The 54,045-nt window shown below is 68.8% G+C and carries 62 protein-coding genes and 5 pseudogenes (1 of these 67 only partly in view); 38 read left to right on the plus strand and 29 right to left on the minus strand.

Going from position 1 to position 54,045, the window contains the following annotated elements; genetic code table 11:
- A pseudogene (locus ACFPZ3_RS25350) lies at nt 1-185 on the minus strand (aminoglycoside phosphotransferase); the annotation flags it as partial.
- 590 nt (nt 186-775) lie between these two features.
- Complete coding sequence (locus ACFPZ3_RS25355) at nt 776-1,048, minus strand: hypothetical protein (RefSeq protein WP_379516718.1); 273 nt, start codon at nt 1,046-1,048, stop codon at nt 776-778.
- Between ACFPZ3_RS25355 and ACFPZ3_RS25360 the strand changes: the two genes are divergently transcribed.
- Nucleotides 1,031-1,234 carry a DUF6010 family protein gene (locus tag ACFPZ3_RS25360; protein ID WP_379516719.1) on the plus strand — a complete coding sequence of 68 codons (204 nt, stop codon included), beginning with the start codon at nt 1,031-1,033 and terminating at the stop codon, nt 1,232-1,234. The genes ACFPZ3_RS25355 and ACFPZ3_RS25360 overlap by 18 nt on opposite strands.
- 24 nt (nt 1,235-1,258) lie before the next feature.
- On the opposite strand, the gene ACFPZ3_RS25365 is transcribed toward ACFPZ3_RS25360, so the two are convergent.
- The gene (locus ACFPZ3_RS25365; RefSeq protein ID WP_379516720.1) at nt 1,259-1,870 is read right to left on the minus strand and encodes a TetR/AcrR family transcriptional regulator; all 612 of its coding nucleotides are present in this window, start codon (nt 1,868-1,870) and stop codon (nt 1,259-1,261) included.
- A 105-nt stretch (nt 1,871-1,975) separates the two neighbouring features.
- On the opposite strand from ACFPZ3_RS25365, the gene ACFPZ3_RS25370 reads away from it, so the two are divergent.
- From ACFPZ3_RS25370 to ACFPZ3_RS25390, 5 genes and pseudogenes are all read left to right on the plus strand, one after another.
- A complete protein-coding gene (locus ACFPZ3_RS25370; RefSeq protein ID WP_379516721.1) occupies nt 1,976-2,671 on the plus strand; it encodes a nitroreductase in 696 nt (231 codons plus the stop codon).
- 302 nt (nt 2,672-2,973) lie between these two features.
- Nucleotides 2,974-3,261, plus strand: coding sequence for a DUF4158 domain-containing protein (locus ACFPZ3_RS25375; protein WP_379516722.1), 288 nt, complete (start codon nt 2,974-2,976; stop codon nt 3,259-3,261).
- On the plus strand, nt 3,189-3,695 hold the full coding sequence (locus ACFPZ3_RS25380) for a DUF4158 domain-containing protein (protein WP_379516723.1): 507 nt from the start codon (nt 3,189-3,191) through the stop codon (nt 3,693-3,695). The genes ACFPZ3_RS25375 and ACFPZ3_RS25380 overlap by 73 nt, the downstream gene beginning before the upstream one ends.
- Nucleotides 3,661-4,119 (plus strand): hypothetical protein, encoded by a 459-nt coding sequence (locus ACFPZ3_RS25385; RefSeq protein ID WP_379516724.1) that lies wholly within the window; start codon nt 3,661-3,663, stop codon nt 4,117-4,119. The genes ACFPZ3_RS25380 and ACFPZ3_RS25385 overlap by 35 nt, the downstream gene beginning before the upstream one ends.
- A 413-nt stretch (nt 4,120-4,532) precedes the next feature.
- Nucleotides 4,533-4,733: pseudogene (locus ACFPZ3_RS25390) on the plus strand (Tn3 family transposase); the annotation flags it as partial.
- Nucleotides 4,734-4,852: 119 nt separating this feature from the next.
- Here ACFPZ3_RS25390 and ACFPZ3_RS25395 read toward each other — a convergent pair.
- Complete coding sequence (locus ACFPZ3_RS25395; RefSeq protein ID WP_379516725.1) at nt 4,853-5,452, minus strand: TetR/AcrR family transcriptional regulator; 600 nt, start codon at nt 5,450-5,452, stop codon at nt 4,853-4,855.
- A gap of 97 nt (nt 5,453-5,549) precedes the next feature.
- Between ACFPZ3_RS25395 and ACFPZ3_RS25400 the strand changes: the two genes are divergently transcribed.
- Nucleotides 5,550-7,040 (plus strand): carboxylesterase/lipase family protein, encoded by a 1,491-nt coding sequence (locus ACFPZ3_RS25400; RefSeq protein WP_379516726.1) that lies wholly within the window; start codon nt 5,550-5,552, stop codon nt 7,038-7,040.
- Between the two features lie 131 nt (nt 7,041-7,171).
- Here the strand turns inward: ACFPZ3_RS25400 and ACFPZ3_RS25405 are convergent, their stop codons facing one another.
- Nucleotides 7,172-7,363: a hypothetical protein gene (locus ACFPZ3_RS25405; protein ID WP_379516727.1), complete on the minus strand. Its 192-nt coding sequence runs from the start codon at nt 7,361-7,363 to the stop codon at nt 7,172-7,174.
- A gap of 460 nt (nt 7,364-7,823) precedes the next feature.
- On the minus strand, nt 7,824-8,765 hold the full coding sequence (locus ACFPZ3_RS25410; protein WP_379516728.1) for a tyrosine-type recombinase/integrase: 942 nt from the start codon (nt 8,763-8,765) through the stop codon (nt 7,824-7,826).
- A 388-nt stretch (nt 8,766-9,153) separates the two neighbouring features.
- Here ACFPZ3_RS25410 and ACFPZ3_RS25415 point away from each other — a divergent pair, with 388 nt between their 5' ends.
- The 4 genes from ACFPZ3_RS25415 to ACFPZ3_RS25430 all read left to right on the plus strand — a co-directional run bounded on the left by ACFPZ3_RS25415 (nt 9,154) and on the right by ACFPZ3_RS25430 (nt 12,335).
- Nucleotides 9,154-10,146: a zinc-binding dehydrogenase gene (locus tag ACFPZ3_RS25415; protein WP_379516729.1), complete on the plus strand. Its 993-nt coding sequence runs from the start codon at nt 9,154-9,156 to the stop codon at nt 10,144-10,146.
- A 67-nt stretch (nt 10,147-10,213) separates the two neighbouring features.
- Nucleotides 10,214-10,555 carry an EthD family reductase gene (locus ACFPZ3_RS25420; protein ID WP_379516730.1) on the plus strand — a complete coding sequence of 114 codons (342 nt, stop codon included), beginning with the start codon at nt 10,214-10,216 and terminating at the stop codon, nt 10,553-10,555.
- Nucleotides 10,556-10,665: 110 nt separating this feature from the next.
- Nucleotides 10,666-11,661, plus strand: coding sequence for an RNA polymerase subunit sigma-70 (locus ACFPZ3_RS25425; RefSeq protein WP_379516731.1), 996 nt, complete (start codon nt 10,666-10,668; stop codon nt 11,659-11,661).
- A 464-nt stretch (nt 11,662-12,125) separates the two neighbouring features.
- The gene (locus tag ACFPZ3_RS25430) at nt 12,126-12,335 is read left to right on the plus strand and encodes a hypothetical protein (protein ID WP_379516732.1); all 210 of its coding nucleotides are present in this window, start codon (nt 12,126-12,128) and stop codon (nt 12,333-12,335) included.
- A gap of 14 nt (nt 12,336-12,349) precedes the next feature.
- On the opposite strand, the pseudogene ACFPZ3_RS70320 reads toward ACFPZ3_RS25430, so the two are convergent.
- A pseudogene (locus ACFPZ3_RS70320) lies at nt 12,350-12,547 on the minus strand (IS5/IS1182 family transposase); the annotation flags it as partial.
- Between the two features lie 519 nt (nt 12,548-13,066).
- Here ACFPZ3_RS70320 and ACFPZ3_RS25435 point away from each other — a divergent pair.
- Nucleotides 13,067-13,627 carry an RNA polymerase sigma factor gene (locus tag ACFPZ3_RS25435; RefSeq protein ID WP_379516733.1) on the plus strand — a complete coding sequence of 187 codons (561 nt, stop codon included), beginning with the start codon at nt 13,067-13,069 and terminating at the stop codon, nt 13,625-13,627.
- A complete protein-coding gene (locus ACFPZ3_RS25440) occupies nt 13,624-14,562 on the plus strand; it encodes a hypothetical protein (protein WP_379516734.1) in 939 nt (312 codons plus the stop codon). Before ACFPZ3_RS25435 ends, ACFPZ3_RS25440 begins: the two co-directional genes overlap by 4 nt.
- On the opposite strand, the gene ACFPZ3_RS25445 is transcribed toward ACFPZ3_RS25440, so the two are convergent.
- On the minus strand, nt 14,555-14,914 hold the full coding sequence (locus tag ACFPZ3_RS25445; RefSeq protein WP_379516735.1) for a DUF6192 family protein: 360 nt from the start codon (nt 14,912-14,914) through the stop codon (nt 14,555-14,557). The two genes, ACFPZ3_RS25440 and ACFPZ3_RS25445, sit on opposite strands and share 8 nt — an antisense overlap.
- Nucleotides 14,915-15,070: 156 nt before the next feature.
- Here ACFPZ3_RS25445 and ACFPZ3_RS25450 point away from each other — a divergent pair.
- Nucleotides 15,071-15,247: pseudogene (locus ACFPZ3_RS25450) on the plus strand (D-glutamate cyclase family protein); the annotation flags it as partial.
- Between the two features lie 74 nt (nt 15,248-15,321).
- On the opposite strand, the gene ACFPZ3_RS25455 reads toward ACFPZ3_RS25450, so the two are convergent.
- A complete protein-coding gene (locus ACFPZ3_RS25455; RefSeq protein ID WP_379516736.1) occupies nt 15,322-15,876 on the minus strand; it encodes a TetR/AcrR family transcriptional regulator in 555 nt (184 codons plus the stop codon).
- A gap of 104 nt (nt 15,877-15,980) precedes the next feature.
- On the opposite strand from ACFPZ3_RS25455, the gene ACFPZ3_RS25460 reads away from it, so the two are divergent.
- The 4 genes from ACFPZ3_RS25460 to ACFPZ3_RS25475 all read left to right on the plus strand — a co-directional run bounded on the left by ACFPZ3_RS25460 (nt 15,981) and on the right by ACFPZ3_RS25475 (nt 19,565).
- Nucleotides 15,981-16,865: an aldo/keto reductase gene (locus tag ACFPZ3_RS25460; RefSeq protein WP_379516737.1), complete on the plus strand. Its 885-nt coding sequence runs from the start codon at nt 15,981-15,983 to the stop codon at nt 16,863-16,865.
- Between the two features lie 499 nt (nt 16,866-17,364).
- Nucleotides 17,365-17,574 carry a carboxylesterase family protein gene (locus tag ACFPZ3_RS25465; RefSeq protein WP_379516738.1) on the plus strand — a complete coding sequence of 70 codons (210 nt, stop codon included), beginning with the start codon at nt 17,365-17,367 and terminating at the stop codon, nt 17,572-17,574.
- A gap of 426 nt (nt 17,575-18,000) precedes the next feature.
- Complete coding sequence (locus tag ACFPZ3_RS25470) at nt 18,001-18,786, plus strand: helix-turn-helix transcriptional regulator (RefSeq protein ID WP_379516739.1); 786 nt, start codon at nt 18,001-18,003, stop codon at nt 18,784-18,786.
- Nucleotides 18,787-18,812: 26 nt separating this feature from the next.
- A complete protein-coding gene (locus tag ACFPZ3_RS25475) occupies nt 18,813-19,565 on the plus strand; it encodes an SDR family NAD(P)-dependent oxidoreductase (RefSeq protein WP_379516740.1) in 753 nt (250 codons plus the stop codon).
- A gap of 296 nt (nt 19,566-19,861) precedes the next feature.
- Here ACFPZ3_RS25475 and ACFPZ3_RS25480 read toward each other — a convergent pair whose 3' ends face one another.
- Nucleotides 19,862-20,818: an alpha/beta hydrolase gene (locus tag ACFPZ3_RS25480; RefSeq protein WP_379516741.1), complete on the minus strand. Its 957-nt coding sequence runs from the start codon at nt 20,816-20,818 to the stop codon at nt 19,862-19,864.
- Nucleotides 20,819-21,434: 616 nt separating this feature from the next.
- The gene (locus tag ACFPZ3_RS25485) at nt 21,435-21,680 is read right to left on the minus strand and encodes a hypothetical protein (RefSeq protein ID WP_379516742.1); all 246 of its coding nucleotides are present in this window, start codon (nt 21,678-21,680) and stop codon (nt 21,435-21,437) included.
- A 259-nt stretch (nt 21,681-21,939) separates the two neighbouring features.
- Between ACFPZ3_RS25485 and ACFPZ3_RS25490 the strand changes: the two genes are divergently transcribed.
- On the plus strand, nt 21,940-22,593 hold the full coding sequence (locus ACFPZ3_RS25490; protein ID WP_379516743.1) for an MIP/aquaporin family protein: 654 nt from the start codon (nt 21,940-21,942) through the stop codon (nt 22,591-22,593).
- 15 nt (nt 22,594-22,608) lie between these two features.
- On the plus strand, nt 22,609-23,178 hold the full coding sequence (locus ACFPZ3_RS25495; protein ID WP_379516744.1) for a ferritin-like domain-containing protein: 570 nt from the start codon (nt 22,609-22,611) through the stop codon (nt 23,176-23,178).
- 208 nt (nt 23,179-23,386) lie between these two features.
- On the opposite strand, the gene ACFPZ3_RS25500 is transcribed toward ACFPZ3_RS25495, so the two are convergent.
- Complete coding sequence (locus tag ACFPZ3_RS25500; RefSeq protein ID WP_379516745.1) at nt 23,387-23,962, minus strand: TetR/AcrR family transcriptional regulator; 576 nt, start codon at nt 23,960-23,962, stop codon at nt 23,387-23,389.
- A 57-nt stretch (nt 23,963-24,019) separates the two neighbouring features.
- Here ACFPZ3_RS25500 and ACFPZ3_RS25505 point away from each other — a divergent pair, with 57 nt between their 5' ends.
- Both ACFPZ3_RS25505 and ACFPZ3_RS25510 read left to right on the plus strand, forming a co-directional pair.
- The gene (locus tag ACFPZ3_RS25505) at nt 24,020-24,868 is read left to right on the plus strand and encodes an SDR family NAD(P)-dependent oxidoreductase (protein ID WP_379516746.1); all 849 of its coding nucleotides are present in this window, start codon (nt 24,020-24,022) and stop codon (nt 24,866-24,868) included.
- Nucleotides 24,869-24,890: 22 nt separating this feature from the next.
- A complete protein-coding gene (locus ACFPZ3_RS25510) occupies nt 24,891-25,094 on the plus strand; it encodes a nitroreductase/quinone reductase family protein (RefSeq protein ID WP_379516747.1) in 204 nt (67 codons plus the stop codon).
- Nucleotides 25,095-25,106: 12 nt separating this feature from the next.
- On the opposite strand, the gene ACFPZ3_RS25515 is transcribed toward ACFPZ3_RS25510, so the two are convergent.
- Nucleotides 25,107-25,271: a hypothetical protein gene (locus ACFPZ3_RS25515; protein WP_379516748.1), complete on the minus strand. Its 165-nt coding sequence runs from the start codon at nt 25,269-25,271 to the stop codon at nt 25,107-25,109.
- 65 nt (nt 25,272-25,336) lie between these two features.
- Between ACFPZ3_RS25515 and ACFPZ3_RS25520 the strand changes: the two genes are divergently transcribed.
- Together ACFPZ3_RS25520 and ACFPZ3_RS25525 are read left to right on the plus strand one after the other, a co-directional pair.
- Nucleotides 25,337-25,795 carry an SRPBCC family protein gene (locus tag ACFPZ3_RS25520; RefSeq protein WP_379516749.1) on the plus strand — a complete coding sequence of 153 codons (459 nt, stop codon included), beginning with the start codon at nt 25,337-25,339 and terminating at the stop codon, nt 25,793-25,795.
- Nucleotides 25,796-25,872: 77 nt separating this feature from the next.
- Nucleotides 25,873-26,562, plus strand: a complete 690-nt coding sequence (locus tag ACFPZ3_RS25525; RefSeq protein ID WP_379516750.1) for a peroxiredoxin-like family protein — start codon at nt 25,873-25,875, stop codon at nt 26,560-26,562.
- Between the two features lie 25 nt (nt 26,563-26,587).
- Here ACFPZ3_RS25525 and ACFPZ3_RS25530 read toward each other — a convergent pair whose 3' ends face one another.
- Entirely contained in the window at nt 26,588-26,848 is a 261-nt protein-coding gene (locus ACFPZ3_RS25530; protein ID WP_379516751.1) for a hypothetical protein, read from the minus strand.
- A 122-nt stretch (nt 26,849-26,970) separates the two neighbouring features.
- Complete coding sequence (locus tag ACFPZ3_RS25535; protein ID WP_379516752.1) at nt 26,971-27,441, minus strand: GbsR/MarR family transcriptional regulator; 471 nt, start codon at nt 27,439-27,441, stop codon at nt 26,971-26,973.
- Between the two features lie 165 nt (nt 27,442-27,606).
- On the opposite strand from ACFPZ3_RS25535, the gene ACFPZ3_RS25540 reads away from it, so the two are divergent.
- The 4 genes and pseudogenes from ACFPZ3_RS25540 (at nt 27,607) to ACFPZ3_RS25555 (ending at nt 31,403) form a co-directional block, all read left to right on the plus strand.
- The gene (locus tag ACFPZ3_RS25540) at nt 27,607-29,220 is read left to right on the plus strand and encodes a CocE/NonD family hydrolase (protein WP_379516753.1); all 1,614 of its coding nucleotides are present in this window, start codon (nt 27,607-27,609) and stop codon (nt 29,218-29,220) included.
- Nucleotides 29,217-30,215, plus strand: a complete 999-nt coding sequence (locus tag ACFPZ3_RS25545; RefSeq protein WP_379516754.1) for an NAD-dependent epimerase/dehydratase family protein — start codon at nt 29,217-29,219, stop codon at nt 30,213-30,215. The genes ACFPZ3_RS25540 and ACFPZ3_RS25545 overlap by 4 nt, the downstream gene beginning before the upstream one ends.
- A 31-nt stretch (nt 30,216-30,246) precedes the next feature.
- Nucleotides 30,247-30,675, plus strand: a pseudogene (locus ACFPZ3_RS25550) (FAD-dependent oxidoreductase); the annotation flags it as partial.
- A 344-nt stretch (nt 30,676-31,019) separates the two neighbouring features.
- Nucleotides 31,020-31,403: an FAD-dependent monooxygenase gene (locus ACFPZ3_RS25555; protein ID WP_379516755.1), complete on the plus strand. Its 384-nt coding sequence runs from the start codon at nt 31,020-31,022 to the stop codon at nt 31,401-31,403.
- A 42-nt stretch (nt 31,404-31,445) separates the two neighbouring features.
- Here the strand turns inward: ACFPZ3_RS25555 and ACFPZ3_RS25560 are convergent, their stop codons facing one another.
- The 4 genes from ACFPZ3_RS25560 to ACFPZ3_RS25575 form a co-directional block, all read right to left on the minus strand.
- The gene (locus ACFPZ3_RS25560; protein WP_379516756.1) at nt 31,446-31,838 is read right to left on the minus strand and encodes a hypothetical protein; all 393 of its coding nucleotides are present in this window, start codon (nt 31,836-31,838) and stop codon (nt 31,446-31,448) included.
- Between the two features lie 105 nt (nt 31,839-31,943).
- Nucleotides 31,944-32,078, minus strand: a complete 135-nt coding sequence (locus tag ACFPZ3_RS25565; protein ID WP_379516757.1) for a hypothetical protein — start codon at nt 32,076-32,078, stop codon at nt 31,944-31,946.
- Nucleotides 32,048-33,229, minus strand: a complete 1,182-nt coding sequence (locus ACFPZ3_RS25570; protein WP_379516804.1) for an FAD-dependent monooxygenase — start codon at nt 33,227-33,229, stop codon at nt 32,048-32,050. The genes ACFPZ3_RS25565 and ACFPZ3_RS25570 overlap by 31 nt, the downstream gene beginning before the upstream one ends.
- 5 nt (nt 33,230-33,234) lie before the next feature.
- Nucleotides 33,235-33,741, minus strand: a complete 507-nt coding sequence (locus ACFPZ3_RS25575; RefSeq protein ID WP_379516758.1) for a GbsR/MarR family transcriptional regulator — start codon at nt 33,739-33,741, stop codon at nt 33,235-33,237.
- 147 nt (nt 33,742-33,888) lie between these two features.
- Between ACFPZ3_RS25575 and ACFPZ3_RS25580 the strand changes: the two genes are divergently transcribed.
- Together ACFPZ3_RS25580 and ACFPZ3_RS25585 are read left to right on the plus strand one after the other, a co-directional pair.
- Complete coding sequence (locus ACFPZ3_RS25580; RefSeq protein WP_379516759.1) at nt 33,889-34,407, plus strand: DUF998 domain-containing protein; 519 nt, start codon at nt 33,889-33,891, stop codon at nt 34,405-34,407.
- 179 nt (nt 34,408-34,586) lie between these two features.
- Nucleotides 34,587-35,294 (plus strand): hypothetical protein, encoded by a 708-nt coding sequence (locus ACFPZ3_RS25585; protein ID WP_379516760.1) that lies wholly within the window; start codon nt 34,587-34,589, stop codon nt 35,292-35,294.
- A gap of 84 nt (nt 35,295-35,378) precedes the next feature.
- On the opposite strand, the gene ACFPZ3_RS25590 is transcribed toward ACFPZ3_RS25585, so the two are convergent.
- The 5 genes from ACFPZ3_RS25590 to ACFPZ3_RS25610 form a co-directional block, all read right to left on the minus strand.
- Nucleotides 35,379-36,608 (minus strand): cation:proton antiporter, encoded by a 1,230-nt coding sequence (locus tag ACFPZ3_RS25590; RefSeq protein WP_379516805.1) that lies wholly within the window; start codon nt 36,606-36,608, stop codon nt 35,379-35,381.
- Between the two features lie 98 nt (nt 36,609-36,706).
- On the minus strand, nt 36,707-37,999 hold the full coding sequence (locus ACFPZ3_RS25595; protein WP_379516761.1) for an ArsB/NhaD family transporter: 1,293 nt from the start codon (nt 37,997-37,999) through the stop codon (nt 36,707-36,709).
- Nucleotides 37,996-38,451 (minus strand): CBS domain-containing protein, encoded by a 456-nt coding sequence (locus ACFPZ3_RS25600; protein ID WP_379516762.1) that lies wholly within the window; start codon nt 38,449-38,451, stop codon nt 37,996-37,998. The genes ACFPZ3_RS25595 and ACFPZ3_RS25600 overlap by 4 nt, the downstream gene beginning before the upstream one ends.
- A gap of 169 nt (nt 38,452-38,620) precedes the next feature.
- Nucleotides 38,621-39,238 (minus strand): TetR/AcrR family transcriptional regulator, encoded by a 618-nt coding sequence (locus ACFPZ3_RS25605; RefSeq protein ID WP_379516763.1) that lies wholly within the window; start codon nt 39,236-39,238, stop codon nt 38,621-38,623.
- On the minus strand, nt 39,235-40,812 hold the full coding sequence (locus ACFPZ3_RS25610) for an FAD-dependent oxidoreductase (protein ID WP_379516764.1): 1,578 nt from the start codon (nt 40,810-40,812) through the stop codon (nt 39,235-39,237). Before ACFPZ3_RS25610 ends, ACFPZ3_RS25605 begins: the two co-directional genes overlap by 4 nt.
- A 644-nt stretch (nt 40,813-41,456) precedes the next feature.
- On the opposite strand from ACFPZ3_RS25610, the gene ACFPZ3_RS25615 reads away from it, so the two are divergent.
- From ACFPZ3_RS25615 to ACFPZ3_RS25625, 3 genes are all read left to right on the plus strand, one after another.
- Nucleotides 41,457-41,876, plus strand: a complete 420-nt coding sequence (locus ACFPZ3_RS25615) for an alpha/beta fold hydrolase (RefSeq protein WP_379516765.1) — start codon at nt 41,457-41,459, stop codon at nt 41,874-41,876.
- A 114-nt stretch (nt 41,877-41,990) separates the two neighbouring features.
- A complete protein-coding gene (locus tag ACFPZ3_RS25620; protein WP_379516766.1) occupies nt 41,991-42,911 on the plus strand; it encodes an ABC transporter ATP-binding protein in 921 nt (306 codons plus the stop codon).
- Nucleotides 42,904-43,683: an ABC transporter permease gene (locus tag ACFPZ3_RS25625; RefSeq protein ID WP_379516767.1), complete on the plus strand. Its 780-nt coding sequence runs from the start codon at nt 42,904-42,906 to the stop codon at nt 43,681-43,683. Before ACFPZ3_RS25620 ends, ACFPZ3_RS25625 begins: the two co-directional genes overlap by 8 nt.
- Before the next feature lie 64 nt (nt 43,684-43,747).
- On the opposite strand, the gene mihF is transcribed toward ACFPZ3_RS25625, so the two are convergent.
- Nucleotides 43,748-44,044 (minus strand): integration host factor, actinobacterial type, encoded by a 297-nt coding sequence (mihF, locus tag ACFPZ3_RS25630; protein ID WP_379516768.1) that lies wholly within the window; start codon nt 44,042-44,044, stop codon nt 43,748-43,750.
- A gap of 284 nt (nt 44,045-44,328) precedes the next feature.
- Here mihF and ACFPZ3_RS25635 point away from each other — a divergent pair, with 284 nt between their 5' ends.
- Nucleotides 44,329-44,760, plus strand: coding sequence for a hypothetical protein (locus tag ACFPZ3_RS25635; protein ID WP_379516769.1), 432 nt, complete (start codon nt 44,329-44,331; stop codon nt 44,758-44,760).
- Between the two features lie 57 nt (nt 44,761-44,817).
- Here ACFPZ3_RS25635 and ACFPZ3_RS25640 read toward each other — a convergent pair whose 3' ends face one another.
- Nucleotides 44,818-45,723 (minus strand): transposase, encoded by a 906-nt coding sequence (locus ACFPZ3_RS25640; protein WP_379516770.1) that lies wholly within the window; start codon nt 45,721-45,723, stop codon nt 44,818-44,820.
- Nucleotides 45,686-46,159 carry a hypothetical protein gene (locus ACFPZ3_RS25645; RefSeq protein ID WP_379516771.1) on the minus strand — a complete coding sequence of 158 codons (474 nt, stop codon included), beginning with the start codon at nt 46,157-46,159 and terminating at the stop codon, nt 45,686-45,688. The genes ACFPZ3_RS25640 and ACFPZ3_RS25645 overlap by 38 nt, the downstream gene beginning before the upstream one ends.
- 1,999 nt (nt 46,160-48,158) lie before the next feature.
- On the opposite strand from ACFPZ3_RS25645, the gene ACFPZ3_RS25650 reads away from it, so the two are divergent.
- From ACFPZ3_RS25650 to ACFPZ3_RS25660, 3 genes are all read left to right on the plus strand, one after another.
- Nucleotides 48,159-48,785, plus strand: a complete 627-nt coding sequence (locus tag ACFPZ3_RS25650; RefSeq protein WP_379516772.1) for an EF-hand domain-containing protein — start codon at nt 48,159-48,161, stop codon at nt 48,783-48,785.
- A 201-nt stretch (nt 48,786-48,986) separates the two neighbouring features.
- A complete protein-coding gene (locus ACFPZ3_RS25655; protein WP_379516773.1) occupies nt 48,987-49,256 on the plus strand; it encodes a MoaD/ThiS family protein in 270 nt (89 codons plus the stop codon).
- Nucleotides 49,249-51,171, plus strand: coding sequence for an acyl-CoA dehydrogenase family protein (locus tag ACFPZ3_RS25660; protein ID WP_379516774.1), 1,923 nt, complete (start codon nt 49,249-49,251; stop codon nt 51,169-51,171). Before ACFPZ3_RS25655 ends, ACFPZ3_RS25660 begins: the two co-directional genes overlap by 8 nt.
- Nucleotides 51,172-51,174: 3 nt before the next feature.
- Here the strand turns inward: ACFPZ3_RS25660 and ACFPZ3_RS25665 are convergent, their stop codons facing one another.
- A complete protein-coding gene (locus tag ACFPZ3_RS25665) occupies nt 51,175-52,770 on the minus strand; it encodes an acyl-CoA dehydrogenase family protein (RefSeq protein WP_379516775.1) in 1,596 nt (531 codons plus the stop codon).
- Between the two features lie 81 nt (nt 52,771-52,851).
- Complete coding sequence (locus ACFPZ3_RS25670; RefSeq protein WP_379516776.1) at nt 52,852-53,547, minus strand: hypothetical protein; 696 nt, start codon at nt 53,545-53,547, stop codon at nt 52,852-52,854.
- 249 nt (nt 53,548-53,796) lie between these two features.
- Between ACFPZ3_RS25670 and ACFPZ3_RS25675 the strand changes: the two genes are divergently transcribed.
- Nucleotides 53,797-54,045 carry the 5' portion of an SDR family NAD(P)-dependent oxidoreductase gene (locus tag ACFPZ3_RS25675; protein ID WP_379516777.1) on the plus strand. The gene runs 7,161 nt beyond the window's last position, so the window shows 249 of its 7,410 coding nt (coding positions 1-249); the start codon lies at nt 53,797-53,799; its stop codon lies beyond the right edge, outside the window.

A 54,045-nucleotide genomic window follows, 5' to 3' on the forward strand; every position in this document is an offset into this window, starting at 1 on the left:
AGCAGCGCGTCCGCGTCCTGCGTCGCCCAGGGCAACCGGACGGCGAGGTCGTCGCCGAGCCGCCAGAGCTGGTTGTCCCAGCCCCGCGCGCCGAGCTTCACCGAATAATCGGCCAGGTCGGGGTGCTGGTCGCGCAGCAGATCCCGCACCAACTCCGCGGTGATCTCGATCTCGGTGTGCGTCATGCGGAGCAACATTAGCCGGATGATGAGGGACCCAGATCCCTCAGTCTCAGGCCAGGAGGGCCAGGGTTTCGGGCGCTTCCCAGGCGGTCAGTTCTCCCACCGGCCGCTTGTACCGTTTAGCCCCCCGTCACCGGACAGTTTCACGGACTACCTATCTGAGACAGCGTTCCCGCAGGTCGCGTCCCCGCCGATCGGCGGCGCCGCGTGTCTCGTTGAGGGGTCCTCAAACGGACACTCCCGAAGAGGGTCGGGGGTCGCCGTCGCGCACACACGAGTACGAACAAGATTGACCCACCGTGCACAGACAACGGGTTTCGGGACGATCGCCGGAAGGGCGTGATCGTCTGAGCTGGGGGGAGCGCGAAGCGGCCGCCAGTAGTGCGGAGCCGTCCCGTAAATGCGTGCGGGCAGCGAAGCTCTGTCCCGGGCCGTACATGTGTTGAAGGCGACCAGTGCGCGCAGGTCTGCCGTGCGATCGTTGCGCTCTCCTGCGGAGTGAACGGCTGCTCAGAGGGGACTCTGTCGCGGGATGTAAGCGATGGTCTGGGATGGGGCGGTCGCCGGTCCCCGGCGACCGCGCTACCTGGGCGTCATCCGAAGGTGACTACGGCTGCTTCGGAGGTGAGGGCCCGCAGGCCGGTGAGCGCACAGTCGAGGTTCGGATGGGCGAGGACGGGAACAGCGATGCCGCTGTCACCGGTCAGCGGGCCCGAGGTGATGGTGGCGGACACGGTGATGGTGCCGTTGAGCGGGTCGGTGTTGATCGCGAAGTCGAACTGGCTGTCCGGGCCGGTGTTCCAGTCGATGGTGCCGCTTCCCTCGATGCTCAGCAGCAGGTTACAGCCGTGTGGGACGTCATCCACGACCTCAAGGATGCCCCGATCCTGCCCTTCGCCGAGCACTCCTCCTTCGGCTGCGCCATCTGCGACCCGGTGATCGCGCTCTGGTGCTTCGCCGGCGGGCCGTCCGTCCTCGGCCGGCTCCGCGCCCGCCTGCCGGGCTCATGGCCAGCGTCGTCACACTTGCGCCGGCGCTGGCCTCATGGGTGAGGCGGCTCGTTCACGACGCGCACATCATCGAGCCTCCCCGCCCCCGTCAGCCCGTTCCGCCAGGCTGTGTGCGAGGAGGATCTCCGCGGCGGCCCGTGCGTGCCGGCCGTAGCCGGCCTCGCCCAGCACCATGGCGCGGCTGGCCGCCCCGTCCGCGAGCGTGACCAGCTGCTCGGCGAGTACGGCGGGGTCGCGGCAGCCAAGCTCCGTCAGCAGCGCGGTGACCAGCTGCACCATCCGCAGTTTCTGCTCGCGAGCGTAGGAGTGGACCACGCTCCCGGGGTCGGGGAACTCCGCCGCGGCATCGATGAACGGGCACCCGCGCACTGGGGCCGCGTCCGCCACGGGCAGGTCGAACAGCTGCAGGATCCGCTCCCGCGGGGAGAGGTCCTCGCGGGTCAGCACGCTCTCCAGGGTGTTGCCCGATGAGATGAGGTCTTGCAGGTGGGCGATCGCCAGGTCGTTCTTGGTCCGGAAGTGCGCGTAGAGCGTGCGTTTGGACACTGGAGCCTCGTCCGCGATCTGCTCCATGCCGGTCGCGCCGATCCCCTGGTTCGCGAACAAACGGGCGGCGGCGGCCAGGATGCGCTCACGTCCGCCGCGCCCCTGCCGTTGCGGTGTTGTGGCCGTCAGCATGGACCAAGTGTACGCCTGCGTTTACTTCACTTCGTGCGTGGTGGTAGCTTCGCAGCAGGAGGTAAACGCTTCCGTTTACCTAAGTCGTTGTTGAGGAGCGTTTCCATGAACCGGGCGGAGACCTTCGAGCTGAGCAGCCAGGCCGAAAGGCTGATCCGTGGACGTCGTGCGACGCGCGCGTTCCGGCCGCAAGCCGTACCCGAGGAGACGGTGCGCGCGATCTTCTCCCTGGCCGGCGCCGCGCCGTCCAATTCCAACGCCCAGCCGTGGCAGGTGGAGGTGGCCAGCGGCGCGGTGCGTGACCGGCTGGCGGACGCCCTGCCCAGGGCCCACGCCGAGCGGCGCGTCTCGGTCGACTTCCCGTATTCGGAGGACATGTACTCGCAAGTGCACCAGGCCCGGCGAGCGGAGTTCGGCGCCGAGCTCTACGGCGCGCTGGGCATCGGTCTTGACGACCACGCGGCGCGGGCGGCCTACGACGCCGAGAGTCTGCGCTTCTACGGGGCGCCGCACGTGGCGTTCCTGTTCGTCACCGGCGACGGCGGGCCGCGGCTGGCCGCGGATGGCGGCGCCTACATGCAGACGCTGCTGCTGGCGATGACCGCGTACGGCGTGGACAGCTGCCCTCAGGGGCTGCTGAGCTTCTACGCCGACACCATTCGCGGCGAACTCGGCGTCACCACGGGAAAGCTGCTCGTCGGCATCTCCTTCGGCTATGCCGACGAGACCGCGCCGGTGAACCAGGTCACGACTGGGCGGGCCGCACTTGAGACGACCACGGCCTTCCACGAGTGTGAGTAGTTGAGGTACGGAAAGTGCCGCTGAGATTGATCTTGCTGGAGCTGGCCGGCTCCGTCGGCGCTTCGAGCTGACGGGGAACGGCGCCGGCGCGCAGCTCGCGCAGGTCCGGGATGTGGTTGTACAGAGTGCCCGGGGAGACGCCCAGTAGTTTCGCGATCGAGCTGATGGAGCGGCCCGGGTCGGGCAGCAGGTCGGGCCTTCGGGGAGGATCGGACCGGATTTTGGCGCTAGAGAGACGATCTTGAAGACGATTCGGTGACGAGGGCTGTTTGCCCTGGTTGAGCGCTCTAGCGTGCCTGCTCATGCCCGTGGATTTCCTCTCAGATGAGCAAGTAGCCCGCTATCGCCGGTTCCGGCCCGAGGTGTCGGTAGCCGAACTCGAGCAGTTCTTCCGGCTGGATGCCAGGGCGCTGGAGGCGCTGGTGGGTAAGCGCCGCCCGGCGACCAAACTGGGTTGGGCGGTGCAGTGGGGCACCGTGCGAATGCTCGGCACCTTCCTGGCCGAAGATCCCTGGATGTGCCGGGGGTGGTGCTGGCGTTCGTCGCCGAGCAGCTCGGCATCGACCCGGCGTGCGCGATCGAGTACCTGACCCGGCCGAAGACCGCCTACGAACACGCCTGGGACATCCGGGACCTGCTGGAGCTTTCGGAGTTCTCCAAACGCGAGCAGGAAGTCCGCGACTACCTGGCCGCCCGGGTGTGGTCGACGATCGAGGGACCGCGAGCGCTATTCGACCGCGCCGTGGTGCACATGCTGCGCGAGGGCATTCTGCTGCCCACGGGGATCACGGCCCTGACCCGGCTGATCAGCGAGGTTCGCCGGGCCGAGCACGCGCGGTTGTATCGCACGCTGGCCGAGCGCGCGGGCCCAGAATTGCGGGCGCGGCTGGCCGATCTGCTGCGGGTTCCTGCTGATCGGCGGGTGTCGGAGCTGGAGCGGTTGCGTACCGCGCCGACGCGGGCCTCGGGCCGGGTGATGGTGGCGGGATTTGCTGATCACCTCGAATTTGCTGGCCCGGGCTGAGCGGGCGGGCAAGGCCGAGCAGCTGCGCACGTTCCCGAAGCTGCGTAAGGCGGCGCGCACGATGGCCTCGGCGGTGGAGGTGCTGATGTCGGCGCCGGAGGCGACCGAGGATCGGCTGGTGTCGCTGGTGGAGGTGTGGAAGGCGATCGAGGAGGTGGTGCCGCGGGAGAAGCTGGCCTCGGCGGTGGAGACGGTTGCGGCGTTCGTGCCCGTCACTGATGATGACGCGGCCGCGCAGTGGCGGGTCGAGCTGGTCAAGCGCTACCGCACAGTGCAGGGCTTCATCGAGTTGCTGCTGGAGGTGATTCGCTTCCGCGCGGTGGAGGCCGGCGCACCGGTGCTGGCGATGGTGCGCATGCCGCGGCGATGGCCAAGGGGCGTCGCCGCTACGGCCCTGGCGACGTCGCCGAGCACGAGGCGCTGATAACCGGGTCGTGGCGGCCGCTGGTCTACCGCAACCCCGATGTTCCGGAGGGGCAGATCGACAAGGCCGCGTTCATGCTGTGCGCGGTCATGCACCTGCACGGCGCGTTGCGCCGGCGCGATGTGTTCGCCGAGGGGTCGGAGCGGTGGAGCGATCCGCGGGCCCGGCTGCTGGACGGGGATGCGTGGCAGCAGGCGCGGCCGCGTATCCTCACCTCGCTGGAGTTGGAAGTCGAACCGGCCGGGCATCTGGCCGAGCTCGCCGGCGCGCTGGAGGGCGCTTATGCCCGGGTGCTGGACGGGCTCGGGGCCAACACCGCGGTGCAGTTCGTTGGCGGCCGGCTGCAGTTGGAGAAGCTCGGCGCGGCCGAGGAGCCGTCGCTGATGAAGGAGCTGCGTTCCCTGCTGGATGACATGCTGCCCCGGCTGGACTTTCCCGAGCTGCTGCTGGAGGTCTTTGACCGCACCGGTCTGCCGGCCGACTTCACTCACATCTCCGGTGCCGATCCGTCGATGGAGGACTTCGGGGTCAGTCTGGCCGCGCTGATCGTGGCCGAGGCGTGCAACGTGGGCCTGGTGCCGATCGAGAAGCCGAACGTGCCCGCGCTGACCAGGGCCCGGCTGCTTTGCCGGGCGCGGTGCCGAGGTAGAGGTGGCCGGTCAGCTGGCACCAGGCCGGGGAGCGGCCGGACTAGAGCTGATCTTGTCCCCCCGCCCCCGTGTCCGGGGGCAGGTCACGTACTCCTGAACAGCCGGTCCAGATGCACGTCGATCGCGGTGAGCGCGTCCTGGGGCTCGATCACGTCGAGTTCGATCAGGGAGGTGAAGCCGGTGAGGGCGAGGAGCAGGTTGGTCTCGGTCGCCGGGTCGCGGCCGGAGTCGATGTGCCCGTCGGCGATCGCCTGGCGGACCAGCTGCTCGACGAGGGCCCGCCCTTGGACGAGGCCGCGGCGCGCCTGCTCGTGCACGGCCTCGTCGTGCAGCGCCTCCAGGACGTAGGCGGCGCTCATCCGGCTGGTCGCGCGGGCGTCGGCATGCAGGGGGAGCATTTCGGCGAGCGTCAGTCGCAGCACGTCACGGGGGTGCGGACGGTCACCGAGCTTTTCGAGCCCCTGGTGTACGCGCAGCGAGGTCTGCTCGGACGCGAAGTCCATGGCGAAGGAGAGCATGGCGGTCCGGGAGGCGAAGTAGTGCTGCAGCTGCCCGAGTGACATGCCCGCCTCCTGCGCCACCACGCGCATCGTCAGCTGTGTGACGCCGCGCTGCTCCACCACCCGCCACAGTGCGCGGGCGATCGCTTCGCGGCGTTCGCGGTGATCCACCTGTTTCGGCATCGCCAGGCCTCTCCCTCGTACCCGGTACTGTTCCAATACGATTGACATAATACACCTGACCCATAATCCTGGGGTCCACTCAAGGGAAGGAATCGTCATGTCCGAACAGCCGAAGGTACGGACCACGGAAGGCGTGGTGCAGGGGCGCCGGCGGCAGGGGCACGCGATGTTCCGCGGCATCCCCTACGCCCAGCCCCCGGTCGGAGCGCTCCGCTTCGCCGCGCCCGCGCCGCCGCACCGCTGGGAGGGGACGAGGCAGGCGGTCGAGTTCGGCCCCGTGGTGCCACTGTCCCTGCCGATCGACGTGCCCCCGCAGGGCACCGACTGGCTGACGCTCAACGTCGGCACTCCGGATCCCGGCGCGGCGGGACTGCCGGTGCTGGTGTGGATCCCCGTGGGCGGCTACCTCTCGGCGGCGTCGAGCGACCCGATGTTCGACCCGGCAGCGCTGGCCGAGGCGGGACTCGTCGTGGTGACCATCAACTGCCGTGTGGGCGCGGAGGGTTTCGCGTTCCTCGACGACGCGCCGCCCAACCGCGGATTCCTCGACCAGATCGCGGCGCTGGAGTGGGTGCAGCGCAACATCGCCGCCTTCGGAGGCGACCCCGGCCGGGTCACCGTGGCCGGGGTGTCCGCCGGGGCAGGGTCGGTCGCCGCCCTGCTGACGATGACGCCGGCGCGCGGACTGTTCCGGCGGGCCATCGCCCATTCGGTGCCGGGGCTGCACAGCACCCCCGCGCTGGCACGGCAGGTCACCGCCGCGTTCGCGGACCGGCTCGGCGCGGCGGCCCCCACCGCCGAGGCCCTGCGCGACATCGACCCCTGGCACCTGGCCGCCGAGCTCACCTCCTTCAACGCCGGCCTCCACGCGCACCGGGAGAGCTGGGGACGCCTCACCGAGACCGGCACCGCGCTGTGCCCCGTCGTCGACGGCGAGGTCCTGCCGGAAACGCCCTGGCCCGCGCTGACCGGCGCGCGCGCGAGCGGGACCGAACTGCTCGTCGGCCACACCCGGGACGAATTCCGGTACTTCAGCGTCATGAGCGGACGGCAGGGCACCTTCACCGAGCAGGACGCCCACGCAGCCCTGGACCTGCTCGCCCCGCAGCCGCACGGCGCGCGGGCCTACCGTGCCGCGTTCCCGCAGGCAGGCCCGGAGGAGCTGGTGGAGACGGTGTACTCCGACGCCCTCTTCCGCATGCCGTCACAGAAGCTGGCCGAGGCGAACGCCGCAGCCGGCGGCACCTCGTACCTGTTCGAACTGTGCTGGACCGCCCCGGCCCTCGGCGGCATCCTGGGCGCCTGCCACAGCCTCGACGTGCCCCTGGCGTTCGGCACGCTGGACAGCCCCGCCGGCACCCAGCTCATCGGCGAGGAGCCCACTCCCGAGGCCGTCGCGCTCTCCCGCGAACTCCAGGAGGCATGGGTCCGCTTCATCACCACCGGCGACGCGGGCTGGTCCGCCCACCGGCCCGGCGGGCACCTCACCCGCGTCCTGGACACCGAGTCGAAGACTCTGCCCTACCCCGAACAGGCCTCCCGCCAGATCTGGGAAGGTTACTTCCCCGCCCCCTTCGATCTCTCGTAATTGTCCGGGTCGGCTCCTGCGACTGCGACGCCGCCACTCACCTGCCCGTCGGGGACAGCGCGAATTGGCGTACAGCCAGGCAACACCCGGCCCGCTTGGCATCAGATCCCACCCGAGGGTGACGGACGACATCAAGAGCCGGGAGAGGCCGGCGGGAGAGGGCCCAGGTCACGGATGATCCCGGCCAGGGCCCGGATGGGCTCGCTCTCCGCCTCCCTGCGCCACACCAGCGCGTACGACAGCGGCTCCAGATCGGTGACCGGCAGGTAGGCGATGTCCGGCCATGCACAGTAGCGGGTGACGTGGGCGGGAAAGAGCACCACGAGCCCGTGATGCTGGCGAGGGCAGGGCCTCTTCCGCGTCTCGCACCACGGGGCCGCGCTCGATCTGACGGCCCCGTCGGGTGAAGCGCGGGGCGTCGCCTCGGTGACGCCGGTCTCTCACCCCAGGGCAGCGGAGTGCCGGCATCGGGCGCGGCCGAGATGTCCCGGCCGCCGGCTGGTTCGACGGGGGCGGAGGGGGCGGTGAGGCCGCGGAAGATGGCGGTGCCGAGCCGCCACGAGCGTCAGCAGTACGGAGAGCACCTCGGTGCCGAGCGGCACCCCGAGGGAGAACGTCTGATTCCAGGACAGGCCCGTGGTGTCGAGACTGCTGGTGAACGTCCGCGCGAACCCGGCCGGCGCTCCCCGGCCTGGGCCTCGGTCAGCAGCCTGTTCATGATCGGGGCCAGACCAAGTACGAGAGAAAGGGGCAGCGTCCCCTCCCACTCGGAGAAGTTCCTGATCAGTGGGTACGGCGGCGGGGTGCCAGGACCTCGGTGACCTTGGCGATGGCTTCGGCACCGGGTTTGACGTAGCGCATGGCGGTGCGGGGGTTCTTGTGGCGGGTCTTGCCCATGATGAGCTGCAGCGGTACTTCGGCCTCGCCGAGGTGGGTGGCGGCGCTGTGGCGCAGCTGGTGCAGGTCGAGCCCGGCGTACTTGTCCAGCAGGACGCGGGCGTGGTCGTAGCCCAGGCGGGCGCGGCCGGTGTGCGGGCAGATGTCGGCGGCCGCGGGGCGGCGGGCCGGGACCGGGCGGCGTTCGGACAGGAACAGCGGGCCGTGCGTGCGCGTGTTGCCGTCGGGGAGCCGGAGGAGGCGGGGTAGCAAATGGGCGGTGCCGCTGTCCCAGTACACCCACTCGGTGGCGCCGCCCTTGGAGCGGACGGGGGCGCGGCGGTGCTCCAGGTCGAGGTCTTCGACGTTCAGCGCGAGGATCTCGGCGGTCCGGGCGGCCGTTTCGTACAGCGTCCGCCACAGGGTCTTCTCCCGGAGCGGGATGTCGCGGCGGGACAGCAGCCGATGGATGGTGGTCTTGGCGACCGCGCGGGTCTCGTCAGCGCTCTCCTTGCGGCGTTCGGCCTCAGCCGGGACCGACGGCGCGGCCCAGTGCTTCTTGGTGCGGCACCAGGCCAGCCAGGAGGTGACGGCGGCGCGGTTGCGGTTCCAGGCCGCCGGCGCGCTGGTACCCCACAGCTCGGTGAGCGCGGCGCCGATCTCGGCGTCGGTGACGTCGGCGAGCGGCCGGTCGCGGCCGAGTCGCTCGATGGTGCGGTCGATGGCCGAGGCGTAGGCGCGGTGGGTGTTGGGGTTGGCGGTGCGGGGGGTGGCCAGGAAGGCGTCGGCGGCCGCGGCGAGCGTGATGTGCCCGCCGCGCAGGGCGGTTACCTTCGGCGCGGCGCTCATGCCGGCCGCCGCGCGATGCCCGGTGCGATGTACCGGATAACGTGCCGGAGTCGTGCACCGCCCCAGCGAGGAGTGTTCCTGGTCGCCGCGCCACCATGATCGCTCATGTACGTGATAACAGATCTTTATCACGTACATGCCCTGCCCTGGCTGCGGTACCTAGGTACCGAATGCAAGCCCTTCTCGCGTAGCGCCAAAATCCGGTCCGATCCTCCCCGAAGGCCAACATGAACAGCAGGCTCACCCTCGGCGAAAGCTGACTCCGTGCGGTTCGGGAGCGGCCGATTCCTTTTTGTGGTGGCCGGGGTCTACATGGGGGGAGGCGCGGCCCGCGCAACGGGCCGGTCGGTCTCTCTCATGTACGCCGAGATAGAAAGGCTGATTGCCGATGAGGATTCCCGCGACCATGCGCGCGCTGCAGCAGACTTCCCTTAACGGTCCGCAGGACATGCGCCTGATCACCGACGCGCCGGTGCCGAGCCCCGGCCAGGGCGAGGTCCTGATCCGCGTCAGCGCCGCCGGGGTCAACTTCGCCGACATCTCGAGGGCCCATGGCACGTTCGGAGACGGCCCGCGGCCACCGTACCTGGCGGGTTTCGAGGCCGCCGGTGAGGTCATCGCGGTGGGCGAGGCGGTGACCGGCCCGCAACCGGGGGCCCGTGTCGTCGGCGTTGGAGACGGCGCTTTCGCCGAGTACATGGTCCTGCCCGCGGCTGCGGCGGTGCCGGTGCCTTCGGGCTGGACGGAGCAGCAGGCGCTGGGTCTGGTCGTGAACTGGCCCACCGCGCTGGCCGCGCTCAAGCCTCTGGGCGGCATCGGCACCGGGCACGTTGTGCTGATCCACGCCGCGGCGGGCGGGACCGGCCAGGCTGCGGTGCGAATAGCCAAGCACTACGGTGCGACGGTCATTGCCACCGCCTCGCCGGGCAAGCACGAGACAGTGCTGGCGCTGGGAGCCGACCACGTCCTGGACTCTCTCGGTGGCGACCTCGCCGCCGAAGTGGCGGAGCTGACCGGCGGTTCCGGCGTCGATGTGGTTCTGGAGTCGGCTGGCGGCGCCACCTTCGCCGCCAGCCTGGCCGCGGCCAAGCGGGTCACCGGCCGGGTCGTCGTCTACGGTGTGGCAGGCGGCGAAGCCCCGATCACCAACTGGGAGCTGGTGTACAAGCACCAGGTCCACGTCATCGGCCTCAATATCGGCGTGCTGATCCAGGCCGCGCCGCAGATCTTCGGCGAGCTCATGGGTGAGCTGTCCGCGCTGATCGCGGCCGGCGTGCTCGCCCCCATCCTGCCCACCGTGTACGAGCTGGCCGACGGCCCGAAAGCGCTGACGGAGCTGGAAGCCAGGGCCACCGTCGGCAAACTCGCCCTGCTTCCCTGAGGAAACCCCCTTGTACCGAGCCGGTGACGCCGCACACCGGAGGTTCCCATGACAGGAGTCGAAACAGATGACCGCAACCGTGGACTCGGCCGCCAGGCAGATGGCGCGATTCGTCGTGATGTACGACACCCCCTCCGACGTCGACGCGTTCGAACGTCACTACCACGATGTCCACATCCCGTTGGCGAAACAGTATCCGGGCCTGCGTCGTTACACGCGCAGTCATGAGCCGGCAGCCGTGATCGGCGAGCCGTGCTACATGGTCGTGATGCTGGACTGGGACGACATGGCTGCGCTGAAAGCCGCGCTCGGGTCCGAGATCGGCCGGCGCACCGCCGAGGACGCCGTGGCGAACCTGGCCCGCTACGCGACCTTCCGCGGCATGATCCTGCAGCTCGACGAGGTCTGATCGCAGATGCCGCCTCTCCGAGAGGGTGCCCGCGTCGTCGATGGTGGCGGAGCCTGGTGTTGTCGGCACGTGGACCACGCCCGGACGTGTTGCAGCACTAGGCTCGCGGCGTGACATCGCATCTGCGGGCGGCACCGAATCAAGACCGGTTCACGGCCGAGACTGAGCGGTTCCGCCGGGAGCTGCTGGCGCACTGCTACCGCATGGTCGGCTCGGCGCACGACGCCGAGGACTTGGTGCAGGAGAGCTATCTGCGGGCGTGGCGGTCCTACCCCGGATTCGAGGGCCGGGCGTCGATTCGGTCCTGGCTCTACAAGATCGCTACCAACGTCTGCCTGACGGCGTTGAAACCGCGCCCGATCCGGGTGCTGCCCTCGGGTCTGACAGGCTCCTACGACGGACCCGATCGCCCGCCGAGTACCGTTGCGCCGGGTGAGGTCTCGTGGCTGGAACCGCTGCCGGACGCGTGGATCGCCCCGCCCGCCGACGATCCGGCTGCGGTGGTGGTCGAACGCGAGTCGCTGCGGCTGGCGCTCATCGCCGGCCTGCAGCACCTGCCCGCCCGCCAGCGTGCGATCCTCATCCTGCGCGAGGTGCTGGCGTTCTCGGCGGCCGAGACCGCGGAGATCCTCGACACCACCACGGCAGCGGTCAAGAGCGGTCTGCAGCGCGCCCGCGCCCGGCTGGACGAATTGAAGCCGGAGCCCGAGGAACTGCTCGAACCGACCGACCAACGGGCACGCGCGCTGCTCAACGGCTACATCGCGGCCTTCGAGCGCTCCGATGCCGGCCTGCTGGAACAGGTGCTGCGCGCGGATGCCACGCTGGAGGCGACGCCATTCCGCGAATGGCAGGCGGGCCGGGCGATGTGCATCCACATGCTCGACACGTATGTGCTGGGCACACCAGGCGACTGGCGGCTGATCGCGACCACCGCCAACGGCCAACCCGCCGCCGTCGTGTACCACCGGGATGCGGACGGCGCGCTCCGAGCCGACGGCGCCGTGGTGCTGGCCCCCACCGCCACCGGCGTCTCCCGCGTGATCAAGTTCCACGATCCGGCGCTGGTCGCGACGTTCGGCTTCGCGGACGTGCTCGCGCACTGACCCGCCAACGGGTACAGCCGGAGCCAGCCTGCTCGAACTCCAGGCGTTTCGCATCGGCGTCGGCATGTTCCCGCAACTGCTCGGCCGGATTGCGGATCGGGTATCCAGGCGACGCACCGGCCCCGCGCTCCCGGCGGGGCCGACCGCGTACACACGGTGCGCTCCGCGGAACACCTGGCCCGGCCGGTCCCGGCGACCACGTCGAAACGGACACACGGGGACACAGTTCGTTCCGGAAGTCGTTCCACAACTCTTGTTCCAGAACTGCCACCGAATCCCCCCGCAGCCACGCCAGCGCCTTCCTCAGGCCCAGCGTCAACTGCGGCAACGCAGACAACACCGTTCGTGTCGTCGTGGGCACAGGGCCGAGCACCAACGTCAACGGCTCCTTCTTCCTCTTCATCCCGTGACAGGCACCACCAGTCAGCACCTCACCAAGAGCCTGTAGAAAGAAGAGGAAGACAATGATCAACACCAGGATGGTCGTCCGCATCGCAGCGGCACTCGCAGCCGTCGCCGTCTTCGCACCCGCCGCCGCCCTCGCCGACACCTACTACGCCCAAGGCTGGGCCCGGGTGGACGTGGGCGGCACCCTGCTGGCCGGCCAGAACGTCGTCTCCTCGGAGATGGCTGCCGCCTCGATCTTGCGCGACGAGCGGATTCCCTTGCTGTAGCAGTACAGCACCAACCCAAGCAGCACCGCGGGGTGATAGGCCGCGCCTGCTTTTCCATCGGCACGGTAACCGGCCAGGAACCCCGACAAGTCCAGCTCCTCCACCACCGCCTGGATCTTCCAGCACAGATGCTTCGGCGGCAGCCAGTCCCGGATCTTCGGCGGAAACACCAACGCACGCTCCGCGGCGCAGGGGATGAAGTTGAACGTCACGCATGCACGACGCCCGTGTGATCACCGTGACTGACGTGATCATAATGACGATCAAGAAACGAATCCCCGACCGTCAAAGATCACCTTGACAGGTGAAGATCGGCACCTCTGCGACAGCCTCCCGCTCAGCCGGCCGGTGCACCCAAACCCTCTCGACCCGGCCCAGGACGTCCACCAGGGATCCCCAATCGCCGACCCGCGCCCCGCTACGACGTGGGCAAGACCGTCAAACGGGGCCGCACCCTCGCAGCTCTACAACAATCCGGAGGATAAAGAACAAGCTAAGAAGGTGTTTTCATACCCCTGAATGATCTTTTGGGAGCCTCGTCGGAGTGGCGGCGGAGAACTGCGCTGCCGCGACAGGATCTCCTTGGAACCAGACCGTGTCGAAGGCATTTCGCCCAGGGTGGTGCTCGAGCCTCTAGATGTGGCCCGGCGGAAATGATGGGCGTTGCGCGCACATAGGCATAGGTGTCCGTGTAGATCAGCCGATGAGGAGATTCGCCATGGAAACCGCCCGTGGACGATGAGCGGTTGGCCAAATTTGAGGCCGCCTACAACCGGGCCTACGGCCAAATCACTGCCTACGCCGCGCGCCGCTGCGACTCCCCCCAGGACGCCGCCGACGTGGTGGCGGAAACCTTCACCGTCGCCTGGCGCCGGGTGGACGAGCTGCCGGAGGGCGTCGAAGCCACACCCTGGCTGTACGGCGTGGCGCGCAAGGTTCTGGCCAACCATTTCCGGGGCGACAACCGCCGCCGGGCGCGCACCGCAGAGCTCGACGCCGAGCTGGCCGACCTGTACGGGCATTCCCCGGACACCGAAGTCGAGCTGGACGCGATCGGCCGGGCATTCAGAAGCCTGCCTGACGACGACCGGGAGCTGCTGTCCCTGGTCGCCTGGGAGGGCTTGGAGCGCGAGGAGATCGCCAAGGCGCTGGGGCTGTCCCGCAACGCTGTACGCATCAGGCTGCACCGCGCCCGCCGGCGTCTGTCCGGCGCGCTCGCCGAGGCGGGCGTGCAGGTCACTGCAGAGAGCCGGCTGGTCTTGGCGGAGAAACCGCAGGGAGAAATGCTGTGAAAGACATCGACGAGATCGAGGCGATCAAGCCGCTGGCCCGGGTCGAACCCGGCGGCCAGGGCGGTGAGCCATCCAGCGCGGCGGCGCGCGCGCTGCTGGCCGCGATCATCGCGCAGGAGCCCGGCACGGTGCGGCGGACCTCCCGCCGGTACGCGCCCAAGCGGCTGGCGTTCGGGCTGGCGAGCGCGGTCGCGCTCGCCGCGGGCCTCGTGGCGGTCCCGATCGTGCTGCAGGACGGCGTGCCCAGCTCGTACGCCGTCAACCTGGAGGACGGGATGGTGACAATCCAGATCCGCGACTTCAGTGACGCCGCCGGGCTGAAAAGGCGGCTGGAGGAGTTGAAGGTGCCCGCGCTGGTTGACTACGTCCCCAAGGGCATGATGTGCCGGGAACCGCGCGGAAAGTTCGTGGAGAACATCCCCCGCGGTCTGTACAGCCTGCCGGAGAACATCCCCGGGGAGTCGGAGGGCTGGCAGATGCGCATCAACACCGAGCTGTTCGGTCCCGGTCAGACATTCGTCTGGACCATCAGCGGCAAGGGCGGCCTGACCACCACGTACCTGATGGAGGGCCCGGTGGCGCCCTGCGAGCCTGTGCCCGCCCCCACGCCGAAGAGAATCGAGCCGGAGTTCCGCATCGCGACCGACAAGGGCCGCTCGCTAGAGGGGTTGCGGGTGGAGGAGAAGACCGTCGGCGAGGTTTTGCCCGAGCTAAGGAGTCGTGGCAAGAAGGTCATCTTCGCGATCATCTCCATCCCGCCGGGAAACCCCGGGGGTTACGGCATCGACCGCACACAGGAGGAACCCGTCGGCAACCATTGGGTCGTCTGGGAGGCGGAGGAGAACGCCAAGGGAGTGATCCGTCTGCTCGTGACGGAGCACCGGCTGAACAAGAACCCCGTCTACGGCGGACCACGGGACGCGGTCATCAAGTAGTGAGCGGACCCAAGTAAGGGTCGCGGATGCGCTCGACTTTCTCCTGCACGCTGACCGGGCGCTCGACCTGGTGGCCGACCAGTCGCTTGGCGGCGTCCATCGTCCAGCGGCGGGTCCCACTGCGCTCGTGCAGCGGCGGTTCGGCGAGCCGGGCGTACCGTTCTTGCTCGTCGGTTATGGAGGCCGCTCTCCCCCGCGCGCGACGTGTGGGACAACGGCGGGATGCGGACCACCAACTCCAAGCATGCTCCTGATCACAGCGCCCGCGTTCCCCGAGTCGACCAAGGCATCCCTGGCCCAGCGGCTTCGTGCTCACGCCAAGGACGCCTGGCCCCAGCTGACCACCGTCCATGTGCGCTACCGCGCGTCCTTCGGCTACGTGGAAGGGGAGCTGGCCGACGGGGAGATGCTGCCGCTGATGCGGTTGCGCTACGGAGGCTCAGCTCACCGCTGGGGCCTTGCCATCTATTCGGCCAGCAAGGACGGCTTTGAGGACCAGATCTGGTTCCGGCCGGACTTCGGCGACGCGGTGAAGGTACGCGTCGGCGAGCTGCCGGTTTTCTGGGCCTGCGGGGTGATCCCCCAGGCCGCGGTGATGCGGGCGCGACCGCCGTTCGCCATCGGCCACGCCCCCGGCCACATGGCCGTCACCGACGCCCGCGACAGTACGTATCTGGTGCCCTGACCTGCTCACTCTCGGGCGCGCCCGCCGTAATCTGCTGGCGACGCCTCACCCGCTGATCATTCTGGTAAGACTGCTCAGCCCGCAATGCCCTTCACCGCGGCTCGGAAGACGCGTTCGCGCTGGTCGTCATTACGGTAGACGCCGACGCTCACGCCGATTGCGAATCGCATCACGTCGTCGATATCGAGGCTTGGATCGACCTGCCCTGCCTCGTGAGCGTGGGCGATGAGCGAGCCGCCGGCGGCGTAGAGGGCGTCGCGCGCCACCGGATAGGCGTTCGGGTTGAAGGCCAGACCTTCGATGAGCGCGCGCTTGGTGTTCGCGAGCTCGACGAACCGTCGAAGCCAGGCGACGAGGGCGCCGAACGGATCGTCCGCTCCCGCGAGCTCCTCGGCGTACTCGCACACGGCCTGAACTTCCGAGAGGTACACGACCTCGACGAGCGCGTCACGGGTGGGGAAGTTTCGATACAACGTCGCGTTGCCGACGCCGGCTCGTCGCGCGATCTCGTCCATGCTCGCGTCGGCACCGAGCTCCGCGAAGGCGTCACGCGCAGCCGCGACGAGGGCATCGAAGTTGCGTGCGGCGTCCGCCCGATGCGGGCGCCGCTGAGCGAGCAAGTCGCGCATGAACAGAGCCAATCTGGTTTAAACGGATAGACTCCCCAGTAAACTGGGGAATGTCCCCGCATAATCGGGGAGTGGCTCCATTTCATCACAGGAAGTAGCGCATTGTGGCATACAAGCCCGGCACGATCACCATCGGCGGCGACCTCGAGGTCAGCAAGATCGGCTATGGAGCCATGCAGCTCACCGGCCCTCAGGTGTGGGGCCCGTATCCGGACCACGAGGGCGGCGTCCAGCTCCTGCGCTCTCTCCTGGACCAGGGCGTGAACTTCATCGACACCGCTGACGTCTACGGACCACACACGAACGAGCTCCTGATCCGCGAGGCCCTCTACCCGTATCCGGACGAGCTCATCATCGCGACCAAAGGCGGGTTCGTGCGCGGCGGTTACGAGTACTCAACCCTCGGCTGGGTCGGAAACCCCAAGTACCTCCGACAATCGCTCATGATGAGCCTGCAGCGGCTCGGCCTCGATCGCGTGCAGCTCTACTACCTCCACAGCGGACATGCCACCGACGCCCCCTTCGAAGACCAGATCGGGGAGCTCAAGGCCATGCAGGACGAGGGCTATATCCAGCACATCGGCCTCTCCAACGTCACACCCGAACAGTTCGCAACGGCGCGCGGCATCGCCGACATCGCGGCGGTCACCGCTCTCTACAACGTCGGTAATCGCATGGGAGGCAAGTTGCTCGCGGCGGCTGAGGAGGCCGGCGCGGTCTTCTCACCCTGGCATCCGGCAAGCCTTCGCGACGGAGGCGGCAATGCGGAGCACGTGGCGTCGATCCTTGCCCCCATCGCCGCCGCGCACGGCGTCACCCCGCAGCAGCTGGCGATCGCATGGCTCCTGCACTGTTCCCCCACCATGCTTCCGATTCCCGGAACCAAGAGCCTCGCCCACCTGCGAGAGAACGTCGCCGCCGCGTCGGTGAACCTCAGCGAGGACGAAGTCGCGACCATCACAGAACTCGTTGACGAAACAACGGAATGAACGGGTAGGACTGCAGCTCAATGTGCCGTGCCTCAAGGTTCTCACACACATGCCGGATGCTTGTGGTGCCGGGCACGGGCGTGATCGCTCCAAGCGTGGGGATCGATTTCACACCCACGAGATGACGAGTCGGTTGTGTGGCGCGTCGAAGGCGAAACGGCCTCCGGCGTGCTCGAATGGCTCGTTTCGCGCCGGGTCGCCGGCGGTCTGGATCTCGAAAATGAGGGGTTCGGGACCGGTACTCCCGGTTCCAGGCGTGGATCTCTCCGGCGTGGTCGGAGATGAAACCCAACATCGCGATACTCACCCGGTCGAACGCTCTGGCCGGCGCCGGGTTGTGCCTGGGATTGCTCGGCCGCAGGGCTACGCCCGCGCCGCCGAGCTGTTCGAGAAGATGGCGAGGCCGAGGCGAGCAGCCGATGCCGCGACCAGGGGACGCTGCCCGCTGACGGCTGACCGCCAATGTTCATGTACGTGATGATCGTCCATTATCACGTACATGAGCGATCACGGCGGCGCGGCGACCAGAACCATGATCAGCTACTGGACCCGGTTCGCCGCCACCGGAAACCCCAACGGCAACGGACAACCCCGCTGGATGCCCTTCCAGGACGGCGGCCGGGCGCAATCACTCGCAACAACCACCGTCGGCCAGACCGACCTCAGCGCAGAACACCAGTGCGCCTTCTGGAAGACCATCGATTCGTGACCTCGATGTTGGTGACTTTGCCCAGCCGACCCGAGGTAGCTGAGCGAGTTGAGAATGCGACGGACGGCGTCAGCGCCCAGGAATCCGGGTGCATCCGGCTCAAGTCCGGCAACCTCGTGCGGACGGATGGCGACCGTAAGCATCCGAGCCCGTCCAGAAACGTATACCTTTCCGGACACCTTGGCGACCAGGCGCGACACCGTCCAGAAACCTCTATCCAGAAAATGCTGCGGCACAGCGCGCTCGCGCACGAGGCGGCCTGGTCGGCAGCATCCCCGGGCAGCGACACGCGTGGGCGCGCCGTACAGACGAGGTCTGTTAGTCACGACATAGCATGACCTGATGGGCATTTCCCGGCTCTCCACAGATGCGCGGCAGCGGCGCAGTTCCGAGATGCGCGCATTCCTCCGTTCGCGGCGAGCCCGGGTGAGGCCCGCTGACGTGGGCATGCCGGCAGGAGAGGGCCGCCGTACGCCCGGGCTGCGGCGGGAGGAGGTGGCGGTGCTCGCCGGCGTAGGAGTGTCCTGGTACACCTGGCTCGAGCAGGGACGCGACATCAACGTCTCCGCCGACGTCCTGGACGCCATCGCCAGGGTGCTGCGCCTGGAGCCCGCCGAGCGCGAGCACCTGTACCTCCTCGCCGGCCTCAATCCGCCGCAGGCGGCGCCGTCCGAAGGCCGGGTCCCCGATGCCGTGCGGCGGCTGCTGGAGGGCTGGCTGCCGCGGCCCGCGTACATCATCGACCGGCACTGGAACGTCCTCGCGGTCAACCGCGCGGCGGAGATCGTGTTCCAGTGCAACGAGTACGACCACAACTGCCTGGTCAGCTTCTTCACCAACGCCCGCTACCGTGCGGCAGTCGTGGACTGGCACGACGCGGCGCGAGCGATGGTCGGCCTGTTCCGGGCGGACGCCGCCCGCTACCCGGACGATCCCGAATTCGGCCGCCTGGCCGCGGACATGTGTGCCGCGAGCCCCGCCTTCGCCGAGATTTGGGCGGAACTCCCCGTGGGCGGTCCCACCCACGGCACCAAGGCCCTGGAGATTCCCGGCCTGGGGACGCTGACCTTCGAGGCCACCACCCTGCCGCTGCCCGAACTGCCCGGCCACCGCCTATCGCTGCACACCCCCGCACCCGGGACGGGAACGGAGGCCCTGCTGGAGCGCTTGGTGGTGGTGTCAGACCCAGGTTCAGCCAACACTGCCGCGTAAGCTCCCGCCGCTGGAGGATCGCCGGCATGAAGCGATTCACGAACAAAACAGTTCTGATCACCGGCGGCACCAGCGGCATCGGCTTCGCGACCGCGCGCAGACTCCTCGACGAGGGCGCGTACGTCGTCATCACCGGCCGCGACCAGGCCCGCCTCGACACCGCGGCAGAACGCCTGGGCTCCGAGCGGGTCCTGCCCGTCCGCGCGGACGTCAGCGTTGACGCCGACCTCGACCTCCTCGTGCGAGGCATCGAGACCTGGCGCGGCGCCCTCGACGCGGTCTTCGCCAATGCCGGAATTGCGGACTTCAGGCCAGAGTTCACCCCGAAGGACTTCGACCACACCGTCGGAATCAACTTCAAGGGAGTGTTCTTCACGATCCAAAAGGCGCTGCCGCTGATGGGCGACGGAGGCGCCGTCGTCATCAACGCCTCCTGGACCCTGCACCGCGGCCTCCCAGCGGCCTCGATCTACGCCGCCAGCAAGGCTGCCGTGCACAATCTCGCCCGCACGCTCGGCACCGACCTCGCGCCGCGTGGCATCCGCGTCAACTCCGTCAGCCCCGGCTACATCGAGACCGAGATGTACCGGTCCGCCATCGACCCCGACGCGGAGACCCGCATCACGGCGGAGGTGCCGCTCGGCTCGCTCGGCCACCCGGACGATGTCGCCGCCGCCGTCGCCTTCCTGGCCTCGGACGACGCGTCGTACATCACCGGTCAGGACCTCGTCATCGACGGCGGCCTCGTGGCAGCGGCGCCCCTCGGGCTGCGCCTTTGACAGCCAGCCCCATCGTGCGCTGACCGCACCAGGATCTTCCCCGGAGAGGCGCTGCTCACACCGCCGACCTCACTGCCTGCACAGTGCCGAACACTCTTGGTGATGGTGAGGGTTGCGAGGGCCAATATGCGGGATCGTAGCTGCAGCGCGTCATGCCTGGCCAGGCGCCGGCCAGGGGCTGAAGGCTTGGACCGGTTCAGCCGAAAGACGGCGAACCAGCCATGAGTCGATCTTGAAGCTGTGAGTGGTGCTCTCCGCAGGCGCTGAAGGGATCCAGACTGAATCTTGGCGACTGCTCAGTGTCGGCGCCGGTGCCGATCGAGGAAGCGACGCACCGCGGCGGCGAGTTCGGCGTCCTCGGGGCTGGTGCCGCCGAAGCCGCCGTGTGGCATGGCCTCGAAGACCTGCAGTTCGGCCTCGACGCCGGCCGACAGGAGCTTGCGGTGCATGCGGACGGTGTTGGACAGGTACAGGTCCCGGGTGCCGGACTGGAGGAACGTGGGCGGGAAGCCGGACAGGTCGGCGAACAGCGGGGACAGGTAGGGGTGGGAGAGGTCGTGCCCGTCCGCGTAGAGCTCGTTCACCTCCCGCAGGCTGGACAGGACGTTGTCGATGCCGGCGTTGGTGTGGAAGCTGTCGCCGGACTCGGTGAGGTCGACCTCCGGCGTCCGTAGCACCAGCGCCGCCGGCATCGGGAGCCCTTCGTCCTTGGCCCGCACCAGCAGTGCGGCGGCGAGGTTGCCGCCGGCCGAGGCGCCGCCGACGAAGACGTCGGCCGGGTCGCAGACCTTCAGCAGGGCCCGGTAGACGGTCAGGCAGTCGTCGAGCGCGGCGGGGTAAGGATGCAGCGGCGGCATCCGGTAGTCGACGCTCCACGTGGTCATCCCGGTGCTCCGGGCCGCGTCGCCGGCGGCGTGAGCGCACAGGTCGCCGCCGCCATAGAGGAGGGCGCCGCCGTGGATGTCGAGGTAGATCGGCCCCTCGTCGGTGGCGGGATCGCTCTCGGCGCGCAGGACGTACGTGTGGATGTCGGCGATGTGTGTGTCCTGGACAGCGACCGGAGCCGGAAGGGCGTGGTCTGCGAGCCAGGTGCGGATGTAGCCGTTGGTCTGCTCGATCAGGCGCAGCCAGCCGTCGGTGTCGTCCCGCTTGGGAAGAGCGGGCGCCTGCGTCGGCGGCTGCGTCAGGAATTGGCGGGCTGCCTCGCTGAGATGCGCGGGGATCGGCAGCGGGGGGTGAGGGGGCGGGTTCATGGGTCGTCTCCTTCGATCTCGCTCGCGCGGGTTGATCGCCTGGATGAGGGCGTCGTCGGGCTTGTGGAACAGGAACGACTTGACTCCGGGCAGGCGGCCAGAAGGGTAGCGCGAGGCTCGGTCGGGGCGTCGGGTGAGCGGTACTGGTCTGGACGATCGCCTTCACAACTCAATGGTGGCGACCGAGATACCGCCGCACATCAGTACATGGGCCGGAGCCGTACTGGCCGATAGTTCGAGAGCCGAACCGTACTTTCGCCGTGTCCCTTGGTGGGATGTGAGGAACGGGCTGACACCCCGAATGTGATCAACTGCCCAGAGCGCCTGCGTCACAAGATCGGCGACAGAGCCGAGTACCGCTCGCTGGCGATCTTTGTGTAGTGGCGTCTCAGATCGTGAGCAGGTTCAGTGGGCGCAGAGGATGCACTCCAAGCGACCTTTGCCTGGCGCCCGCACGGGCGTTCCGGGCCCGTGGGTCTCTCCTCACCGGAAAACGGAGCCTTCCAAGGGCATCGTGTGCGTACGCGGCAATGGCCGTTGACCTGACAGAAACAGGTTCAACGTGCCCTCACGGGCCGGTCCAGCGGACATCCCTGGTGCCGCCCTGCGGCATCACTCACTCAGGGGTCCGATCGCGCTGTCGCTGCTTGCGCAGCGCGAGCGCTCCGACGACGACGAGCAAAGCGAACGCGACGACGATCCAGCCGGTGCCAAGTCCTGCCAGCCAGCCGGCGATGGTGGCTTGCGCGGCTGTCGCGGTGCTCACGATCGGGTCGTCGGCTCCGGCGAAGACGCGTAGCTCGTACCAGCCGTAATAGACGACTGGTTCGGAATGTCCCTGCACCTCAACATTGACAGCCACAGCCGCCTTGCCCGGACGTTCATGCCGCCGTCCTCGGTGCCAATGGGCCCTGCAGGGGATGGAAGTGATTCAACGGGCGCGTCTTCGGCAGATCCCGGGCCATGATGCAAGGGCCCTCATTCCCAGTTGGCGGGCCGTAAGGAGCCGTAAGCGTCCGTAAGAAGCCCGCAATCTCCTGAGGCCGAGGCTCATGGCACGATCTGGATGCGCTACCGCGGAGCGTGATCGGTCTCGGTCCAGAAGCGGAGAGGACAAATCCATGCGCCGCTACATCACGGAGTTCATCGGAACCTTCTTCCTCGTCCTCACGGTCGGCGCCACGGTCTTGACGAAGACGCCCCTGGCGCCCGTGGCCATCGGAGCGATCCTGATGGTCATGGTGTACGCCGGAGGACATGTCTCCGGTGCCCACTACAACCCCGCCGTGACCTTGGCCGTGCTGCTGCGCGGCGGGATCAGCCTGGCGGATGCCGTCCCGTACTGGGTCGCCCAGCTGGCCGGCGGCGTTCTGGCCGCGCTTACCGCTTCCTACATCGTCAATCCCGGCAGCGTGCCGGCGCTGTCGCCCTCGGGGCGGGAGCTGGGGGTCGCGCTGCTGGCCGAGGCGCTGTTCACGTTCGCCCTTGCGTACGTGGTGCTGAACGCGGCCACCAGCAGGGACCATCCGGGCAACAGCTTCTACGGCCTGGCCATCGGGTTCACCGTGGCCGCCGGCGCGTTCGCGGTCGGCGGTATCTCCGGCGGGGCCTTCAACCCGGCGGTCGCCGTCGGCGCCGCCTGGATGGGGTTGTTCGCCTGGTCCAAGATCTGGATCTGGCTTCTGGCCGACCTGGCGGGCGGTGCCCTGGCCGGGGTGGCCTTCCTCGCGCTCAATCCCAAGGAACGCGCCCCGCTGGAACCCGCCGCAACCTGACCGCCTGGAGCCGACATGATCAGCGCGCGCGAAGTCGTCGAGCGAGCGGGCGTCGATGTGAACATCCTGATCGACCGGCTCACTTCCGCCGCCGCAGTGGAGCTGAGCACCGTCTACCGCTACACGATCCTGACCGCACATCCGCTCGGTTTCGCCGATAAGGAACTGCGCCAGATCCTCAAAGACATCCGCGATGAGGACCGCCGCCATTTCGACGCGCTCGTCAGCCGCATCTACGAACTGGACGGACGACTCCCCGACGACATCCGGCGGTTCCTGGAAGGCAGGCATGCACAGCCGGAGGATAGCGCCGCCGGCGCGCAGGATCCGGTGACGACGCTCATCGAAGACATACGACGAGCCGTCCACCCTTATGACGGCTTGTGCGACCTCACCGAAGGCAGAGATCAACGCACTCATCTCCTGGCCCAGGCGATCCGCAACGAGAAGATCGAACACCAGGCGTGGCTGGGCGAATTCCTCGGCACAGGACCACCCGGCCGCTTCCACCGCGGCTTCCGCGGCCGTTCCCCCTTCCTCATCCACTTGCCCATCACTCACGAGGAGACCGAACCACCAACGTGACCCTCAGCGGCCAGGCGGTCGTCAATAAGGCACTTGGACCGGTGATGCACGGAGATGATCGCGCTGGGAATGCCGGGCGCAGGGTCCTCGACCCCGATAACGTCCAATCCCAGCATCCCTGCTTCCAGGTCCCTTCCAAGGGGGTGTTGGCAAAGCCAATCACCCCCGCCGCAATCACCTCTCAGCGCGGACGGAGGCTTGACTCGGATCAGCGGGTGAGGATGCCACGGACGGTCTGTTCGGTGAGTTGGCGGCGGAAGGCAGGGTCGGTGGCGTCGGTTCCGGCCATCGACCGGCCCAAGACTCCCAGGAGAAGACCGCCGAGCACCGTATTGGCGGCATCGGCAAGGTTGTCGATGGCGAAGGTACCGGTCTTGCTGCCTTCGGCGAGCAGATCGCGGAGCGGGTCGGCGATCCAGGTGTCGTTGGCTGCGAGGACCTCGCTCATCCGGCCGCTGGCGCCCAGGGCGCCGAGCAGGCCGGCGCAGGTTCCGGGGTGCTGGCCGAGATACTCCGCCAGCGCAGACACCATGGCGCGTAGCCGCGACTCGGGCGGGTCGCCGGGCTTCGTCACGGCCTGCACCGCCTGGGCTCCCCGCTTGGCGTGCGTGGTGAGCAGGAAGGCCAGCAGGTCTTCGCGACCGGAGAAGTAGTAGTACAACGTTGCCCGCGAGGCCCCCACCAGCTGTGCGACGTCCTCCAGCCGGGGCGGCGGGTCGGTGTGCAGCACGTGTTCGCTGACATCGAGCAGGCGTTGGGCCAAATCCGCGGGCGGGTTCTTCACGTCGAGAAAGCCTACCGTTCTTGTGTTTATACCAATGTCTAGATTACAGTCTAAATCATGGTTGAAATCTTATCCTATGGGCCGTGGGCAGTGATCACCGGAGCCTCCTCGGGCATCGGCAAAGCCTTCGCCGAACACCTCGCCGCAGCCGGTCTGGATCTGGTCCTGGCCGCTCGTTCCACCGACAAGCTCCACGCACTGGGCGAGACGCTGTCCCGCCGCCACGGCATCGCGCACCGGGTGGTCACCGTGGACCTCAGCCAACCAGCCGGAGCCTCGGCCATCGTGAAGGCGAGCGAAGACCTCGACGTCGGGCTGCTCGTCTCCAACGCCGGAGCCGGCCGCCCCGGGCGGCTGCTCGATCAATCACTGCCCGACCTGCACGAGCGTCTCACCCTCAACGCCGTCACCCACCTGGACCTGGTCCACGCCCTCGCACCCCGGCTGGTGGCCCGCGGCCACGCCCATCGCCATGCCCAACGCCGCGGCGGCATCGTGCTGGTCTCCGCGCACGGCGCCCTGCAGGGACTGCCGAACATGGCACACGAGAGCGCCGCCAAGGCCTACGTGCTCAACCTGGGCGAAGCCCTGCACCACGAACTCGCGCCCGCCGGTGTGACCGTCACGGTGATGCTGCCCGGCAACGTCGACACCCCGATCATCGACGCCTTCGGCCTGGACCGCTCGGCCCTGCCCATCCGCCCGCAACCGGCCGACCGGGCCGTCGCCGAGTTCATGAAGGCCTTCCTCAAAGGGCGGACCACGCACATCCCGGGCAGGCTGATGCGGGTGATGACCCGGCTCATGCCGCGCGCCCAAGCCGTACGAATGAACGGCCGCATGCTCGGCCGGGCCGCCCGCAACCTCGCCGACCGCGGCCCCGCCAGGACTCAGGCCCAACCGTGACCACCTCCAGCCTCTCGCCCGGATGATCCACCTCAGCTGCATCCCGAACCTGCTCCTCACCTGGGGCATCCCCATAGGACCGCTGGTACTGCTGCGCACCCGCGGCAGACAGAGCGGACCACCCCGCACCGTCCCGATCGCCATGCTGCGCCATCACAGCCACCACTGGCTCGTCTCCCCCTCCAGGGACACCCACTGGGTCCACAACCTCCGCGCCGACGCCTGAGCCGAACTCGGCCTAGGACGCCGATTCCGCCCAGTACGGCTCGTCAAAGTAGATGACGACCACAAACCCGAGGTCCTGCGCGCCTACCGCCGGAGTTTCGGCCTGGTGCCCTTCGTCCGAGACGCCTTCGATGCCGGTGACGGCGACCTGGCTCAGCTCCTCGCCAGCGAGGCGCACCGCCGCCCGGCTTTCCTCATCCAGCCTGCCGGCTGAGCCACGACAACATCCGAAGGAGCACCACCGTGACCACGACTGCCGCACCCGCCACGCAGACCTACCACCTCTTCATCCGGGCCACCCCGCAGCAGATCTGGGACGCCGTCACCAAACCCGAATACAGCGCCGGATACCTGTTCGGCGCCCTGGTCGAGACCACCGGCGACATCGGCTCACCGTTTCGCTACCACGCACCGGATCGATCCACCCTCTGGGGCGACGAGACCGTCCTGGACGCCGACCCGCCCCACCGGCTCGTCGTCGGCTACCGCGGCCTGTACAACCCCGACCTGGCAGCGGAACCGGCCAGTCGAGTGTCCTGGCAGATCGAGCCCGCCGACAACGGCGTATGCCTGCTCACCGTCGTGCACGACCGGCTCGAAGCCGCCCCCAAGACCGCCGCGCAAGTGGCCGGCCCCGGCTGGATGCGCGTACTGAGCGGCCTGAAGACCCTGCTCGAGACCGGCGAGCCCCTCAACGCCTAACAGATCTCAACACCCCGCCCTGGCAGCGTGCCGACGCCCGCGCCCGGCAGCCATGCACGATTACCGAAGGAAACCATGTGAACACGACAGATCAGACGTATGCCGAGCGACGTGCCACCTTCATCGCCGAGCACGCAAACAAGATCCCGCCGGATGTACGCGCCGCCCTGACCGCCGAACAGGCCGACCTGGACGCGGCCGGTGTGCCCAGCGCAGTCCTCCGCCCGGGCTCTGCCATGCCCGACGGTGACCTACTGGACGTCCACGGCAGAGCGACCACGCTGGAGCAGACGCGCGCCGGCCGGGCCGCCGTCGTCATCTTCTACCGCGGCGACTGGTGCCCCTACTGCAACCTGGCACTCCGCACCTACCAGCAGCAACTCGTGCCACACCTGACCGCCCTGAACATCCCCCTGATCGCGATCAGCCCGCAAGAACCCGACCGATCACTGTCAATGCGCCAGGTCAACGACCTGACCTTCACCGTGCTGTCCGACCGCGGCAACCAGATCGCACGGCAACTGGGGGTCATCACCGCACCCAGCCATGACGCCCGCGCCACACAGCTGACCATGGGCATCGACGTGGCTGCCGCAAACGCCGACGGCACCGCAACCATGCCCATACCCACGGTCGTCCTCACCGACGCCGACGGCGTCATCGCCTGGATCGACGTCCATCCCGACTACAGCAGCCGCACCGAACCCGCCGACATCCTCACCGCCATCACCACGGTCCTCGATCGACCTGTACCGGCCGCGGGCTGATCTTCGACGTTCGTTCTCGACAGACTCAGATGGTCCGAACCAGGTACATGGCGGTTTGGACAGGTAGACTCTCCCGTTCTGTCGCCAAGCGGATGGCAGAGGTGACGGCCGAGAGCCGATCGTGCCCGAGGCCGTCGGTGATCCAGGCACTGAAGCGCTCCAAATGCCGGGAGATCTTGGCGGTGGCTTCCGCCGAGCGGACCCCGCGCACGGCCGGACCGAGCCGCTCGGGAAGCCCGACCACCTTTCGTGAAGTGATTTCGGCGCGATCCTGTCCGGCGGACACGGACGCTGGGCTGGAGGCGGGAGACGGCGTGCCGCCAGATTACTTCACGGAAGAGCCATTTCCTGAAGTGAAACGGCGGGCCTTCGCGGAGCGAGCCCCAGCTTCGGTCTTCGCAGGAAAGGTCATCTGGATTGGGTGGCCTGATGCTGCTGCCAGCGGTGCAGCAAGGTGGGGATCTCCTTGAGCATGAACTGGTAGAAGTCGCGCATCTGCGTCAGCCGTCGATGCGCGGGATCGCTGGCCGTGGTGGTGGCGATGCCGGTCTCGGCGGCGGCGAGCATGAGCTGGGTGACGGTGTTCTGGCTGGTGAACAGGGTGGCCCAGGCGTCGTCGCGGAGCCGGTAGTGCTCGCGGCGGCTGCCGGGTGCGGGCAGGCGTTCGATCAGGCCGACCGACAGCAGGGACTTGACCGAGCCGGAGACCGAGCCGGCGCTGACGCCGAGCCGGTCGGCGATCTCGCCCATGGTGACGGTCTCGGCGTCGGTGAACAGGAACACCGCCAGCGTCCGGGCGGCCATGCGCTGCAAGCCGCCTTCGGTCAGGGTCAGGGCCAGCCGTTCGGCCGCCTGCCACTGCTCGTCTCTGTCGTTCACCCGCCACCTCCTAGGCGATCAGGATAGCGAACCTCAGAAGTGTTCAGAAACTTCTGAAGATTCGCTATATTGCTGACATCGGCTCCGTTCCGGAGATTCGATGGTGTGCCGGGAAGCCTGGTCGGCGACGTGAGTTCTCACGTGCCGACGAGGAGATGACCCCTGATGACCTTGCTCAGCCGCCTGTTCGGCGTGCGTCCCGCCATCCGGCACCCGGTGCGGGTGCAGCGCGACATCGTGATCCCGGCCGCCGACGGGGCGCCTCTGCTGGCCATCCGCCACTACCCGGCCGATGTGGACCGGCCGCCGCTGGTGCTGCTGCGCAGCCCCTACGGCCGGGGCAACGCGCTCGATCAGTTGCCGAGGCTGCTGGCCGAGCGCGGCTACCAGGTGCTGTATCAGAGCCTGCGCGGCACGGCCGGCTCCGGTGGCCGCTTCGACGGCTTCACCATCGACCCCGCCGACGCCGACGGCACCCTGACCTGGCTGCGCGCCCAGCCGTGGTTCGGCGGCGTGCTGGCCACCTGGGGAGCCAGCTACCTCGGCCTCGTGCAGTGGGAGCTGGCCGCGCGGCACGTCCCGGAGTGGAAGATCGCGCTGATCCAGGACGCGCCGTCGGCCTTCGCCGAGCACTTCATGTACCCGGGCGGCGCGTTCGCGCTGGGCAACGCGCTGGGCTGGGTCCAGCTCGTGGACACCATGTTCAGCGGGAACTTCTCCGTGCCCCGGCAGTTGCTGGCCACCTTCACCGCCGGCCGCAGGCTGCGCCGCGCCACCCTCACCCTTCCGCTGGAGCAGGCCGATCGGGCACTCACCGGGCACCGGGTGAGCTGGTTTCAGGAGTGGATCAGCAACGGCCGTGGCCAGGCGTACTGGGCGCGCATGGACCACCGCGCCAACACCGAGCGGATGCCGCCCCGGGTGCACCTGCAGGGCGGCTGGTACGACTTCTTCCTGCCCGGCATGCTGGCCGACCACGCGCGCCTGCTGGCCGCCGGGCGCGAGGTGCGGCTGTTGGTCGGGCCGTGGGGACACGGCCGCGGCCTGTACACCCGGGAGGGCCTGCAGGACGCGCTGGCCGCCCTGGACGCGGCCATGAACGGCCATGCGGCACCTACCGGGGTGCGGGTGTACGTCACCGGCGCCAACCGTTGGCGGGACCTGCCCGGCTGGCCGCCCGCCCACCAGCCCACCAGCTGGTATCTGCACCCGGGCGGCCGGCTGAGCCGCGACGACCCCGCGCCTGGGGCGAGCCCCAGCCGCTACCGCTACGACCCCGGCGACCCGACCCCCACGGTGGGCGGGACGGCGGTGAGCAGGTCCGCGGGCCCGAAGGACAACCGCGCCATTGAGGCACGAGCGGACGTGCTCACCTTCACCACCGCGCCCCTGGCCGAGGACGTCGAGGTTATCGGCCCGGTACGGGTCCGCCTGCACGCCCGATCATCCCTCCCGGACGTCGACTACTTCGCCCGTCTGTGTGAGGTGAGCCCGCGTGGCCGCTCGCTCAACGTGTGCGATGGCATCGTCAGGCTGAACGGGCCCGGCGGCATACGGGCCGTCGACATCGAGCTGTGGCCGCTGGCCCATCGCTTCGTCCGCGGCCACCGGCTCCGGCTGCAGATCTCCAGCGGCGCCCACCCCCGTTACGGCCGCAACCCGGGCACCGGCCAACCGTCGGCCACCGGGCGCGAGCTGCGCGCATCCGAGCACGAGATCTTCCACGACCTCTCCCACCCGTCAGCCCTCTGGCTCCCCTTGACTCCTGGAGCGTCATGAAACTGCTCGTTCTCGGCGGCACTCACCACGTGGGCCGCGCCATCGTCGAGGCCGCGCTGGCGCGCGGGGATGAGGTGAGCACGCTCAATCGTGGCCTCAGCCGCTCACCCGCCCCCGGCGTCCGGGCGCTCGTCGCCGACCGCACCGACACCCCGGCGCTCACCGCAGCGCTCGCCGGTCAGGAATGGGACGCCGTCATCGACACCTGGGCCTGGGCCCCACGCGTCGTACGCGACAGCGCCCGCCTGCTGGCCGGCCGGACCGGCCACTATGGCTACGTCTCCAGCCGCGGCGTGCACCGCTGGCCGTGGCCGGCGGGCGCGGACGAGAGCGCGCCGCTCGTCGATGGCGACTCCGACAGCGATGACAGCGCCGATTATGCCGCCGCCAAGCGCGGTGGTGAGCTGGCCGTCGTCGCGTCTTTCGGCGAGCGGGCGCTGCTGGCCAGGGCAGGGATGATCCTGGGACCGTATGAGGACGTCGGCCGCGTCCCGTGGTGGCTGCGCCGCCTGGAGAAAGGCGGCCGGGTGCTGGCTCCTGGCCCGGCCGATGCGGTGGTGCAGTACATCGACGTCCGGGATATGGCGGCCTGGATGCTGCGGTGCGCCGAACGCCGGCTCGGCGGCGCCTACACGGTGACCGGCCGCCCCGGCGCGGCCACGATCGGGCAACTCTTGACGACGACGCTGGAGGTGACCGGCTTCGACGCCGAGTTGGTGTGGGCGAGCGAGGACCTGCTGCGCCGCGAAGGCGTGTGGCTGGGCATGGAGTTCGGGCTGCGCTTCCCGCACGACCCGGCACCGACCGGCATGAACGACGCCGACGTGCATGCCGCCTTCGCCGCCGGGCTGACCACCCGGCCGCTGCGCGACACACTCGCCGACACCTGGGCCTGGCTGCAGGCCGAAGGCGACCCCGCCCCGCGCCCGGACGCCCCCTCACCCGGCACCTGGCTCGACCCCGCCGCCGAACAGCGCGTCCTCGACCAGCTCTAACCCTCAACCAGCTTCAGCAAGGAACCTTCATATGCGCGCCATCATCATCGGAGCCGGCATCGCCGGCCTGGCCGCCGCCCTGCGGCTGTCCCAGATCGGCTGGGACAGCCTCATCATCGAACGCGCCCCCAAGCGCCGCAGCGGCGGCTACGGCGTCAGCTTCGGCGGCATCGGCTACGACGCCGCCGAACGCATGGGCATCCTGCCCGACCTCCAGCAGCGGGCCTTCACCACCGAAGAACTCGTTTATCACAAGCCAGGCGGCCAGCGGCGCTTCACCCTCACCGGCGAGGTCATCGCCGCGACCATGGGCCCCCGCTCGATGAACATCCTGCGCGGCGACATCGAGACCGTCCTGTACGAGCACGTGCGCGACAGCGCCGAGATCCGCTTCGCCACCACCGTCACCGCCGTCGACCAGGACACCCGCGCCGTGCACGCCACCCTCAGCGACGGCACCGTGGAGCACGCCGACCTGCTGATCGGCGCCGACGGCCTGCACTCGGCCACCCGCGCCCTGGTCTTCGGCCCCGAGGAGGACTACCTGCTCGACCTGGAACACAGGGTCGCCGTCTACATGCTCGACAAGAGCCCCGCCTCCATCGCGCCCGGCACCACCGGCACCCTGTCCTCCCGTGGCCGCACGGTCGCGGTCATCAGCGCCGGCGACGGCCGCAACGTCGCCTTCTTCGGCTACCGCACCGCACGCGGCGCCCGCCACGACGACCAGGGCGACGACCCCGCCACGGTGCTGCCCCAGGTGTACGGTGACCTCGGTGGGTCATTCCCGAGGTTCTGGCGGGCATGGCGAGGACCGACTCGGTCTATTTCGACACCATCAGCCAGGTCGTGGCCCCCACCTGGAGCCACGGCCGTGTGGTGCTGCTCGGCGACGCCGCCTGGTGCGTCACCCTGTTCGCCGGCTACGGCTCCGCGCTCGCCGTCGGTGGCGCTGACCGGCTCGGCACCGAACTGGAACGCCACGACGGCGACATCGGCGCCGCCCTGGCCGCCTGGGAGAGGGCGCTACGGCCGGAGGTGGAGGCGAAGCAGAGACTCGGCCGCCGGGTCAAAGGCGTCTACGCCCCCGCCAACCCGCTGCTGCTGTGGCTGACCCAGCTGCCGCTGCGCCTGGCCGCACTGCCGCCGGTGCGCCGGTACATGACCCGCCGCTTCATCAAGGGCTGAGCCGTCTGAACCCGCTGCTCTGCGGGATGGGGAACGGCTCGATCAGCACGCGAGTCGGACCTGATCCGACTCCGCCATGGTCACGCCGTTGATCCGGATCTGTGTGTAGTAGTAGTTGTCCCCGGGACAGGTGCCTCGAGCTCTCAGGGTGCCGACTGCGAAGGTCCGCTCGTGGGAGGCGACGACGTCGTCCCACCATCCGGATTCTTTGTAGACGACGGCCACGACACTCACATTGCCGCACGTGGCGCCCTGCCGCCTGACTTCGCCGTTCACCGTGCCGGTGGGCCCAGGGCCGACTGTCCAGTAGGGCTTCCACGCCGCGTTGTCGCAGGCGGCTGCTACGGCCGCAGTTGCCGACGTCGTCGCTGAGGTGGTGAAGCCGACCGCGACCGCAGCCGCGAGCAGGAGCGAGGTGGTGGTTCGCAAGCGCATGTCTCCTCCAGAACGGGTGAGCCGCTGATGCTGCCGTTCCTTCAGGCTTCATCGCTGGGGACAGCCAAGCCAGGGCACGAACCGGGCGTTCACCGGACATTCGAATCACCAGCCCCGGCCCGAGCTTCGGGGCGCGTCGATGGCCGGCATCTCGATGCCATGCCGGGTGAGCTCCCGCGCGAGCGAGGTGCCGAACCGGCCCAGCCCGATCACGGCGATGGCAGGTGCGGCGGCTGCCATCGCCAGGTGGCGTTGCCGTCAGCGGCGATGCCTTTGCGCCACAGCGGGGCGGGCATCAGCCGGATCATGGTCACCAGCGCCCGGTGGGCGGCGGTGGAGGTGGTGCGGTGGCCGTCGGCGCGGGCGCCGCGGGCGGTGGCCTGGGTGCGTGGGCGGCGCTCGGCGTCGTAGCGGCGCAGCGCGGCCTCGACCATGACCGCACCGGCGGGCTCGGCGGTGGACTCATCGGCGAGGGCGGCGGCGAGCACGACGGCGTCTTCGAGAGATTGCCCAGCGCCCTGACCGCGATCGGGACTCATCGCGTGTGCGGCGTCGCCGAGCAACACAGCCCGGCCGTGGACGTAGGCAGGCAGCGGGTCCAGGTCGCAGATGTCGATGTGGATCACCGCCTGCTCCGGGGTGGCCGCGATCAGGGCCGGGATCGGCTCGTGCCAGGAGGTGAGGCGGCGGGCTGCCTCGCTCTTCTCCTTCGGGTAGCGGACGTCGGCCTGGTCGGCGGTGGTGACGTAGGCCCAGTAGGCACGGCCGCGGCTGATCGGATGAATCAGGAAGTAGCCGCCGGAGCCCATGGTGACGCTGCCGGACAGCCCGTTGGCGTCCGCAGAGGCGCCGGTGCCGACGTCGGCGATGCCCAGCCAGGCGGTGCGGCCCAGGAACCGCGGCGGCGGCGCGTCCGGCCACAGCAGCCGGCGCACCGTGCTGCGGATGCCGTCGGCGCCGATCAGCAGGTCGGCGCCGACCTCGCCGCCGCTCCACGTGACCGTCACCGCGCCGGCGTCGTACTGGATGCCGGTGACCTCCGCCCCGGTGCGCACCCATCCGGCGGGCACCGCCTCCAGCAGCACCCGGTGCAGATCCGCGCGGTGAAAGGCGAGCAGGGGCGTAGGGTCACCGGGGCGGGCGCGCTGCAGGTAGCGGCCGTCCGGCAGCCGCAGATTGCCGGCGGAGTAGGTGGGCACCCCGGCCGCGCGCGCCTGCTCACCCACGCCGAGCTCGGCCAGCGCGCGCATGGCGTTCGGGGCCTGGGACATGCCGGCGCCGATCTCGCCGAGTTCGGCCGCCCGCTCCAGTACGACGGCCTGCCAGCCGATCCGGTGCAGAGCTAAAGCAGCGGCCAGTCCGCCGATGCCGCCGCCGACCACGATTGCCATTCCGGTCACGGTGTCTCCTCACCGTCAAGAGCGCCGGCGGCGCCTGCGTTGGCGGAGCCGGGATCGGCGGGGTGCAGGGGCGGCGCGCCCTTGAACACGCCTGCCATCCATTCGAAGGTGGCGTGCGCCTGGCGGATGCGCGCGGCCCTCCCGTCGTCCGGGCCGACCAGGTCCAGGCCGTCGCGGGTGATGTCGAGGAAGGAGGTGATGCCGGCGATCTGCTGGCGGGCCACCACCGCCCAGGCGTCGTCGGCCATCCGGTAGTAGAGCGTCCGCTCGCCCGGCCGGGTGCGCCAGGTCAGAAACCCCATGCCGGTCAGCAGTCGCAGGTTGGAGGTCAGCGAGGCGCGGCTGGCGCCGATCGCCGCGCTGATCTGCCCGGCCGACTGCTCCGGCGGATCGCACACCATCAGCCAGCCCAGCACCCGCCCGGCGATCGGCGGCACCCCGTCGCGGGCCAGATACATGGCGACCCGCTCCACCCATTCCAGCAACGGCTCCTGCTCGGTCACGCCGGATCCTCCTCCTATTGCAGTTGTTTCAGTATGAGCTAAAGTTGCTGTATCAGGATACGCCCCGGCCGGGGGGTGCTGTGGGAGAGCCGGGAAGTCTGGTCGGCCCGCGACGATCTGTCGCGGAGAAACAGGAGGACTTTCCCGATGTCATCTCGCACCCTGCCGGTGCTGCTCTCCGGAGGCATCGCCGCCGGCGTCCTGGTGCCGGTGCTGCTGTGGGCCGACGGCGCCACCCGGCCCGGCTACAGCCTGTGGCACCACGGCGCCAGCCAGCTCGGCACCGGCGAACGCGGCTGGCTGCAGACGATCAACTTCGTGCTCGGCGGGCTCGCTCGTCATCGTCTTCGCCTTCGCCGCCGGCATCGCCTACCGCCTGGACACCCAAGGCATCTGGCGACCGGCCCCCGCGGGCCTGCTCGAACACCTGTCCCTGCTCGCCGGGTTCTGCTGGACCGCGGCCTTGGCCGTGCACCTGCTCCGCCGCCCCGCCGGCGGCCGCCGCACGAGCGCCCCTTCTCCGGCGGCGCGCGACACCGACGCTCACCGATGACCGCGGTCGCACCTGTCGCGCGCGGCCACCTGGCCTCGCGTCGCCGCCCGCACGCGCCCGGACACGGTGGTGGGAGAAGAGGTCGCTACACATCAGCCCTCGGCCCCGGGTAGCCCGCCCCGGTTTCGCCAGCACTTGACCAGCAGGTGGACACAGCTGACCGCCGAGCCCGGCCATGACGCAGTGCGCATGATAGATATCGCACTGTTATGGCTGGTGGACGTCGCGGCAGGGTGTTGCGCAGGTCGGCGGGGCCGTCGCCGGCCGAGGTGAGCTTGCCGGGAGGCTGCGGATGCTGCTGCTGATAGCTGAGATCGTGGCCGGGGGGCTGGCGGTCCGTTCCCGGCTGCTGCAGCGTGAGGCGCTGCTGTCCCTGGCGGCGGTTACGGTGCTGGCGATCCTTCTTCTGCACGGGCTGGGCCTGGGCGCGAGCGTCACCCTGGCCGCGGCTCTGGCCGGCGCGCTGGCGCTGCTGCACCACCTGGCCCGCTCGGCCCCGGGCGACGAGGTGGCGATCCAGTCCACCCGCTACCTGCGGCCGGACGCGCCACAGGAGGCGCCACAGCGTCCGGGGCGCGAGGTGACACGAACGCTGCTCGGCCTGGCCGGAGTGCTGACGGGCGCCCAGCTCCTCGTGATGGGCGCCTCCGGGCTTGGCGCGCGGACGGGCACCTCAGCGGACCTGGCCGGATTCACGCTGGTGGCGTTCGGCCTCGCGCTTCCCGACCTGCTCTTCACGCTCCGGGCTCAGCGGCACGGCGGCGGTGACCTGGTCATCGCGACGATGCTCGGCGCCAATCTGATCACCAGCCTGGCCGGCGGCGCCATCGCCGCCCTCACCACGCCTCAAGCGCCCACCCTCGCGCCGACCCTCATCATCGCCATGGTGGCCGTCAGCGGCACCACCTGGCTCCTGCTCGCCCCCGGCACACCACTGGGCCGCCCGCAATCGGCCATCCTGGTGATGGCCTACGCCCTGCTGCTGCTCCTGTCCATCTGACTGGGCGCGCCGGCCGTACGGCTGCCATCACCCTTTTTGCGCGGCATCTCACCCGGCGGCAGCCGCACCCGCAAGAAGCTCCGCTCAGCTCTGCCCGTCCTCGGGCAGACGCCACCGGAGCCGGCGGCCTTTGCCGAACCAGGCCGGGACGTCGCGCTCGTCGTCGAAGCCACGCGCCACCACGATGTCGGTCGAGGAATGCAGCAGGATCGAGGCCACGATGGTGACCGCGACCAGCTGGAAGACCTGCTGGGCGGCGGCGATGCCGGAGCTGAGCACGATCAGCGCGTAAACCACCGAGGCGAAACCCTTCGGCCCGAACCAGGCGACCGCCGCCTGCTCACGCACCGACAGCCCCGAGCCCAGGAACGACAACCAGATCGCCGCCGGGCGGGCCAGCACCAGCGCCAAGATCGCGAACAGCCAGCCGGTCCAGCCGACCGATCCGAGCAGCGCCGGGGTGATCAGCGCGCCGAACACCAGCAGCGCGGCCAGCTTGAACAGCTCGGCGAGCAGCTCGCCGAAATGCTCGAACGATTCGCGTTGCCGCTCGCCGAAGGTGGCCACCGTGATGCCGGCGGCGAACGCGGCCAGGAACAGGTTGCCGTGCGTGGCCTTGCCCAGGGCCAGCACCAGCAGGCCGATCGCCAGCGCGTTGAGCGGCTCGTACGGGGTGGAGGCGGAAAACCAGCGCGTCTGCTCCAGTTTGATCGCCGCCCACGGCACCACCACCCCGATCAGGACGCCCAGGCCCAGCTCCAGCCCCAGCTCACCCAGATGCAGGTCCTGCGACCCGGCGGCGATGGCGAGGAAGACCATGACGAACGGCAGCGCGAGCCCGTCGTTGACGCCGGACTCGACGTTGAGCAGCCGGCGCAGCCGGGGCGGCACCTTCTCATTGCCGACCAGCGCCGCGGCGAACACCGGGTCGGTCGGCGCCAGGATCGCGCCGATCAGCAGCGACTCGATCCAGCCCAGACCGACCAGGTAGTGCGCGTCCACCGCGGTGATGGCCAGAGTGAGCGGCAGCCCCCAGCCGAGCGCCCGGCCCGGCAGCCGCCACGCGCTGCGCAGCTCCGCCCAGCCCACCCGCATCCCATCGGTGAACAGCACCGCGAACAGCGCCAGCTCCGCCAGCGTGCCCACCAGCTCGTCGCCGGGCGCCAGCGACACCACGCCGAGCGCGCCGTCGCCGAGCACGAACCCGGCAATGAGGAACAGCGCCGCCGTCGACAAGATCGTGCGGTGGGCCAGGCTGGACAGCAGCACGGCTAGTAACAGCATGCCCGCGAACGCGAGCAGCAGCGAGCCCATCACGGGGCCTCTCCTTCGTCATGGGCCGCCGGAGGCAGGCCCTCCGCCGGCCGGGGCCGGTCGCACTCATCGGCTGCCTTACGCTCCAGTGGTTCAGGTCAGGCCAGGTAGCGCAGCCACAGGTACGGCGTCACCAGCGCCACGGTGACGACCGTGACGATCAGGCCGTACTTGGTGAACTGCCAGAAACTGATCGGGTGCCCGTTGCGAGCGGCGATGCCGATCACGACGACGTTGGCGGCGGCGCCGACGGCGGTGGCGTTGCCGCCCAGGTCGGCGCCGAAGGCCAGCGCCCACCACAGCACCTGCCCGGGCCCGTCGCCGCCGTTGGCCTGGACCACGTCGGCGACGATGGGGCTCATCGTGGCCACGTAAGGGATGTTGTCCACGATCGCCGACATCCCGGCCGAGGCCCACAGCAGCCCCATCGTGGCCAGCCCGAGCTGCCCCGAGGTGGCCTCCACGGCCAGCCGGGAGACCTGGCCGATCACGCCGGTCTGCACCAGCGCCCCGACCATGACGAACAAGCCCATGAAGAACACCAGGGTGGGCCACTCGACCTCGGCGATGGCCTGCTCGGTGGTCACCTTGGTGGCCGCCACCAGCACCCCCGCCCCAAGGATCGCCACCACCGAAGGCTCATAGTGCAACACCGGATGCGCCACAAAGGCCGCCAGCACCAGCGCCAGCACCGCCAGGCTCTGCCACAGCAACCTGCGATCCGCGATCGCCTCCCGCTCATCCAGCGCCATGATCTCCTCGGCGCGGACGGGATCGTAGACGAACGACCTGCGGAACAGCAGCCAGCACAACCCGACGAACACGACCATCAACACGACGACCATCGGCGCCATGTGGAGCAGGAAGTCGTTGAAGCTCAACCCGCCCCGGCTGGCGATGATGATGTTGGGCGGGTCGCCCACCAGCGTGGCCGCGCCACCGATGTTGGACGCCATCGCCTCGGCGATCAGGAACGGCACCACCGGCAGCGCCAGCCGCTCACACACCAGGAACGTGACCGGCGCGATCAGCAGCACCGTGGTGACGTTGTCCAGCAGCGCCGACGCCGACGCGGTGATCACCACCAGCAGCACCATCAGCCGGTACGGCCGGCCCCGGGCCCGTTTGGCCGCCCAGATGGCCAGAAACTCGAACACGCCGGTCTGCTTCAGCACCCCGACGATCACCATCATGCCCAGCAGCAGGAAGACGACGTTCCAGTCGACGCCGCTGGTCTCGGAGAAGAACGCCGCTCCGGCGTCGGTCGCGTGGATGGCCAGCATGATCCCGGCACCGCCGAGCGCGGCCGCCACCCGATGGATCTTCTCGGAGGCGATCAGCGCATACGCGCCCAGGAACACCGCGACCGACAGCCAGGCCAGCACCGTCATGCGGCCAGCACCCGGTCCAGCAGCGCCTGCAGGGTGACCGCGCCCAGCAGCCGCCCCTGGTCCACGACCGCGACCAGCGGGCTGTGCGTGCGCGCCATCAACGCGGCGATCTCCAGCACGGTGGCGTCCGGATCGGTGACCGGCAGCTCGCGCCGCCCGGGTGACCGCTCGGGTGGTAGCGCCTGGCGGACCGTCCGGCCGGCCAGCGAGGAGGCGAACGCGTCCGCGTGCGCCTCGTCCACCACCCGGGCCAGCGCCGGGTCGTCCAGGCAGTAGCCGGGCACGGCCAGGCGCAGCACTTGGGTGCCGGGCAGGATGCTGACCGGCAGCCCGCGCTCGTCGACGACGATCAGGCCGGGCAGGTCCTGGCCGGCCAGCAGCCGGGCGGCCTCGATCACCGGGGTGTCGGCGGTGACGGTCGGGAAGGCGGTGAGCAGGTCACGAGCGCGCACGGCGGGCCCCATTTACGGTCGGCGATAAGACTGCCGACCAGACTTCCCGGCGCACCTGTAGAGAACCTATCAACAAGCGTCAAGATCAGACACCGTGGGCGTGCGCCGGTCATCAACGTGGCGAACTGTGATGAGACCCCCTCGGGTCCGCATGATGAACCCCCGGAGGTCACGACCCGTCGTGAGCGGGTGGGTAGAGGCCGGCCTGGCGGTAGACGGCGGTGAGGTAGCGCAGCATCTCGGCGGCGTCCGGCGGGTCGGGCTGCAGCACGCGGTAGGTGACCGCGCCGGCCATCATGTCGATCAGCACGTCCAGGTCGGTGTCCGGGGCCAGCGTGCCATCCTGCTGGGCGCGCTGAAGCATCGCGGCGGCCAGCTTGCGGCGGGGCACGATGTAGTGCCTCCAGTAGACGGCCATCAGCGAAGGATGGCTCACGGCCGAGCCCATGATGCGGGCGACCAGCGCGCGGAAGGCGGGGCTCGCGGCGGTCTCGGCCGCCGCGGGCAGGACGCGTTCGACGATGTCGCGCAGCGGCAAGGCGTAGACGTCGGCGGCCGAGGGGGTCACCTCTGCGGCGACCCACTGTTCGACGGCCTGGGCGATCAGGTCCTCCTTGGTGCTCCAGCGGCGGTAGACGGTCGGCTTGCCCACCCCGGCCCGTTTGGCGACCTGTTCGATGCTGATGCCCTCGACGCCGCGCTCGACGAACAACTCCAGCGCGGCATTCAAGATCGCGGTGTCGGTCTGCGGGTCGCGCGGGCGCCCGCGTCCCCGAGTCGCCGTCACGCGAGAGCTCCGTCCAGCCAGCGAGCCAGCCAGCGGGTCAGGTCGGCGGGGCCGCCCTTGCAGGCCAGGTGCGCGTCCGGGCGCACGAGCAAGGCGGGACCGGCGGCGGGACTGGCGGCGGTGCCGTCGGTGGGAGCGGCGGCGGTGCCGTCGGTGTGGAGCCTGGCCACCCGGTCGCCGAGCCGCTGCCGGGCCGCCTCGAAGGCGGCGTCGCACTCGATGCCGTCGCCGAGCACGGCCCACCTGCCGCGCAGCTCGGCGTGCAACCGGGTGCGCCTGCCGTCAGGGCGCCGGCAGACCAGGTCGCCGATGCGGTCGCCGGGGCGGGGCTTGCGGCCGCGCCCTCCGAACAGCCCGACGCGTGGCCGGCCGAGCGGGCCGCGCCGGTAGCTCACCCACAGCTGCGAGGTGGTGTAGGTGGTCCAACGCTGGATCCACGCCTGGTTGAACACCCGCACCAGCACCTGGTCGCGCAAGAACCGGCCGAGCGGGCTGCCCGCGATGTTGACCTTGGTGGCGGCGGTGCTGCCGCGCAGCACGGCGGTGGCCAGCGGGCGGCGTTCGGCCTGGTAGGTGTCGAGCAGACGCTCCGCGGCCGCGCCGTCGGCGACGCCGTGAACGACCAGGGCGAGCTTCCAGGCGAGGTTCTCGGCATCGCCGAGCCCGGTGAGCATGCCCTGCCCGCCGAACGGCGCGTGCACGTGAGCGGCGTCGCCGGCCAGCAGGACGCGCCCGTCGCGATAGGCGTCGGCCAGGCGGCGGTGCACGCTGAACAGCGACGCCCAGGTGACGTCGTGCAAGCGGATGCCGGGCAGACCGGTGCGCTCGGGCAGGATCTGCCGCACGCGCTCGGCGATCTCCTCCTCACTCGGCTTGTCGGCCGAGAAGGCGGCGTCGTAGGCGAGCAGTCGCCACTGCTCGCCCGGCATCGGCATCGCGCCGAGCACGCCGTCGGCGTGCGTCCAGCCGCTGGTGCCCGAACGGTCCAGGCCAGAGCCTGAGCCGGGGTCGAGGCGACCGTCGACCAGCAGGAACCGTTCGCTGACCTTGACGCCGGGAAAGCCGATGCCGGCCAGCTTGCGCACCGCGCTGCCGGTCCCGTCGCAGCCCGCCAGCCAGCCCGCCCGGACGGTACGGCCGTCGCCCAGCACCGCGGTGACCCCGTCCGAGTCCTGCTGGAATCCGGCCAGCGCCGCGCCCCATTCCGGCCGGCCGCCCAGCTCGGCCAGCCGCTCGCGCAGGTGCGCCTCGACACGCGCCTGGGAGATCACCATCGGCGGGGCGGCGGTGCCCAGGCCCGGGTCACCGAACCGGATCCGCATCATCGGACGGTCACCGGCGTAGGTGGTGATCGTCATCGCCCGTACCGACTCCTCGGGGAGGTTGCCGAGCGCGTCCAGGCGATCCAGCACTTCCGAGCCGCGGGCGTGCACGAAGTTCGCCCTCGACGTTGTCGCCGGGCCGGCGGCTTTGTCGATCACGCGGACCGTGACACCGTGCTGCAGCAGCGCGCACGCCAGGGCGAGGCCGACCGGGCCCGCCCCCACCACCAGGACATCAGTCTCTGCTTCCACGATTCCGGCCTCCTATTTATTAACGGAACGGGTTCGTAAACATATTGTGCTCCTTGACGTTGTTCTGGTCCAGGGGGAACGACGATCGCAGCACCGGGACCCTCATACGGTCGGAGACTGGTCATGCCGCAGAACGCGGGACCGTGTGAACCGACGGGGGCCGAGCGGGGAGGGAAATGTGTCCCCTCGACGGGTGAAGCCGTTGTACGGTGAACGTGGTGCGCCGGGAAGTCTGGTCGGCAAAGGTCCGATTCGACGACCCCGGAGACGCAGATGAGCGGTATCCCGCGACAGCACCGTGCAGACGAGATCACAGACGCCACTGCGCCGCGAACGGACCGGCGTGCCCGTCGGCTCACCCCCATGGGAGAGCAGGACCTGACCCTGGCCCAGGCAGGGGCACAGACGGTGGAGTACCGGATGCACGGCGACGGCCCCGGCACGGTCCTGCTCTTCCACGGCGGCCACATGCGGGCGCAACTGGCCTTGGGCGAGCACGTCTTCACCGATGCGGGATTGCGGGTGCTCATTCCCTCGCGCCCCGGCTACGGGCGCACCCCCTTAACCGGGCCGACGACTGGGGCTGGCACCGTGGCGGACTTCACCGACACTATCGCGCGCCTGTGCCGGGATCTGGGGCACTTGTGCGCACGGCGATCCGCTTCGCACCGGCGTCGGCCCTGCGGCTGCTCACCCGCGACCTGTCCCTGCTGCCCGTTCGCCAAGTGCTGGCGCAGTTGAGCGCCGCCGACCGCGGCACGCTCACCCACCTGTACACCTCGATGCGCTCAGGCCGCGGCTTCGTCGCCGACATGCTCCCGGTGACCGACTGCACCGCCCACATCAGCCAGCCCACCATGATCATCGCCACCCGCAACGACCGCTCCGTGCCCTTCGCCCACGCCCAATCCCTGACCGCAGCGCTCCCACAGGCCGAACTGGTGGAAAGCCACGCCGACAGCCACATGATCTGGTTCGCCCCCGACTATCCCGCTATCGCCGCCCAGATACGTGCCTTCCTCCTCACCGACCACCACACCGCTGACGGGCACGTGACCGCCTAGCGCGGCACCCCCAGCCGGTCGGCGACAGCAGTCGCCGGCCAGGCTCCGGCACACCTGCCGGCAAGCCACCAAGAAGCGTCAAATCGGGCACACAAAAGCGGGCACGGTGAAGCGATGCGGGTCATCGAGGTCGACGGGGTCGTCAAGCGCTACCGCGACGTCACCGCGGTCGACGACGTCAGCCTGCACGTCGAGCAGGGGCAGATCTACGCCCTGCTCGGCCTCAACGGCGCCGGCAAGACCACGCTGATCCGCATGCTGCTCGGCATGATCGCCCCCACCGCCGGGTCGGTGAGCGTGCTGGGCGCCGCCGTGACGGCCGGCGAGCGCTCGGCCTGGGCCAGGGTCGGCTACCTGGTCGAGGCACCCGTCGCCTACCCCGAACTGACCGTCCGGGAGAACCTGCACCTCCTACGCCGGCTGCGCCGCCTGCCCGGAGGCACCGACGAGGTCATCGAACGCCTGGCCCTCACCCCGTACGCCGACCGCCGCGCCCGCACCCTGTCCATGGGCAACCTGCAACGCCTGGCCCTGGCCAAAGCCCTCATCCACACCCCCGACCTGCTCATCCTGGACGAGCCCGTCAACGGCCTGGACCCCGCCGGCGTCGTGGAGATCCGCACCCTGCTCGCCGGCCTGGCCCACCAGCACGGCACCACCGTGCTGCTGTCCAGCCACCTGCTGACCGAGGTCGCCCGCCTGGCCACCCGCATCGGCATCATCCACCACGGCCGCCTACTCGGCGAACACGACACCAACGGCCTGGAACAGCAGCGTCGCCGCCGCCTCAACCTGATCACTCGCCACGACGCCGCCGCCGAACGGGTGCTACACGAGCATGGCTACCAGCCCCGCCCGGCCCCCGACGGTGGGCTGCACCTCATCGACGAGCGCGCCCTTGCCCGGCCCGAAGAGGTGGCCACCGTTCTGGTGCAGGCCGGCGTGCCGCCCACCAAGCTCCTCATCGAGGAGGAAGACCTGGAAACCTACTTCCTGCGCATCATCGGACAACCCATCGGAGTCGGCGATGCGTGACGCGCTCTGGGCCGAACTGCTGAAGGCACGGCGCAGCCGCCTGCCCGCTCTCACCGCGCTCGCCTTCACCATCGTCGCCGTGGTGTGCGGGCTGTTCATGTTCATCCTCGCCGACCCCGCCCGTGCCCGGGCGCTCGGCCTGCTCGGCGACAAAGCGCAACTGTCCGGCGCCAGCGCCGACTGGCCCGGCTACCTTGCCCTGCTCGCCCAGGCCGTCGCCGTCGGCGGCATGCTGATCTACGGCATGATCGCCATTTGGCTGTTCGGCCGCGAATTCAGCGACCACACCGCCAAGGATCTGCTCGCCCTGCCCACCTCCCGCACCACCATCGTGGCCGCCAAATTCGCCCTCGCCGCCGGCTGGGCGCTGCTGCTGGCCCTTCAGGTCGCCGTGCTCGGCATGGGCATCGGCGTCCTGCTCGCCCTGCCCGGCTGGTCGGCGGAAACCGCCGCGCAGGGCGTCCTTCGGATCGTCATCGCCGCCACCCTGACCGCCCTGCTCACCACCCCGCTCGCGCTGGCCGCCAGCATCGGCCGCGGCTACCTGGCCGCCGTGGCCGCCATGTTCGTCATGCTGTTCAGCGCCCAGGTCATCGCCGCCCTCGGCTTCGGCGCCTACTTCCCCTACTCGGTGCCCGGCCTGTACGCCGGAATCGCCGGCCCCGACCAAGACCCGCCCGGGACACTGGGCATCGCGCTCGTGCTGGCCACCGCCACGGCCGGAACGCTCATGACCATCGCATGGTGGCGCCGGGCCGACCACACCCGCTGAACCGGCACCGACGAGTGGGCCTCACCCACGCAGATAAAGCACAAGCTCGGCTGATCTTCGGCGATCAGCCGGCCAGCGCCCGCAGCAGACGCTCCCGCTGTTGCTCGGTCAGTCCGCCAACCTGGTGCTTCTCAGCCACCCCCGACACGGCCATCAGCGCCGCGACCCTGGCCGGCCCGTAACCAGGAACCGCGCGAAGGACTTGCGCCATCCGAGTCTTCTTCACCAGTTCCTCACCGCTACGGCCGAACACCTCCGCCACGCTGGTCGTACCGGACTTAACCCCGGCCAGCAGTGCGCTACGCGCCGTGCGAGCCTCGGCCGCCTTCTCCAAGGCCTTCGCCCGTGGTTCCGGCGTCATCGCAGGTACTGCCATCAGATCTGGCCGCCCACCTGTAGATCAACTGCTCGAACTCCTGCGTCACACACTCCCCGACGCAGGTCACAGGCATCATCGCGCAGAGTGTCAAATACTGTGACGCCAACCCCGGCTCATCGTTCCACTAGTACTGGGAGGCCCAGTTCGCCCACGACTGCACGTTTCTACCGACGTGGGAGGAGCTGACCGACGAGGAACGCGAGGGCTCCCTGCCTGACGCCCGCAACTACCTGGAGTCGGCGATCAACGCCGGGCTTGTTCCGGCCGTGGAGCTGATCCACGATCGCCCGCTCGCTGACCTGGGCAATATCAACCGCGAGATCGAGCGGCAGGCCACTGCCATGGCCACTGCGGCCGCCGACCTTCCGCTGCTGCTCTACCGGTTCCGCACCACCCCCACCGGCGGGATGAGCGTCGGGACGGTGCTGAACAAGCTGGCCGAGACCGCCGAGCACGCCGGCGAGTTCGCCCGCGAGTTCGGCGAACAGAACTGGGTCGACATGGACGAGAACGAGACTGCCGACTGGGCAAGGCCCTGGGGGTCTGGAGGCTGCTGCCGCCACCTTCCGCCGCACCACCAGCCTCATCGGCTGACCACAGCTCGAGAAGAACGGCACGCAGGCGGCGGCCCCGGTCACCGGATCCTGTCGGCGCCGCGGCGTACAACAGCGTCATGGAGACCTACGAGATACTCGTGACGGCCCAGTCCAACCCTGACCTGGAGCCGGAACGGTGGAACCAGCAGGTGGCGATGGTCAAGCAGATCCTGGACTTCGACGGCCACGAAGACCTGGTGGGGGCGGATCAGCAGCGCACATCCCGAACGCCTGACCCTCGTCCTGAACACGCTGTTCGACGCGGCCCGCGAGTACGACATCACCGTCGCCGTCGAGATGGAGCCCGCGCAGCAGGCGGACGGCCCCCCGCCCACCGGTAGGGATTGGACGTGATGATTCGGGCGCTCGTCTGGGACTTCGGCGGGCTGATCGTGGACTCGGAGATAGCCGATTGCACGGCCTGGCGCGAAGAGTTGTCATCTCTTCTGCTGACCGGGAAGCTTCATGATTGCTCGCCTGCACTCTTCTGCAAAGCATCGTCTCCCTGCTCGTGGGTCTGGCGGCCTCAGCTCCAACCTCCATGGCTTCGTGATGGTCGGATAAGCGCTCATAGTCCCGCACGCACCGCCTGCGCTGACAGATCCACGACAGTGTGCGCTCCACTACCCACCTGCGCGGAAGGATCACGAAGCCGCTGACATCGTCGCTGCGCTTGACGATTTCCAGGGTGAGCTGGACGTGCTTTTGGGCCCAGGTCACGAGCTTGCCGGCGTAGGCGCTGTCGGCCCAGATCAGTGTGATCCGCTCGTACCAGTCGCGCAGAAGCGCCAGTGCGCGTTTGGCGCCGTCGCGGTCCTGGACGCTGGCGGCGGTGACGATGACGACCAGTAGCAGGCCCAGGGTGTCCACGATGATGTGCCGCTTGGTGCCCTGCACCTTCTTGGCCGCGTCGTATCCGCGCGAGCCGGCGGCGACGGTCTCGGCGGCCCGCAGCGATTGTGAGTCGCTGCGATCGGCTTGCCCGGCCCTTGCGGGAACTTCTTCGCCACCGCCGCGAAAGAGCAGCTCACGCCACGACCGGCTCGTCTTCGTCGTTGTGGGCATAGACCTTGAGCACCGGCACACCCACCTTATGGCGGGCCTGGCTTGCCCAGTCCCGCTCGAAGAACTTCTCGACAAGATGGGGGGCGGCCAGAACGATCACCTCGTCGGCATGCGTCTCATCGACCACCGAGCGAAGAAGATCCAGCGGGTGACCGTGCATCAGTTGACCAACAGCCTCGCTGCCAGCCGCGCGCAGACCGCCGACAGAGTGTTCCAAGGCGAGCGCGGCGGCCCGCCCTTCCTCTTCGAAGTCGCCATCCTCGGGGGCCGGCCCCCCGGGCGCGACGTCGTCAATGGATCGCAGCAGCCGGTCCTCAGAGCCTTGTGGCCGCATCAGGACGACGAACGACACGACGCTGTCATCATGCAGGGTGGTGACGAAGTCGACATCCGTCGCGGTCAACTGCTGCTCGATCATCAGGATGGTTGTGAACATCGCGAGCCCTTCGCTGGCGCACCCCAGACAGGCGCGTACAAGGAGCAACAATAGCTGTACGTAGCGTTAATATCCCTCGGGACCGGCGACGCGCCGCACCGAACTGATCACGACGCTGATCGTGGCGCCGCCGATGCGGATGACTGGCCGGGCACATGGATCCCATCGCAGCGATCTTGCACGTGAATCAGTGGGCACTTACAGACGTACGGGCGCCCGTTCCGATCCTGAGCGGGGTCATGGCTCCCGTGGAGATGCCTTGGCCCATTCCCGCGCTCATGGGCGAGGCGATCATCGCGTATCGCCGCGCGGCAAGCGCCCGGCCCCTCTTCTTTCAGATCTTGACCGTAGCCGCTGTGCCCACCCATGCCGTAGGGATGGCCCCCCGCATCATCCTCCCGGATGGTGGAGAAATCAGTGCTTCCCGCGCACGCGGGGATGGTCCCGCGCTCGCCGCGGCGCTCATGACCTACCCGCAGCGCTAGCCAGACGCCAATCCAGGCCCTCCGCAGGGTTCGTGGAACCAGCAGCAGCGCAACTCGGCGTGGCCACGACCCTCGGAGGGCTCGACAGAGCCACTTCGTGAGCAACGCGACCCTGCGGAAACGCCCAATCCAGCGTGTGCAGAGCCCCTGGCTCATCCCCGAACGCCCAGACCGAAACCTGCCCTCGGCAAGCAGCACCGTCACATACTGTGACCTGCGGCGATGCCGATCGGGTTGGATCGTGTGACGCGATTCTTACCAGCGAGTCCGGTACGGCACCAAGCTGTACCACCACCGACGACATCAGAACGCAAGTAAGCCTCACCCGTCAGCCACTGCTGAGCACGCCGGCGGGAACCTCGACTTGCTGGCGTTTTCATGTCGCGACGCATTGACGCTCTCGTGTCGCCGCCACTGACGTCACGTGTCGCAGGCCACCGACGTTCTCAGGTCGCTTGGCAACACTCTCGTGGCGCTTGGGGGTACCACTCCAGGGGCTTGAAATGACAACCTCGTTGACAATCACGTAGCGACGACATCGCCGGTGGCCGTACGGCGTGGCCCCGTCGGCCACGGCCACCCGTCCCTCGGCGGGCTCCAGCACCTCGACCTCAGGGCCGAAGTCGAGCAGGCCGCCGCCGTGCGCTGGCGGCGAGGCAGGTACCAGGGCATCAGCACGCCTCACCAAGAAGTAGTCACCTACGAAATAGGCCTGCCAGCAGGAGTGGAACGGCGAACCGTTCGGACGCTCGGGGATGAGTCAGGCGCCCTGTGACGCGATAACGCTGGATCGGGCGTTTGTCCGCAGGTCGCAACCAGCTAAGAGGCCTTACGTCAATGCCCTCCGAGGGGCCGTGACGACGCCGAGATATTCTGCGGCTGGTCCCACGAACCCCACGGAGGGCCTGGATTGGTGTCTCGCTAGGCGCTGAAGCTTCCCGTTGTGGGCGGGACATGCGCGCCATGGCCGGGGCGGATGGTCATGACCCGGTGCTTGGCAGAGCGGGTCGTTGAAGACCTGGACGTTGCGGTCGGTGTGGTTGTTCAGCTGGTGTACGCCCACGGGCAGTCGGTGGCAGCCGGGGGGTTGTCCCCAGGTGGTCAGCGGCGACACGAAAACGATCAAGTAGAGGCCCCTGGCACATCGGGAAGATCACCCAGGCGGCGCTGGTCCTGCTAACCCACGAGAACGACTGGACCATCTCGCCATCACACAACGTGATCTTCGCCTACTGAGAACAGTTCGATGGCGCGACAGTCAAACAAAATGATGCCACGGAGGGCGGGGCACATCAGCGCCTCCATTTAACCCGGGGCGTTTATCCGAACTGTAGGTCAAGTCAACTATTGTGTCGATTTTCAGGGATACAACGCGAGTTGGAAGCGAGGAGTTTGAGTGAAGCCAAAGTTGTCCCGGTTCAATGTTTACCTATCAATTGCGCCGGGGAGAGTTGCCAGTGACTCTGAATGCGGAATTCAGGGAGGCAATTCCGACAAGTCGGAAAGGAGTGAGTGTGGGCTCATCCCCTGCCTCGCACATGGAGCGGCCGGGCAAGATTGACGACATTCTCGGCCGCAAGATCGACATCTGTTTCGGGCATCTCGATGTCAATGGTGACGGGACGTTCGAACGGGCCGATGTCGTGGCCTACGCGGCCAAGGTCGTGGCATATCAGAACGAATCGTTCCACTCCCCGAAGGCTCTGAGGATGTTCGAGGTCGCTGAAGCGATTTTCGACAACGTGCTCCGGGCCCTCGGCAAGGAGGGCGACGGTAACATCACCCCTGCTGAATGGCGCGCTGTGATCGGCGCCATGGCGGACGATCTCTCGAAGTTCGACGCCATGTTCAAGCCGCTGGCCGAAGCGATCTGGGCCCTCTGTGACCGGGATGGTGACGGGACGGTCACCGCCGACGAGTTCGAGGGCTTCCAGAAGGCGCTCGGCACCCCCCAGGAGAACCGGAAGATCGCGTTCGAGATGCTCGATCGCGATGGTTCAGGGAACTTCTCGTCCGAGGAGTTGATGGAGGACTATCGCGAGTACTACACCAGTCGCGATCCGAAGGCACGCGGCAACTGGCTGTACGGGGACATCTGGGACGACGAGGTCTGGGAGGGAACGCGGGTCAGACTCTCGTGACCACCACGCGGTCGGCCCGGGCCGAGGCCTGGACCCGGGTCGACCGCGTGATGTGGAACAACGGGCGCCGACGCGTCGGAGCTACCGTCGTCACAGGGCGGCGCTGACGCCGGACGGGCTCCGCTCATTGTTCACCGGCGTGGGACCGAGCCGCCGGATCTGAAGCCGTCGACTGTCTTCCATTTGCTTTTGGGGTGGAGTATGAGCACGATCAGAATTTCCGGAGCCATGCTCAGATTTGTCGATTACCAGCGAGCGGTGACCGTGCGTGGAGACTCGATACGAGCCGCGTTGGATGAACTGGTGGCCGCCTACCCTGCCCTGGCAGATGTGCTGTTCGACAGGCGCAACAACCTGCGGACCCAGCATAGGTTGGCACTGAACGGAGAGGTCCTCAGCGGACTATTCCTGGATTATCCACTCGACAGTAGAGACGAGATCGATATCATCACCGCGATTTCAGGTGGCTGACACGGTGTGCATTCGTGAGACGCTTTCATTTGACCCCGAGTGGATAGCGGCGGACGCCCGGCGAAAGTACGGCCCCTTCATTCGGGATGCCGTCGTTCCTGGTGTGGCAAGCCGTGACCGCACGCGCACTCCGCACGATCGATCGGTCTTTCAAGAGGCTGCCCGTTTGGGGATGATCGGCTATTCGCTACCCAGGTCGATCGGGGGTCAGGGGCGGGAGACCTCAGCATGGGGACTGGCACTTGAGGAGATCTCCTTCCTGTCCGGCGATCCGGGTTTCACGGTATTCCTGGACATCGCCGTCAATGCCGCGCAGTTGATCGTCGCCGCCGGCAGGCCCGGACTCATCGAACGCTATGCCGAGCCGAGCGTCTCGGGAGCCATGCTGGGCGCGGTCGCGTTCAGCGAGGGCCGCGATCAGTTGGACCCCGCGTGCCGCGCGAAGCCGACCGGCGAGGGCTGGCTGCTTCACGTCCGCAAACCGATCGTCCTCGGCGCACAGTTGGCCGACTATTTCATCGTCTCAGCGATGGACGAGGATTCCGGCGATCTTGTCGGCTTCGTCCTGGACCGCGCCGACCCGGGACTTCTGATCGCGCCGCTGGCCGGCACGGGACTGCACTCACCGGGCTTTGGCAGTCTGGCGGCCATGGACGTCGTCGTCGGCCACGACCGACTGCTATGGGATCACGATGGGCTCAGCCAGATCATGTCATATGTCCGGAGGCGCCGGTTGATGATGGCCGCTTCCATGAGCGGGGTCATGCGTTCCGCGTTCGAAGCGTGTCTGGAAGAGCTGAGTCAGCGCCGGCGCGGGGGGAAGGTGGTGCTGGATTTCGCCAACGTGCAGAAGACCATCGGCGAGATGCGCGTCGCGATCGAGACCTCTCGGGCAATGTTGCGTCAGGGAATGGCCAGAGGATTCACCTCCGACGAGTCCGAAGCCTACGAGCTGGTTTCTGCGACCAAGCAACACGTCGCCGATCGTGCCGTTTGGCTGACCCAAGCGGTCGTGCAACTGTTCGGATTCGAGGGTTTTCTGAACACCGGCCCCTGGGAGCGGTACGCCCGCGACGCGCTGGCGGCGCTGGCCGGCGGAGGACCGCAGGAAACGATGCTGTTGCACCTTGGCCAGTGCACCATCAGCCAACGCGACCTGAGAAGGCAGAGAGTGAAGCGATTCCAAGCGAAGCTGGACGAACTGGACCGTTCACGGTGGACCCTGACCGCCCTGACAACGGCACTGGAGTCCGGCATGCTGGCTCGGTTGTCCGCTCCGGTTGACCTGGCCGACCTGACAAGCCACCTGTCGGCTTCGCCCGAGCTGGTGTCGGCCACGGTCGATGTCCTGGTCGATGTGAAGGCCGTCCGGCGAAGCGGTGATCTGTTCGTCATGGATGACGAGGTGCTGCCGATGGTCGAAGATCACCTGACAGCTCTGTCGGCGTGTACCGGCCTCCGGTCCGCCCTGCGCGACCTTGAGGGCCTCGATGAGCGGCTGCAGAAGCGCGGTTCGGCGGTGCTGTGTGTGGGCGGCCATGGGACGGAGCGGGCGGGTGCGCTCGGTCGATGGTTCGTGGCGGCGGACATCTCGTGCCAGGCGGCGGCCGGAGCAGGGTCCGGTGCGGCGGCCGGGTCGAGGTCCGAGGCGGATGCGACCTTCGATCTGGTGTGGATGTCCGCTGACTGCGCCACGAGCGAGCAGGTGGAGGCCGCACACCACCTGCTGCAGGCCGGTGGGTGGATCCTCCTGCAGAGCAACTGTTACGCGGGCGATGCCCTCTCACGCTTCAGGGCGGTCGCGACCGATGGGCGCGTGATCACCGTGGACGACGCGCGGCACCTGCTGGAGGCGGCGGGGCTCACCGACGTGCGTACCTTTCCCGACGGCCTGGTGGCCGCGCGATCGTCGTGATCGTCATCCCTGTGGAACCGGGATGACCGAGAACATCTGACCGGCTTCGGCGGCGCGCAGCAGCCAGCCGGCGACCTCGTCGTCCACCATGGCCGAGCGCGGTTCCGAGGGTGCGTCGCCCAGCATGGCGCGGAGCCGTTCCAAGCACAGCGTCAGCCAGCCGCCCTGGGCGAACTCCTGCCCGATCAGGTCCCGGTTACCGACCCAGATCTGATGGCAGGTCGCGGCAGCGTGTATCACGCAGTGCCGCCGGGCCAGTTCGTAGGCTCGGGCCGGAGGACGGCCCGGCCAGCGCAGTTCGCGGGCCTCGGTCATCAGGGTGCCCTGGTGCCTTCGCAGGTCGGCCAGATGGGCCACCGCGGTCTGGCCGGGGGCCGTCTCGTCACGCCAGCTCTGGGTGATCTCGTCCTGGTCGGCCCGCCACGGCCCGGATCGTGCGGCGGGAGGGCGCCACGCCGGTGCCGTGGTGGCCAGCGAGAACAGCTCTGGTATACCCGGGTGGGCAGGGCCGGTCCTCGCGGCGAGTGTGCGCAGTTGTCCGGCGATCGCCGCGAGCTGAACGTGCTGGGTACCGTCGACTATGCCGGTGAAGGCGATGTCGCGGTGCAGCTTCTGCATCATTCCCGACGTGACGTGGGTGCGCATGTAGAAGCGGGCGCTGAGTACCTGCGCGGCTCCCCACACCACCTGCTGGCACAACGCGGGAACCAGGTATTTGCTGACCGCCGACCACAAGGAGGCCCGCTCAGGCCGCAAGGTCAACGCGCGCGCTGCCGTGATGGCGACGCAGTCGGCGATCAGGAGATCGGCGAAGGCGCTGGTGAGTGCCTCACGGACCGGGGCCAGCGCAAGGATCTCCCGGCCGTACAGCCGGCGTTCCAGAGCCCAGCGGACCGCGATGCGCAGGGCCGTATCGGCCATCCCCAAGCACATGCCGCCCACCAGGCACCGGGTAATCGCCAGCCCCGACAACACCATTTCCACGCCTTGGCCGAGCTCCCCGATCAGGGCGGACTTGGGTACGTCGCATCGTTGGAAGGCTATCCCGCTGAGCTCATGGCCACGGAGTCCAAGCATCGCCACCTTGGGCAGGTGCCGGAACCCGTCCGAGGGAAGGGCGCTCTTGTCCGCCAGCAGCAGCGAATGGCCGGGCTCGGTGCGGGCGAGGACCGTGACGAACTCACTGCGGGTCGCGTTACCTATGGGCCATTTCTCGCCGTCCAGGCAGAATCCTCCGGGGGTACGCACTGCCGTGGTCTGCGTCGCCAGCAGGTCGCTGCCGGCCTGGTCCTCGCTCAACGCGATGGCACCGAAGGCTCCGGCCCGGAGCCGATCGGCGGCGAATCCACGCTGTGCCGCGCTTCCCCAAGGCCACGTTGGGAAAGCGGCGAAGAAGGATGAGCCGTAGCCCAGCGCCAAGCCCGCCTCGCGCCTGGACAGGATCCGCATCAGGCTCATCAGCTCTTCGAATGAGCCCAGCAGGCCACCGTACTCGCGGGGAATCAGCCGGTTCCCGAAGCCCTGCTCGGCAAGCAGGTGAAACGCCTCCTCCGGCGGTTCCTCTCGCTCATCATGCTCGGCGATTCGATGGAACGGCACTGCGGCGTCCATAGAGAACGGGTCGCCCAGGACTTTCTCCAACTCGGCGGAAGACCGGTAGGCAGGGGGCAGCATCTCCGGTCACCACTGTTCGATCATGACAGCCGCGGTCTCCGCCTCCAGGCGTACGTGGTGCACCAGGGCGATTCCGTCGGGCAGCGACCATGCGGCACTGGTGACCGTGCCCTTATCGAACAGGAAGCATGGCCGGTTGAACAGCAGGTCTGTGCTCCGCTGCGGGTTCCGCATAGTGTCACGAAGCTCGGTGATCTGGTCCGCGTCTTCCAAGATCAGCGCCTGTCCGCTCTTGGCGGCCAGTGCGGCCGCTTCCACCCAGTACCACTGGTCTGCCATCTCGCACTGTGCCCGATTGATCACGAAGGGCGTGGTGGTCTCCGCGAGCGGCACACCGCGCCGTTCGATGTCCTGGACCAGTCCGGGCACGGGCGAGACGTGAGGCTCTGCATCGGTTTCGTCAGCGCGCAGCCGCTCCTGCAGGTCGGGCAGCAGGCCGGCCGGCGTCGCTGACAGCGCCGCGTCGCCGGAAACACGCACCGGAATGGCGATCAGCCAGACCAGGACGGCCGCGTCGTCGGGGTCGTCACCAGCCACACGCACGTGCCACTGCAACTGCCCGCCACCCCGGCTCACCCGGGCCTCGGTGCTCACCGTCAGTTCGTCGGAGTCCTCGAAGCGCAGCGGCTTGCGGTACTCCAGCCGTACCGACCAGGGGATGAAGGCTGTCCTGTGTGCGATCAGGAGGTTGCGGCTGCTCATCAGATACCGGCAGAGCCACCGGGCGCAGGAGCTGACGGCAATCCGGCCGACACCGACAGGCTGCAGTTGCAAGGGAGTGAACAAGCCGGCGTCGCAGGGAACTGTCTGGTGGGTTTGTCGGGGCATAGATCGGCCTCCGGCGGGGACGTGAGCTCATTACTCATCCTTGATCAACGATTACCCAGGCGTGAAACTTGATAACCGTGGGTAACTGTACCGGTTGACAGGTCGCCGTGGTGAAGACCTCGGATGGCCATCGTTGAAGCCTGTCGCGCAGCCCCCACCGCGCGGGAAGAGGATCATCACATGGCCGATCGCCCCCCCGAACCCGTCGCCATCATCGGTGCCTCCTGTCGCCTGCCCGGAGGGATCGCGGATCTCGAAGGCCTGTGGGCGGCGCTGCTGGCGGAACGTGATCTGGTGACCGACGTCCCGCCGGACCGTTTCGACCCGGCCCGGTTCACCGACCACGATTCCGCCGCTCCGGGAAAGACCGTG

The organism is Nonomuraea insulae, from assembly GCF_042656245.1.

Coding starts and splice junctions, on each gene's coding strand:
- ACFPZ3_RS25365 (WP_379516720.1), bottom strand. CDS start 1,870: ATGCTGACGGCCACAACACCGCAACGGCAGGGGCGCGGCGGACGTGAG.
- ACFPZ3_RS25370 (WP_379516721.1), top strand. CDS start 1,976: ATGAACCGGGCGGAGACCTTCGAGCTGAGCAGCCAGGCCGAAAGGCTG.
- ACFPZ3_RS25375 (WP_379516722.1), top strand. CDS start 2,974: ATGCCCGTGGATTTCCTCTCAGATGAGCAAGTAGCCCGCTATCGCCGG.
- ACFPZ3_RS25395 (WP_379516725.1), bottom strand. CDS start 5,452: ATGCCGAAACAGGTGGATCACCGCGAACGCCGCGAAGCGATCGCCCGC.
- ACFPZ3_RS25400 (WP_379516726.1), top strand. CDS start 5,550: ATGTCCGAACAGCCGAAGGTACGGACCACGGAAGGCGTGGTGCAGGGG.
- ACFPZ3_RS25410 (WP_379516728.1), bottom strand. CDS start 8,765: ATGAGCGCCGCGCCGAAGGTAACCGCCCTGCGCGGCGGGCACATCACG.
- ACFPZ3_RS25415 (WP_379516729.1), top strand. CDS start 9,154: ATGAGGATTCCCGCGACCATGCGCGCGCTGCAGCAGACTTCCCTTAAC.
- ACFPZ3_RS25420 (WP_379516730.1), top strand. CDS start 10,214: ATGACCGCAACCGTGGACTCGGCCGCCAGGCAGATGGCGCGATTCGTC.
- ACFPZ3_RS25430 (WP_379516732.1), top strand. CDS start 12,126: ATGATCAACACCAGGATGGTCGTCCGCATCGCAGCGGCACTCGCAGCC.
- ACFPZ3_RS25445 (WP_379516735.1), bottom strand. CDS start 14,914: ATGGACGGTGGTCAGCTGGGGCCAGGCGTCCTTGGCGTGAGCACGAAG.
- ACFPZ3_RS25455 (WP_379516736.1), bottom strand. CDS start 15,876: ATGCGCGACTTGCTCGCTCAGCGGCGCCCGCATCGGGCGGACGCCGCA.
- ACFPZ3_RS25465 (WP_379516738.1), top strand. CDS start 17,365: ATGAGCGATCACGGCGGCGCGGCGACCAGAACCATGATCAGCTACTGG.
- ACFPZ3_RS25475 (WP_379516740.1), top strand. CDS start 18,813: ATGAAGCGATTCACGAACAAAACAGTTCTGATCACCGGCGGCACCAGC.
- ACFPZ3_RS25480 (WP_379516741.1), bottom strand. CDS start 20,818: ATGAACCCGCCCCCTCACCCCCCGCTGCCGATCCCCGCGCATCTCAGC.
- ACFPZ3_RS25490 (WP_379516743.1), top strand. CDS start 21,940: ATGCGCCGCTACATCACGGAGTTCATCGGAACCTTCTTCCTCGTCCTC.
- ACFPZ3_RS25495 (WP_379516744.1), top strand. CDS start 22,609: ATGATCAGCGCGCGCGAAGTCGTCGAGCGAGCGGGCGTCGATGTGAAC.
- ACFPZ3_RS25505 (WP_379516746.1), top strand. CDS start 24,020: ATGGTTGAAATCTTATCCTATGGGCCGTGGGCAGTGATCACCGGAGCC.
- ACFPZ3_RS25510 (WP_379516747.1), top strand. CDS start 24,891: ATGATCCACCTCAGCTGCATCCCGAACCTGCTCCTCACCTGGGGCATC.
- ACFPZ3_RS25540 (WP_379516753.1), top strand. CDS start 27,607: ATGACCTTGCTCAGCCGCCTGTTCGGCGTGCGTCCCGCCATCCGGCAC.
- ACFPZ3_RS25545 (WP_379516754.1), top strand. CDS start 29,217: ATGAAACTGCTCGTTCTCGGCGGCACTCACCACGTGGGCCGCGCCATC.
- ACFPZ3_RS25555 (WP_379516755.1), top strand. CDS start 31,020: ATGGCGAGGACCGACTCGGTCTATTTCGACACCATCAGCCAGGTCGTG.
- ACFPZ3_RS25560 (WP_379516756.1), bottom strand. CDS start 31,838: ATGCGCTTGCGAACCACCACCTCGCTCCTGCTCGCGGCTGCGGTCGCG.
- ACFPZ3_RS25565 (WP_379516757.1), bottom strand. CDS start 32,078: ATGGCAGCCGCCGCACCTGCCATCGCCGTGATCGGGCTGGGCCGGTTC.
- ACFPZ3_RS25570 (WP_379516804.1), bottom strand. CDS start 33,229: ATGGCAATCGTGGTCGGCGGCGGCATCGGCGGACTGGCCGCTGCTTTA.
- ACFPZ3_RS25580 (WP_379516759.1), top strand. CDS start 33,889: ATGTCATCTCGCACCCTGCCGGTGCTGCTCTCCGGAGGCATCGCCGCC.
- ACFPZ3_RS25585 (WP_379516760.1), top strand. CDS start 34,587: ATGCTGCTGCTGATAGCTGAGATCGTGGCCGGGGGGCTGGCGGTCCGT.
- ACFPZ3_RS25590 (WP_379516805.1), bottom strand. CDS start 36,608: ATGGGCTCGCTGCTGCTCGCGTTCGCGGGCATGCTGTTACTAGCCGTG.
- ACFPZ3_RS25595 (WP_379516761.1), bottom strand. CDS start 37,999: ATGACGGTGCTGGCCTGGCTGTCGGTCGCGGTGTTCCTGGGCGCGTAT.
- ACFPZ3_RS25620 (WP_379516766.1), top strand. CDS start 41,991: ATGCGGGTCATCGAGGTCGACGGGGTCGTCAAGCGCTACCGCGACGTC.
- ACFPZ3_RS25625 (WP_379516767.1), top strand. CDS start 42,904: ATGCGTGACGCGCTCTGGGCCGAACTGCTGAAGGCACGGCGCAGCCGC.
- mihF (WP_379516768.1), bottom strand. CDS start 44,044: ATGACGCCGGAACCACGGGCGAAGGCCTTGGAGAAGGCGGCCGAGGCT.
- ACFPZ3_RS25640 (WP_379516770.1), bottom strand. CDS start 45,723: ATGCCCACAACGACGAAGACGAGCCGGTCGTGGCGTGAGCTGCTCTTT.
- ACFPZ3_RS25645 (WP_379516771.1), bottom strand. CDS start 46,159: ATGTTCACAACCATCCTGATGATCGAGCAGCAGTTGACCGCGACGGAT.
- ACFPZ3_RS25655 (WP_379516773.1), top strand. CDS start 48,987: ATGAGCACGATCAGAATTTCCGGAGCCATGCTCAGATTTGTCGATTAC.
- ACFPZ3_RS25670 (WP_379516776.1), bottom strand. CDS start 53,547: ATGAGCAGCCGCAACCTCCTGATCGCACACAGGACAGCCTTCATCCCC.